Source organism: Pseudomonas sp. (assembly GCF_049301935.1).
GTDB lineage: Bacteria > Pseudomonadota > Gammaproteobacteria > Pseudomonadales > Pseudomonadaceae > Aquipseudomonas.
The window spans coordinates 1-55,355 of the sequence record NZ_JBAQLP010000057.1 but is presented as its reverse complement, the minus strand read 5'-3'; the positions used below and the strand labels follow the sequence as shown (position 1 = coordinate 55,355).

Sequence of the window (55,355 nt, the reverse complement as noted above, 5' to 3'; positions counted from 1 at the left end):
TGATGGCCCTCGCTACAGCAGAAATGCACACCATCGCCGAGCTGGTGGCCGAGAGTTCACAGGACGTGGAAACCCTCGCTGCGCAGTCACGCAATATCAGCACCATCGTCGACGTGATTCGCGGCATTGCCGAACAAACCAACCTGCTCGCCCTCAACGCCGCCATCGAAGCCGCACGGGCCGGCGAGCAAGGCCGCGGCTTTGCCGTGGTGGCCGATGAAGTGCGCAACCTGGCTGGGCGTACGGCCCACTCCACTACCGAGATCGTCGCCCTGGTCGATACCATTCACAGCGGCATGCACAAAGCGAAAAACAGCATGGCCGCCGGCTGTGAGCGGGTCAGCATCGGCACCCAGCTGGTCGATCAGGCGGGCAGCTCGATGACCGGAATTCGCCTGGCCCTGAATGATTCACTGCAAGCCGTCAGCGTGATTTCGCTGTCGCTGCAGGAGCAACGCGCCGCCAGCGAACAGGTGGCCATGAGCGTGGAGCGCGTGGCGCAAATCGTCGAAGAAAACTCCACCGCCCAAGGCGGCATCGTGCAGGCCATCCAGTCGCTGCAAGCCATGTCCGGACGCCTGCAAGGCGTGCTGCAGCGTTTCAGCTTCTAAACCGCAGTACCCGCCCAGGCCACTCGGCGGCAGACAGCGAGTGGCACTGGCAAGCCCAGTGGCGGGCGGCTAAGGTCAACCTATGCGACCGATGTCGCCCTACTGCTAGGCTGCCGTCCATGCCCGCCCACTCCCAGCTGATTGATGAAATACGCGACATGCTGCTCGATTGCGGCCTGTTCGACAGCCTCACGCCCAACGAGCTGCTCAGCGCCGCCGGCTACTTCAACATCAGCAAATGCGCTCCGCAGGCGAGCATCTGCCGCGAAGGCGACCCCGGCAGCTTTATGTGCATCATCCATTCGGGTGCGGTAGCGGTGCACAAGATCAACTCCAGCGGCGAAACCATCGAACTGGCTAAACTGCGCAAGGGCCGCGCCTTTGGCGAGATGGCGGTGCTCGATGGCGAACGCCGCTCAGCCAGTTGCATCGCTGTGAGTGACTGCAGCCTGCTGATGCTGGCCAAGGACTCACTGGACAAGATGCTTGAGGAAGCGCCAAAGACCGCCGCCAAGGTGATTCGCGCCATCGCTATCGCCATGTCTCGACGCTTGCGCATGGCCGATGGGCAGTTGGTCGAGCAGCAGCTCTAGCAACCAGCCACTCACTCGGCGAGTTGCGGCAGCGCCTGGGTATTGCGTTCACGCTGCTGTTGCAGCAACGGCAGTTCCTGATCACGGCGCGGCTGGTTGGATTGCGGCTGCGGCGCCTGCCTGAGCAGTGGCGGTTTATTGCGGGTCGATGCTGGCAGATGCTGCGGCGCAACCGGCGCATAGGGTTGCGGCGTGGCTGTGCCAGGGGCACCCGCTACAGGCGCCGTGGCTGGCATTTTCGGCGGTTGCTGAGCCAGCAACGAGGTGCTCGCCAGCGTGCTCAGTACAAGCAACAGGGTAGTCAGGCGCATGCGGGCATCTCCCAAACATTATTCACTTGGGCCTCAGTCACTCCGTTAAGTGCCGCACGGACGGTTCTCACTGACCGCCGGCAAGGCTAGACTGACGGCATAGGCCTACCGTACGAGACTCCAGATGAGCAGCGATAAATCCCCCTCCACCACCGGCAAGCTTGACCGCATACTCGCCGAGGCCCAGCGCTCGCGTGAAGAAGGCTACCGCGACAAGGCGCTGAAGATGTACCCGCACGTCTGCGGCCGCTGCGCCCGCGAGTTCTCCGGCAAGCGCTTGAGCGAGCTGACCGTGCACCACCGCGACCATAACCACGACAACAACCCGCAGGACGGCTCCAACTGGGAGCTGCTGTGCCTGTACTGCCATGACAACGAACACTCGCGCTACACCGACCAGCAGTACTTCAGCGAAGGCTCGCTGAGCACACCTAAAACCGCGCAGGCGACCCACAACCCCTTTGCCGACCTGGCTGCCAGGCTGAAAAAGAACTGATCCGGTATTTCCGAACGGTAGGTTGGCGTTAAGCACAGCGAAGCCCAACAGCGCTATCCGAGCCAACCTACCTATTGGCGATGCTGTTAACCCCCAATCGCCAGCAAGCTGGCTGCTACAAAAAAATCAGCCGCGCCATACGGGTATACTCGCGTCTTTTTTGTGGTCTGCCATCCTTGGCGACCACCCCTTGGGCCGCCGCTACGCGGCGTCAAAAATTTCTCCCGAAAATTTTTTGCGAGTGCCACCGTGGCCAACAAGAGATACGCCTGCATCGGCCTGTTCAACCCCAAATCCCCGGAAAACGTCGGCGCAGTGATGCGTGCGGCCGGCTGCTATGGCGCCGCCTCGGTGTTCTACAGCGGCAAGCGCTATGCCCGTGCCCGCGACTTTGTCACCGACACCCAGCGCATTTATATGGATATTCCGCTGATCGGCGTGGAAGACCTGCAGCAGATCATCCCCCTGGGCTGCACGCCAGTCGCCGTGGAGCTGGTCGAAGGCGCGCGGCCACTGCCGCAATACACCCACCCTGACCGCGCCATCTATATCTTCGGCCCCGAAGACGGCTCGCTAAGCCAGCAAGTGCGCGACTGGTGTGAGGACGTGATCTACATCCCCACCCAAGGCTGCATGAACCTCGCCGCCACCGTCAATGTGGTGCTCTACGACCGCATGGCCAAAGGCATCAACACCAAATCCGGAGCCAAGTTCAAATAACCGTGGCGATTCAGGCTGACTGCCAAGTACAGCCGTAACCCTAAGCCCAATCAGCACCGAACCCTGATACCTGGCAGCCTTAGCGCTAACTGACGCCGTTACCCGGCCTACCCGGCCAAGGCAAGCAGTAGGCTTTAGCGCAGCAGCTTGTTGTCCAGCGTCTTTGAGGCACTACCCATAACGTTTTCGCTGATCTCGATAAAGTCTTGGGTGCTGGCCTTGTCCAGGCGCATCAGGCCACGGGTCACGTCATCCAGCGAGCGCGGTTGGGTGCTGCCTTTGGTGGCCTGACGGATTTCCCGATCCAGCTCCTGCAGCAGCAACACCGCACGAGCAGTAACCGGACCGCTGGCGTTGTTGGTACGCAAACTGTCCACCGGTTTGCTCCAGCGGATCAGCTGCTCGCGGATTCTCTGGTAACGCTCTTCGCTGAGACCACCGGCGCGGCGCATCAGCTCGATGGCGTAGTACTCGGCCAGGCCTTCGGTGATCCAGTCGCTGCGATCACGCGCCTTGATCCGGCTGAACACATGCACCAGCTCGTGCACCAGGGAACTGGTGCCGTTCTCACTGACCAGCGGGCGGTCTGCGTGCATGTAGTAGGAGTTGGTCGCCGACAGACCGCCGCGCCACATCGGGTCGCCGGCGCCGACGATCAGCAGCTTGGCCGGGTCGCGTGGAAATACGTCCTGGGCGTGCGGCCAGATAAAGGTCAGCAGGGTCATCACGTCCATACGGCGCATGCCCTCGCCCACCGGGGCAGTGATGGTCACATCGGTTTCGCCCAGTTTGGCGCGGCGGGTGCCAATCTTGCCGGCGACCATCCAACCGGTCGGGCGGTCGAACTTGCGCTGCGGGTTGTCGATGCGAAACTTGTTTTTGCCGATACGCGGCCAGCCAGTTTCGACGCTCTTCCAGCCCTTGGGCAGGTCGAACTGCAGTCGCGCGACCAGCTCGGTTTTCTCTTGCTGACGCAGCTTGGCCGCCGGCACCAGGTCATCGCCGCGCAGCAGCACCCAGTCCTTGGTGATCCGCGCATCAAAACGGCCAGCGCTACGCTCGTTGTTAATCCGCACGCGGTAACTCAGGGTCGATTTGCCTTTACCTGGCTGCCAGATACCCAGCTCGGGGCTGTTCTGCGTCCACTGGCCGTCGGCCTTGAAGTCGCTGTACACGCCCTGCTCGCCCAGATTGAAGGCCAGACTGATCACCGGCGCACCATCCTCTAGAGTCAGGCTGACCTCGGCCTGCTCGGTGTCCGGCAGAAAGCGCACCTGGTAATCCAGATCGACCTTCTTCGCCCACAAAGGCGTGCTCAGGCTCAGCAGCACAACGGACAGCAGCAAACGGCGCATCAACATGGCAAAGCTCCACAGTGCAAATCAGTGTTTCAGGCGAGTTTAGGCTGACATTTATCGCCGAGGTTCAGCCAGCGCGGAAGATCATATGATCTTCCCACTCATCCTCGGCCACGCTGTTTTCGCTGAGCATGCGTCCGGCCTGGGAAATCCGCTGTTTATGCACCTGCTCCGGGTCGCCACAGACCAGGTGATGCCAGAGCAACAGATCCTTGCCCTCGCTGACCAGGCGGTAGGCGCAGGTCGGCGGTAGCCACTGGAATTGATCGGCCTGGGCCGGGGTGAGTTGGATGCAGTCGGCAACGAATTTGCGCCGGTTGCTGTAGTCGGTGCAGCGGCAGGTCTGCAGGTCCAGCAGCTTGCAGGCGATGCGCGTGTAATACACGCTGCCATCCTCCTCATCCTCGAGCTTTTGCAGGCAGCACAGGCCGCAGCCATCGCACAGCGATTCCCACTCATCCTGATCCAGCTGTGCGAGGGTTTTGCGTTTCCAGAAAGGTTCGACTTTGGCGGCCATGGCGAGGGTACGGTGAGGGGCGAAAAGGCCGGCAGTCTAGCGGCTGGGGCAACAACGGCCAAGGGCGGCGAGCCGAATGGTCAATTAATAACCACGAGCAAAATCGACGTGCCCGCGCAGTGCAGCACCTGCCTGCCAGCGCGCCAGGTTCTCGACAAACAGTTGCACCAGCAGGCGCGGATCCGTCGGCGCCGAGCTGTGCCCGGTGAGCAGCAGACGCGGCGCATCCCAAAATGGATGACCAGCAGGTAGCGGCTCTTCACGGCAGACATCAATCACCGCGCCAGCCAGTTGCCCTTGCTGCAAGGCGCTGACCAGTGCCTGATCGACCACCGCCACACCGCGCCCGGCATTGACAAACAGTGCACTCGGCTTGCAGGTGGCGAACAGCGCTGCGTCATAGATATCGCGGGTGGCCAGCGTATCCGGTAGCAGGTTGATCAGGTAATCGGCCTCAGCCACCAGGCGCGGCAGCGCGTCGAGCCCGGCCACCTGACGGAACGGCGGCAGATTGCGTGGACTGCTGGCGATACCCAGCAGCTCGATGCCGAAGGGTGCAAGAAACTGCGCCACGCTCAGGCCGATATCACCGGTGCCGACAATCAGCGCTTTGCGCCCGACCAGACTGCGCGGCCTGCGGTTATCCCAGCGCTGCTCGATCTGGGCGGCCAGTGCCGCGAACAGTTGGCGCTCATGGGCCAGCAGATGGCCCAGCACATACTCGGCCATCACCTGGCCGAAGATGCCCACCGCGCGGGTTAGCGCGTAGTTCGTTGGCAAATCCCTGGCCAGCAGCGGCGTGATGCCGGCCCAGGTCGATTGCAACCACTGCGGCCGGAGGCCCTGACGCCGCCAGGGGGCGAGCAGATCCGGCTGGCCCAGCCATAGCGGGCAGCTTGCAGCGTATTCGGCTAACGCGGCCGGCCGCTCACTGCCGCACAACTCAAGCTCAGGGGCCTGCTGGCGCAGTAATTCGGCATACAACGCGTGTTCGGCTTCGGCAATCAACAGGTGCATAGGGGCCTTCGCAGTGGCGGGCATGGCGGTTACATCGGGTCGTTACGGCGCAGCAACTCGTCCGGCAGATGCTCGATATATTCATCTTCCGGCGGTGGCATCTGCAGGTGGTAGCCCTGCTCGTCAAGGTTAGCCAGCACCTTGTGGATGTCTTCGCGGGCCAGCACACGCCCGGGGGTCAGCACCATCTCGAAGGCCAGGGCCGGCGGGCCGAAGGCCAGCAGCAGGTTTTCCGGCACGCGCTTGAGGCCATCACTGCGCAGCACGTAGAGGTACATCTCGTTCTTGCGCGGACTTTTGTAGATTGAGCAGATACGTTTCACGCGGACTCTCCGGTTGCAGCCAGGCAATCCAGCAACGCCTGGCCCATCAATTCACGCCGCCAGCCGCGCAGCGACTCCGGCAGCTGGTAGGGCCCATTGGGGTAGCCGGTTTTCAGCAGGGCCTCGAGGGTTTTCTTGCGCAGCATCAGCTCCGGGGCGATGTTCAGCCGCTCACCTTCGCGCTGGCCAATGGCGCGCAACTTTTTCAGCAACGACGCAGACTCCAGCGGCAAGGGCTCGGGCAAGGCTGCCGGCCAGTCTTCAGCCGGGGTGGCGGCGGCCTGCTTGATCAGCTGCAGAATAAACTCGCCGTCCTGGCGTACGGTTTTCGGGTGCATGTCCTCGATCCGCGCCAGCGCCACCAGGTTGTCCGGTTGGGTGCGCGCCAGGGGCCACAACGAATGCTCACGGATAATCCGGTTGCGCGGCTGATTGCGCTTGCGCGCCTGGCCTTCACGCCAGGTGCACAGCGCCTTCAGCACGGCCAACTGCTGCCGGTTGAGTTTCCAGGCCAGCTTGGCTTCGCGGTAAGCCAGCTGCGGATCGACTTCGCGGCCGAGGTTGCTGACCAGCTCGGCGCCATCCTCCAGCACCCAGGCGTATTTCTCGGCCGACAGCTGCGCCTTGAGCTGCGCATACACCTCGGCCAGGTGCAGCACGTCTTCCGCCGCATAGCTGACCTGAGTGACCGACAACGGCCGCTGCAGCCAGTCGGAACGGGTCTCGCCCTTGGGCAGTTCGATATTCAGCACCGCCTGCACCAGGCGCGAATAGCCCATGGAGAAGCCCAGATTGAGGTAGCCGGCGGCCAGCTGGGTGTCGAACAGCGGCGTGGGCAGGCTGCCGGTCAGGCGCAGAAAGACTTCCAGGTCTTCACTGCAGGCATGCAGCACCTTGACCACGGCCGGGTCTTGCAGCAGCTCGGCAAAGGGCGTCCAGTCGCTGATCAGCAGCGGATCGATCAGGTACGCCCGCTCACCTTCGCTGACCTGCAGCAGGCCGGCAATCGGGTAAAAGGTGTCGACCCGCATAAACTCGGTATCCACCGCCACAAATGCCAGCGTGCGCCAGGTTGCACAATGCTGCGCCAGGCTGGCGTCATCACCAACCCACTGAATATCAATCGCCACGCGGCTCTCCCATCAAGAATGTCGCGCAGTATATATCGCCACACCCAATAGCCGGGCATTGACGATGCGCGACGGGCTGCAGACGCGTTATTCTGCGGGCGCTTGCATCTAGAATCATCTTCAGCACAGGGAATAACAACAATGAAGAAACTGCTTGGCCTGCTTGTGGCCTTGATTGCGGCGGCGGCGATCTACCTCGCCGTCACGCCCAGTCCGATTGATCCATTGGCCTGGGAAGCCCCGACCATACCGCCCATGACCGGCATACTGGAACCCAACGACACCCTAATGAAGGCAGAACTGCTCGGCCGCGGCCAGGTGCACGGCCCAGAAGACACTGCCGTGGATGCCCTGGGCCAGGTTTACAGCGGCCTGCATGACGGCAGAATCGTGCGGATCAAAGCCGATGGCAGTGTGGAAACCTTCGCCGACACCCAAGGCCGCCCGCTGGGCATGGACTTTGACGCCGCCGGCAACCTGATCGTCGCCGACGCCTACAAGGGCTTGCTGAGCATCGACGCCCAGGGGCAGATCAAGGTACTAACCACCGAAGCCGAAGGCGTCGCCTTCAAGTTCACCGACGATCTGGATATCGCCCGCGACGGCATCATCTATTTCAGCGATGCCAGCCAGCGCTTCGAACAGCCCGACTACCTGCTCGACCTGCTCGAAGCCCGCCCCCACGGCCGCCTGCTCAGCTACAACCCGGCCAGCGGCGAAACCCGTGTGCTGCTCAAGGACCTGTATTTCGCCAACGGTGTGGCGCTGTCGGCCAATGAGGACTTCGTGCTGGTCAACGAAACCTACCGTTACCGCATCACCCGCTACTGGCTGAGCGGCGACAAGGCCGGCAGCCACGACATCTTTATCGACAACCTACCGGGCCTGCCGGACAACCTGCAGGGCGACCGCAACGGCACCTTCTGGGTGGCCCTGCCGACCCCGCGCAAAGCCGATGCCGACATGCTACACCGCTCGCCCTGGGCCAAAGCGCAGCTGGCCAAACTGCCCCGCGCGTTCTGGCCCAAGGCGGTGCCTTACGGCTTTGCCATCGCCCTCAACGAGCAAGGTGAAATCACCCAGAGCCTGCACGACACCAGCGGCACCCACCTGCGCATGATCACCTCGGTCAAGCCGGTGGGCGACTACCTGTACTTCGGCAGCCTGGATAATGATCGGATCGGTAAGCTGAGAATTCGCTGAAAAACGACCGTTGTCGCCTGAAAACCCCTCTAGCACTGATCAGTGCTAGAGGGGTGCTATGCCTCACTAACCGTCACTTACTCGCTGAGGCCCGCGCGACCATGCGCGACAAAGCGCATCATCCACTCGGCCACGGTGTGGCCCTGATGATCGTGCTGCAGGCTGTCGACACCCTTGGAGTAAGTCGGCTCGCCAATATGCTGCTGACGCAGGTCGAGCAGTGCGCGCGAGTAGTCATGCACAAACTCGGGGTGGCCCTGGAAGCACAGCACCTGATCGCCGATGCAGTAGGAGGCAATCGGACAGAACTCGCTGCTGGCCAGCAACGTGGCGTTCTCCGGCAGTTGGGTGACCTGGTCCTGGTGGCTGATCAACAGGGTCAGGTCTTCCAGATCAGGGCTCATCCAGGTCGGCTTGTTCGCCATACGGTACTGATGGATACCCACGCCCCAGCCCTGCACGGCACGCTCGGCCCTACCGCCTAGCAGCAACGCCAGCAGTTGATGACCGAAACACACACCGAGCAGCTTGTCACCACGGTTGAAGCGCTCCAGCAGGTAGGTTTTCAGGGTCTGAATCCAGGCCTCGCTACCGAAGGAATCCGCCTTGCTGCCGGTCACCAGATAGGCATCGTAGCGCTCGCTGTCCGGCGGGTAATGCCCCTCCATCACGTTGTACACCTTGAACTCGGCCGCAATCGGCTGACGGGCGAACAACTGCTCGAACATACGGCCGTAACTGTCGTATTGATCGACCAATTCAGGGCGAAGAACATCGGTTTCCAGGATGCAGATCTGCAGCGGCATATGGGCGGTTACCTAGGGCGCAGGAGGGTTGTTTTACCAGCGCGCAAGCGTGCCTGCTGACAGGCTGCAAGGCAATAGCTGCGGGCTAAACCCGACCAGTTACCCGACCTATCAGCGCCCTCGATAGTCACCATAAGCATCATTCACTTCTGTCGATAGCCGCCCGCGCAGATGATCTGGCCATCGGGCACTGCGCCCACCCCACCAGAGGACATCCGCATGAGCCGTTTCTCCGCCATCGCCAGCCTGCTTGCCGCCTCAGCCTTCACCAGCAGCCACAGCGCGGACAACCAGCGCCAAGCCGAAAAAATCCAAGCCGCGCAACTCAAGGCCGACCAGAGCCGCCGGTAAATAACTGCGCCATTAGCATGAGGAAAATCGCCATGAGCATCGCCCAATCGCTGAGCAACCAGAACGTCTATGGCGTGACCTACGCCACTGTCGACAGCAGTGGTATCCACTTCGAGTCCGAGCTGGCCATCCAGCTCGGCGACGGCAGCCTGACCACCCTGCGTATGCCCACCCAACTGAGCGAGCGTCAGGCTATTGAGCAGTTGGTCTGCGCCCGCCAGGCCAGCTGAACGCTACTGCACTGGCATCGGGCGGCGTCTGCAATACGCACTGACTAGTGCTCAGCCAGCAACTTCTGGTTTGCCTTAGCGCAGAACGTTTGCTGACGCTGAGCATCCGGCAGGCTCTGCAGGATGCTGGTGCACTGGGCCAAGTTGGCTATTTGCCGTAAGTGCATGCGCGCAGCTGGATCAACTTCCACCAAGTAGGCGTAGTCGTATTTCGCTCGGTCATACCAGGAGTCGATGGGTTGATCGTTAAGCACACAGCGATATTGCAACTGCACCGTATAGCCTTTCATGCGGTGGCTCATAAACACGTGGTGATAATTCGCCCAGTCACGCTCGCGTATACCCTTTAACCGCGCCGCCTCGCAGGCCTCAAGCTGAGTGATCTCAGGTTCGTAGAGAAAAACCACCTGCGCCAGATTAGAACCGCCAAGGTTAGCCAGGGCCATCAAGTAAGGTCGCTCATCCGCAGCTTGCGCAGTGCCGAGCAACCCTGTCAGCAGTAGGCCAATTAGTCCCTGTTGCATATTTCGCTCCCGAACAAGATCACAGTCCCAATCCGCTGACAACAACCGGCCATGTGTTAATCGATTAACTGGCAGATTGACACCCAAGACCCTCTTACACCACTAAGCGTAGGATCCTAAGTACAGCGGTTCAGGTTAAGCGATTAAGACTGCGTCTCGCTACTCTCAGCGTTGCTTGCCAATGCACCTCTGGCCTTGGCTGTATGAACGCGGCCCTTGCCTCTGTAAGCCGCACAATCTGAATCGGGCGCTTTGTGCATACTGCGGCAGGCGGCTATCTGCCAGTTAGACTTCGGCCCAGCATGCCCCGCACGTGTCGCGACATCGTTTTCACTTGAGCGTGCATCCGATAGGCCGCATCTAGCGCACAAACGAGAAACCGGCCACAAGGGCCGGTTTTTACCTTAAGCCTGATCAGAAACTTTCGCGATTAGGCCAACGCCAGTCGCAGGAGTCGCTGAACGGGTTCTCCCCAGCCGGCTCAGGCCACCGGCCGGAGCCGCTCAAAAAAGCCGGTTAAGGCCGTCGAACGCCGCCACCCGATAAGCTTCCGCCATGGTCGGGTAGTTGAAGGTGGTGTTGACGAAGTACTTGATGCTGTTGGCCTCACCCTTCTGGTTCATGATCGCCTGGCCGATATGCACAATCTCCGAGGCCTGGTAGCCGAAGCAGTGCACGCCCAGTACCTCCAGGGTTTCACGGTGGAACAGCAGCTTGAGCATGCCCACCGGCTCGTGGGAAATCTGCGCCCGCGCCATGCCTTTGAAGAACGCCTTACCCACTTCGTAAGGGATCTTGGCCTGAGTCAGCTCACGCTCAGTCTTGCCGATCGAGCTGATCTCGGGAATGGTGTAAATGCCGGTCGGCACGTCGTCGACGAAACGCCAGCTGCCATTGTCAACAATGCTACCGGCAGCCGAGCGGCCCTGGTCGGCTGCCGCACTGGCCAGGCTCGGCCAGCCAATCACGTCGCCAGCGGCGTAAACGTTCGACACCTGGGTGCGGTAATTCTGATCGACCTCGATCTGGCCACGGCTGTTGACCTTGATGCCGATATTTTCCAAGCCCAGCTGATCGGTATTGCCGGTACGGCCGTTGCACCAGAGAAAGGCGTCAGCCTTGATCTTCTTGCCGGACTTGAGGTGCAGAACCACGCCGTTCTCCACACCCTCGACACTTTCGTACTCTTCGTTATGACGAATCAGCACGTTGTTGTTACGCAGGTGATAGCTCAGCGCATCGGAGATTTCCGCATCGAGGAAGCTGAGCAGCTGGTCGCGGTTGTCGATCAGGTCGACCAGTACGCCCAGGCCGCTGAAGATCGAGGCGTACTCGGAACCGATCACTCCGGCGCCATAGATGATGATGCGGCGCGGGGTGTGGCCCAGGCTGAGGATGGTGTCGCTGTCATACACGCGCGGGTGACGAAAATCGACATCGGCTGGACGATACGGCCGCGAACCGGTGGCGATGACGATCTGCTTGGCCACCAGTTTTTCCACCACGCCATTGGCGCAGACCACTTCGATGGTGTGCTCATCGGCAAAGCTGCCGGTGCCGAAGAACACATCAATGCGATTGCGCGCGTAGTAACCGGTGCGCGAGCTCACCTGCTTGGCGATTACCCGCTCGGCGCTTTTCAGCACGTCGGGGAAGGAGAACCAGCGCGGCTCACCAATCTGGCGGAACATCGGGTTGGTGTTGAACTGCATGATCTGCCGCACCGAATGGCGCAGCGCCTTGGACGGGATGGTGCCCAGGTGGGTGCAGTTACCGCCGACTTCGCGACGGCTGTCGACCACTGCCACCTTGCGCCCAGCCTTGGCCGCGTTCATTGCCGCGCCCTCGCCCGCCGGCCCCGAACCCAGCACCACCACATCGTAGTTGTAGACCGCCATGTTTACTCCTTCAGATCACACCGGAGCACTTGTACCGTGCTCTCGGCAGGGCCAGAGCTGCATACGCAGCCTGACAATCAATACGTTTGCAGCCTAGCTTGTTCGCCGGGCACAGAACGATTAGCGTTTGGTCGCGTCGTAGCCCAGCTCTGCGGTTTTGCCTTGCGGGTCGCTGTTGATTTCCTCGCACTTCTCGCGGCTGCCACCACAGATCGAGCATTCCTTCTCGATACCCAGATTGGCGATACCACCGCACGAACCGGCGATGGGCTTGCGGCCCATGATTACGCCCACAGCCATCATGCCGACTACCAGCAGCATGACCAGAAACACCACTAAAAACGTCATTGCTCGTCTCCTGCAGCGAATAGCTGCTCGAAAGCCTGAGTTGTCTGTGTGACGAAAGCGTCACCCTCACGGGTCACGAAAAACGCCGCAATCCCCATGCGCTCAGCAAATGCCAGGCCACGCTCAGTACCCATCACCATTAGCACTGTAGACAAGCCATCGGCGCGCAAGGTCGATTTGTCCACCACGGTTACCGCTGCCAGCGTGTGGGTGATGGGTGCGCCGGTCAACGGATCGAGGGTGTGCGAGTAACGCCGCCCCTCTTCCTCGAAGTAATTACGGTAATCACCCGAGGTGGAAATGCCGTAGCCATCCACCGCCAACACCCGCTGGGCGACACGCTGGCCGTCCTGCGGTGCCTCCAGACCAATACGCCAAGGCTGACCATCTGGCTTTTTGCCCGCGGCCTTGAGCTCACCAGTGACCTCAACCATATAGCGAGTCACGCCCAGCTCAGTGAAGCGCTGCACGATCTTGTCCACCGCATAACCGGCGGCAATGCTGTTGAAGTCGACCTGCACATCAACCGCTTTGCACAGCTGCTGCCCATCACGACGCAGATGCTGCATACCGACCTGCGCACGCGCGGCGGCCAGTTGCTCAGCGGTCGGCACCTTTTCGGCGCGCGCTTTGGGGCCAAAACCCCACAGGTTGAGCAGCGGTTCCAGAGTCAGATCAAAAGCACCCTGACTTTGCTCATGCAGCAGGCGTCCGGCATCGACCAGCTCCAGCACCCCGTCCGGCATGGCCTGACAGGTGCCCGCTGGGGCCTGGTTGAATTGCTCGATGGCGGAATCATCGCGATAGGTCGACATCTGCTGGTCAACCTCAGCCAGGATGGCATCGGTCTCGCGCTTGAGTAGCTCAAGGCTCGGCGATTCCTTGCTGCGCACGTATTTGACCGTGTAGGTGCTGCCCATGGTCGGGCCGGCAAACTCTTCTACAGGCTCTGAAAACCAACAGCCCGTTAGGGCTGCCAGCAAGCTGACAGCGATAACGGGCCGCAGTAGCACATGGCTCATGCTTAACCGCCGAAGTCGTCGAGCAGGATGTTCTCCTCCTCCACACCCAGGTCAATCAGCATCTTGATCACGGCGGCGTTCATCATGGGCGGGCCGCACATGTAGAACTCGCACTCTTCCGGAGCCGGATGGTCCTTCAGGTAGTTCTCGTACAGCACGTTGTGGATAAAGCCCTTGAGGCCTGTCCAGTTGTCTTCCGGCAGCGGATCGGACAGCGCCAGATGCCACTTGAAGTTGGGGTTCTCGGCCTGCAGCTGATCGTACTCTTCAACGTAGAAAGCCTCACGCATGGAGCGCGCGCCGTACCAGAAGCTGATCTTGCGGGTCGACTTCAAGCGCTTGAGCTGGTCGAAGATGTGCGAGCGCATCGGCGCCATACCGGCACCACCACCGATGAATACCATCTCGGCGTCGGTTTCCTTGGCGAAGAACTCACCGAATGGGCCGTACACATCGATCTTGTCGCCCGGCTTGAGGCTGAACACATAGGAACTCATCTTGCCTGGTGGCAGATCGTCCTTGCCCGGTGGCGGCGAAGCAATACGGATATTGAACTTCACCAGACCCACTTCTTCCGGGTAGTTGGCCATGGAGTAGGCACGGATCACGGTCTCTTCGACCTTGGACACGTACTTCCACTGGTTAAACTTGTCCCAGTCGCCGCGGTACTCTTCCTGAATGTCGAAGTCTTTGTAGTGCACTTCGTGCGGCGGACATTCCAGCTGCACATAGCCACCGGCACGGAAGTCGACGCTTTCGCCTTCCGGCAGTTTCAGCGTCAGCTCCTTGATAAAGGTGGCCACGTTGGGGTTGGACTCAACGGTGCATTGCCACTTCTTCACGCCGAAGACTTCTTCCGGCACCTCGATCTTCATGTCCTGCTTGACCGGCGTCTGGCAGGACAGGCGCCAGCCAGCCTTGGCCTCGCGACGGGTGAACGCGGCCTCCTCGGTCGGCAGCATTTCACCGCCGCCGTGCTCGACCACACACTTGCACTGGGCGCAGGTACCGCCGCCACCGCAGGCTGAGGAGAGGAAGATATTGTTGGCCGCCAGGGTCTGCAGCAATTTGCCGCCGGCGGGTACCACAATGGTTTTTTCGCCGTTGATCTCGATGCTCACATCACCGCTGGAAACCAGCTTGGCGCGCGCCGCGAGAATGACCAGCACCAGCGCCAGCACGATGCCGGTGAACATGCCGATGGCGATAAGAATCTCTAAATTGATCATCTATGCATCCCTTCCTTACAACTGCACGCCGGAGAAGGACATAAAGCCCAGAGACATCAGACCGATGGTGATAAAGGTGATACCCAGGCCCTGCAGGCCGTCCGGCACGTCGCTGTACTTGAGCTTCTCGCGAATCCCCGCCAGTGCGGCAATCGCCAGCGCCCAGGACAGACCGGAGCCAAAACCGTACACGGTACTTTCCGCCAGGTTGTAGTCACGCTCGACCATAAACAGCGTGCCGCCCATGATGGCGCAGTTCACTGTAATCAGCGGCAGAAACACACCCAGGGCGTTGTAGAGGCTCGGTACGTACTTATCCAGGAGCATCTCGAGGATCTGCACGATGGCCGCGATCACCCCGATATAGCTGAGCAGACCGAGGAAACTCAGGTCCACTTCCGGCAAACCAGCCCAGGCCAGCGCACCGTCTTTCAGCAGGTAGGTGTAGATCAGGTTGTTCGCCGGCACGGTGATGACCTGCACCACGATAACCGCGATACCCAGGCCAATCGCCGTCTCGACTTTCTTCGAGATGGCGATAAAGGTGCACATGCCGAGGAAGAAGGCCAATGCCATGTTCTCAACGAACACCGCCTTGGCCAGCAAGCTGAGGTAATGCTCCATTAGTAAGCCTCCTTGTTCGAGACCTGCGGAGCCATCTTGAAGCTTGGCTTCTCCAGCTGATCTTTTTTCCAGCTACGCAGTGCCCAGATAAACAAACCGATCAGGAAGAACGCCGAAGGTGGCAGCAGCAACATGCCGTTAGGCTGGTACCAGCCACCGTCGTTGATCACCGGGATGATCTCGTAGCCCATCAGTTTGCCCGCGCCGAACAGCTCACGAACGATACCCAGCACGATCAGCATGGCGCTGTAGCCCAGACCGTTACCGATACCGTCGAAGAACGACAACACCGGCGGGTTCTGCATGGCAAAGGCTTCAGCACGGCCCATCACGATGCAGTTGGTGATGATCAGACCGACGAATACCGAGAGCTGCTTGGACAGGCTGAAGGCGAAGGCCTTGAGCACCTGGTCGACCACGATCACCAGGGACGCGATGATCACCATCTGCACAATCATGCGGATGGAGCTGGGGATCTGGCTGCGAATCATCGAGATAAACAGGTTGGAAAACCCGGTTACCAGGGTCAGCGCAATCGACATCACCAGCGCGGTTTTCAGGTTCGAGGTCACTGCCAGAGCAGAACAGATACCGAGAATCTGCAAACCAATCGGGTTGTTGTTGAAAATCGGGTTGAGCAGAACTTCTTTAATAGTCGGCTGCGACATGATCAAGCCTCCCCTTTTTGCAGATTGGCGAGGAACTGGGCGAAGCCGTTCTCTCCCAGCCAGAAGTGCAGCAAGTTATTCACACCATTGCTGGTCAGGGTTGCACCCGCCAGACCGTCGACCTGGTGAGTTGCCTGCGCGCTCTGCGCATCGACGTTACCCTTGATGATCTCAATCGCCAGCTCGCCCTTGTCATCAAACAAGGTCTTGCCCAGCCACAGACTTTTCCACTTCGGGTTATCCACTTCGCCGCCCAGACCCGGGGTCTCGGCATGCTGGTAGAAGCCGAAGCCGGCCACGGTATTCAGATCACCCTGCAGCGCCATAAAGCCGTGTAGGGTCGACCACAGGCCATAGCCACGCACAGGCAGAATCACGGTCTGCAGCTTGCCATCCTGTTCCACCAGGTAAACCGTGGTGAAGCGCTCGCGGCGCTTGATCGAGGCGATATCGTCAGCGCCTTCAAGTACGGCAGACAGCTTCGGATCCTTGGACGCTTTCAGTGGATCAAATGTGGCCGGATTCTGCGCATCGCTGAAGGTGCCAGTGTCGAGATCAACAATCCGTGCACTGATGCGCTCGGCGAACAACGCCTTGACCTGTGCACTGCTCATGCCGGCATCGCCCAACCCGGCGATTGCCAGGATGCTGCGCTGCTTATCCAGCTGGCGGTTTTCCACCTGAGTCGGTTTCAGCGCGATGGCTGCACCGGCAACAAACACCGAGCACACCAGGCAGACCAACAGGGCCACCACCAAGGTGCGAACGGTGGATTCTTTTTGACTAGACATTGCGTGCCAGCCTCCGCTTGATATTGGCTTGAACGACAAAGTGGTCGATCAGCGGTGCAAACAGGTTGGCGAACAGAATCGCCAGCATCATGCCTTCCGGGAAGGCTGGGTTGACCACACGGATCATCACCACCATCACACCGATCAGGGCACCGAAAATCCACTTGCCGGTATTGGTCATGGACGCCGACACCGGGTCGGTGGCCATAAAGAACATACCGAAAGCAAAACCGCCCACCACCAGATGCCAGTGCCAAGGCATGGCAAACATCGGGTTAGTGCTCGAGCCGAGCATATTGAGCAGCAGGCTAAAGCCGATCATGCCCAACATCACGCCACTAACGATGCGCCAGGAGGCAATCTTGGTAATCAGCAGAATGCCGCCACCAATAAGGATCGCCAGGGTGCTGGTTTCGCCCATGGAACCGTGAATGGTGCCCACGAAAGCATCCATCCAGGTGATGCCATTGCTCACCACGTTTTCAATGCCACCGGCAGCGGCCAGGCTCAGCGAGGTTGCGCCGGCAAAGCCGTCCACCGCAGTCCACACCGCATCACCAGACATCTGCGCCGGGTAGGCGAAGAACAGGAAGGCACGACCGGTCAGCGCCGGGTTGAGGAAGTTCTTGCCGGTACCGCCAAACACTTCCTTGCCGATCACCACGCCGAAACTGATACCCAGGGCCACCTGCCACAGCGGAATGCTCGGCGGCAGAATCAGGGCAAACAGTACGGAGGTAACGAAGAAACCTTCGTTGACTTCGTGTTTACGAATCGACGCGAACAGCACTTCCCAGAAGCCGCCGACGATAAACGCCGTGGCATACACCGGCAGGAAGTACGCCGCACCCTGGATAAAGTTATCCCACAGGCTGCCCGGGTCGAACCCGGCCAGTGAACCGATCAGCGCGAAGCGCCAGCCTTCCTGGGCCGCCAGCAGCTCAGGGCTGTTGGCGAAGATCAGGTTGGCTTGATAACCGGTGTTCCACATGCCGAAAAACATCATCGGGAAGGTACACAACCACACGGTGATCATCATGCGCTTGAGGTCGATGCCGTCCCGCACGTGAGCGGTGGTCTTGGTTACGCTGCCAGGGCGATAGAAGAAGGTGTCGACAGCCTCATACAGGGCGTACCACTTCTCGTACCTGCCGCCTTTTTCGAAGTTGTGCTCGACTTTATCGAGGAATGCACGAATACCCATGACTTAACCCTCCTTCTCAATACGGGCGAGGTTATCGCGCAGGATCGGGCCGTACTCATACTTGCCGGCACACACATAGGTGCACAGCGCCAGGTCTTCTTCATCGAGTTCCAGGCAGCCCAGTTTCTGCGCCATCTCGGTGTCACCGACGATCAGGTAGCGCAGCAGTTGCGTCGGCAGGATATCCAGCGGCATCACGGCTTCGTAGTTGCCCACCGGCACCATGGCGCGCGGGCTGCCATTGGTGGTGGTGGAAAAGGCAAACTTCTTCGCAGCATTGAGCTTGGAAACAAAGATGTTCATCACCGAGTGCTTGTTGACCCCGGCACGCAGGTAATGCATCAGCTCACGCTCATGCCCCTCAACCAGGCAGGACACCTGCAAGTGATAACGACCGAGAAAGGCGAACGCGCCCTGCGCGGTACGGCCACCCAGCACCGAGCCGGAAATAACCCGGTTGAAACCCGGTTGCAGCTGGCCAGCAGTCAGCTCGCTGAGGCTGGCGCCCAGGCGAGTACGCAGCAGGCGCGGCTGCTCGACCACGGGGCCGGCCAGCGCGACAACGCGCTCGGTCCACAGCTGTCCGGTGGTGAACAGTTTGCCGACGGCAATCACGTCCTGATAGTTGATCGACCAGACGCTCTTGCTGACGCTGACCGGATCGAGGAAATGAATGTGCGTACCTGGCAAACCCGCAGGGTGCGGGCCGGCGAAGGCCTCGGTATGCACCTTGCTCAGCTGTTCGCCAGGCAGACTGGCACCTTCGGCCTTGCACAGAAACACCTTGGCCAGATTGCTCAGCACCTGCAGACCGTTAGTAAAGTCAGCGGCGTACTCGGCAATCACCACAGCCGGATCGGCTGCCAGCGGGTGGGTATCGATGGCGGTGACGAAAATCGAGCTGGGCTGCGCATCAGCAGCCGGCACTTTGCTGAACGGACGGGCGCGAAATGCGGTCCACAGGCCCGACTGCAGCAGCACTTCACGCACTTTGCTGTCGCCGACAGTCGCCAGTTGCTCCACTGCTACCTGATCAAAGGTGATTTGCTCATCGCCCTCGACATCGATCACCACCGATTGCAGCACGCGCTTCTCACCGCGGTGGATGGCGCTGATCACGCCTGCGGCTGGAGCGGTGTATTGCACGCCTGGCGACTTTTTGTCAGAGAACAGCACCTGGCCAAGCTTGACCCGGTCACCGACCTGAACCTCCATCGAAGGCTTCATCCCGTGATAATCGAAGCCTATGACGGCGACGCTACGCACCGGCCTTGCAGCCTCGATGCGCTGCGCCGGCACGCCTGTTATGGGCAAATCAAGCCCATGTTTGATTTTGATCATAGGTTTGCCTAACCACTGATTTATAAGAATTTTTAGAATACGGACGACACCAACGCAGAAAAATGCGGCGCAACGCCAAAAACAAATCAGGCGCTGGGCAGGATGTCGGTCGCGGGAAAGAATCTGGCCGATTATAAGTCGCACCTTCGGCCACTGGCCACCCAAGCGCTTGCTTTTATCCGGTTTAACGTAACAGAAGGCAACAGATGACGGCTTGACTGCAAAGCCGCCGCGCGCGACATAGGACTAATAGACCAACTGGAGCCCTGCCATGCGCCTGCTACTCGCGCTTACCACCCTACTGCTGCTGAGCGGCGAGTTATTCGCCAACAACCGCGAACGTCTGCAAGAAGCCAACTTCGCCGCCACTCACCAGTTCGCGCAGAACAGCCTGGAACGTAAGAACCAGAGCGTGCTGACCTATCTATGGGCCGATGTTTATGCCGCCGCCTTTTATGCCCCCAGCGAGGCCAGCGCCAGCCAGGCAGTCGCCAAGCCACTCACGCAACGCCTGGAGCTCTACTACTTCCGCAACATCGACAGCCAAGACGTGATTAAAGCGGCCTGGGTCACCCTCGAACGCCAACACGACGCTGCCACCCTGCAGCGCCTGCGCCCGGAAGTAGACGCCTTGCACGCCACTTTTAAGGACATTCGCCCAGGCGACCGCTACGCCCTGAATTTCAACCAAGGCAGCGGCCTGACCTTGGAAGTGAATGGCAAGGTCGCCTACAGCAGCCAGGACCCGGCCCTGGCCAGGGCCTACCTGGGCATCTGGCTCTCGCCCAATGGCCTGTCGGATAAATTGCGCACCAGCCTGCTGGCCGATTAACGCCAAACAATAAAAACAGGAGCACAAGCTGCAAGGCTTATCGGTTAAGTCTTTCAGCTTGACCTTTGGCTGCAAACAAACAAAACCCGCTGCCTGTTTAGCCCGCGGGTTCCTTATTCACCAAGATTTCAGTTTTTGCCCAGCCGGTACACCCGCTCATCCAGGCGCTCAAGACCGCGCTTGAGAAACGTCCAGTTGTCACCCAGCACATCGCCGCACGCCAGGGTCTGCAACTGCCAATCGGGCGTAAACAACCGCTGCACTTCGTCATCCGCCACAGCGAAAGGCGGGCCGTCCATCTGCGTTTGCTCATAGTCCAGGGTAACCAGCAAGCCTTGGCAGCCGCCCGGCAGAATCTGCGTCAGCTGGGCCACATAACGAGCGCGCATCTCTGGCGGCAATGCAATCAGCGCGGCGCGGTCATACAATCCGCTGCAGCCGGCAAGCTGCTGCGTCGTAAGGGCAAAGAAATCACCGCAGTAAATCTCCACAGCGCCAGCCCGATACAGCCTGAAAGCGCCCACTTCACTGACCACCGGCTGCAACTCATGCTCGGCGAAGAAATCCTCCACCGCACGCTGCGCCAGCTCAACACCGACTACTTGATAGCCCTGCCCCGCCAACCAGGCCAAGTCCAGGCTTTTGCCGCACAGCGGCACCAGCACCCGCGCACCGTCCGGTAAACCCAGCGCCGGCCAGTGCTGCTGCAGATAGGGATTGACCTCAGGCAAATGAAAGCCGATTTCACTGCGCGCCCAACGCGCCTGCCAGAATTCTGCGTGCATAAATGCCCCTGTAAAGATTCAGCTGAAGATCCTGCCGCAACGCGGCCAATAAGGCCAAGGGATTCCGCTCGCGCACAATCCATCTACCCAGACGATCAAAGCACCCCGATATTTACGCTTTTATGCACAGGTTAGCTGATAGAAGATGCAAGAAATCGATAAGAGCCTGTTTACGATCTAGCGAGCTAGAGTCCTGCAAGGCAACAACAGGCGAGGAAGCGGAGTGTACTGTTGTACATGAGCATTCCGAGCCTGTTTTTAACGCAGCAGGGCCGACGCGCAGCAGACCGTAAACCGGCTCTCAGGAGTTAGTTATGTCACTGCCCAGCCTGTTTATCTCCCACGGCTCACCCATGCTGGCCCTGCAACCCGGCGCCAGCGGCCCTGCCCTCGCCCGCCTGGCCAGCCAACTGCCCAGACCGCGCGCGATTGTGGTGGTTTCTGCACACTGGGAAAGCCGCGAGCTGCGGGTCGGCGGCGCGGCCAAGCCTGAAACCTGGCATGACTTTCGTGGCTTTCCGGCCGAACTCTACCGGGTGCAATACCCCGCACCCGGCGAACCGCAACTGGCCGGCGAGATTGTGCAGCTGCTGGCGCATACCGGACTACCCGCGCGGCTCGATGCCGAGCGGCCACTGGATCACGGTGCCTGGGTGCCCCTAACGCTGATGTACCCGCAAGCCGATATTGCCGTGGTGCAAGTCTCCCTGCCCAGTCAGCACGGCCCAGCCTTGCAACGCCAGGTCGGCCAAGCCCTGGCCAGCCTGCGCACGCAGGGCGTGCTGCTGATCGGTTCCGGCAGCATCACCCATAACCTCGGCGAGCTGGACTGGCATGCCGGCCCGGATGTCATCAAGCCCTGGGCTCAGGCATTTCGCGACTGGATCGTGGAGAAACTGACTGAGCAGGATCAGGCAGCCCTGCAGGACTATCGCAAGCAAGCGCCCCATGCAGTGCGTAACCACCCCAGCGACGAGCACCTGCTGCCGCTGTTCTTCGCCGAGGGCGCGGGCGGGCAATTCAAGGTCGAGCACAGCGGTTTTACCCTCGGTGCGCTGGGGATGGATATCTACAGCTTCAGCTGAGTCGCTCTTCAGCCTTTATCGCGGATAAGTCCGCCCCTACCCGCCCAGCGAAATAAACGCGACAGCGCAACACTCAAACATAAAAAAAGCCCCGCACTAGGCGGGGCTCCTTTATTCAACGAAGCATCAATCTTCGCGATAACGACGCAGCTTCAGCGGCTTGCCACCGACGCGGGTGTCTTTCAGCTTGGTCAGCAGACGCTCGAGGCCTTCTTCCGGCAGCTCGACCAGGCTGAAACTTTCGCGCACCTGGATGCGGCCGATAGCTTCGCGGACCAGGCCGCCTTCGTTGAGGATCGCGCCGAGCAGGTTCTTCGCGGCGATACCGTCGCGCGCGCCCAGGGCGGTACGGCAACGGGCACGGCCTTCGGCCAGCGGCACCGGCGCACGACGCTCACGGCTGCCATCACGATCAGGACGCTCAGTGCGCTCGCTGCGTTCACGTGGTGCGCTGCTGCCACTACCCGGCACCAGCGGCTGATCACGCTGAACTTCAGCCAGAGTCAGCGCCTGGCCATTGGTGGCCTTGCGCAGCAGGGCTGCGGCCAGGGCACGCGGGCTGCAACCGATGTCGGCGGTCAGGCGATCAAGCAGTTCACCGTGGCTGGCTTCGGCATCCGCCACCAGCGGTGCCAGGCTGTTGGTCAGCTTCTTGATGCGCGCGTCCAGCACTTGCTGGGCGTCGGGCAGCTTGACTTCACCGACTTTCTGCCCGGTTACACGCTCGATCACCTGCAGCATGCGGCGCTCACGCGGGGTGACCAGCAGTAGGGCGCGACCGGTACGACCGGCACGACCAGTACGGCCGATACGGTGCACATAGGATTCCGGGTCGTACGGCATGTCCACGTTCATCACGTGGGTGATGCGCGGTACGTCGAGACCGCGAGCGGCTACGTCGGTGGCGATCACGATGTCCAGACGGCCGTCTTTCAGCGAGTCGATAACGCGCTCACGCTGGTTCTGCGCGATGTCACCGTTCAGTGCAGCGGCCTTGTAGCCCTTGGCTTCCAGCGCGGCGGCCAGATCCAGGGTGGCTTGCTTGGTGCGCACAAAACCGATCAGCGCGTCGAACTCTTCAACTTCCAGCAGACGCAGTACGGCGGCGTGCTTCTGGTCGGCGTGAACCATCAGATGCACCTGCTCGATGGCAGTTACGGTCTGGGTTTTGGTTTCGATCTTGACGTGCTTGGGGTCACGCAGGTGCTTTTCCGCGATGGAGCGGATCGAGTGCGGCAGCGTGGCGGAGAACAGCACGCTCTGACGGCTTTCCGGCATGGCCTTGAAGATCACTTCGAGGTCATCCATAAAGCCCAGTTTGAGCATCTCGTCGGCTTCGTCGAGGACCAGGTGTTGAATGGTCGACAGGACTTTCTCGTCGCGGCGCAGGTGGTCAACCAGGCGACCCGGGGTGGCCACAACAATCTGTGCGCCATTGCGGATGGCCTTGAGCTGCGGGCCCATCGGCGCGCCGCCGTAAACGGCGATAACATTTACGCCTGGCATTTGCTTGGCGTAGGTTTCAAACGCGGTGGCAACCTGCAGCGCCAGCTCACGGGTCGGCGCCAGGATCAGCGCCTGTGGCTGACGCTTGGCCGGGTCGATGCGGCTGAGGATTGGCAGGGCGAAGGCCGCGGTTTTACCGGTACCGGTCTGCGCCTGGCCGATCATGTCGTGGCCGGCGAGGATTACTGGAATCGCTTGAATCTGAATAGCCGACGGCTCTTCATAGCCCGTGGCGATTACCGCAGCGAGAACATTGGGATGTAGATCGAGAGCGGCGAAGCCGCCGATTTCCTGGGTCATGGGTCTGCCTCTAGTGCATCCGCAAAGACCCATGTTCCAAAGCTGCGCATGCCGTGTAAAACCCGAGAGTTACCCTGGCAGCCATGTCGGCGGGGATTTGCGAAAACGTGTGATAAATGAATCGTCAAGGATAGTCCGCAAAACGGACTAACTGCCAAAGTTAACCTTCGGGCGAGTTGTGCTACCTGAACGTGGCCAAGAATTGACCGACGCGCACTATACCGGAAAACCTGGCCAAATGTACTGGTTTCTCCTGAAATAGAGCATATAGCACGCCGGATGGTCATCCTCTGATAGCCTGCAGCTGCCATGCTGTAACGGCTTCAGCCCCACTTCAGTAACCTGCGTACAAGGACTCCCGCCATGACCATAAGCACCAGCGGCCGCGTCAGCCGTGAAAAACGCGGCCAGATCATGTTGATCGGCCTGGACCGAGCGAACAAACGCAACGCCTTCGACATGCCCATGCTCGACGACATGTGCCTGGCCTACGGTGAGTTCGAGCGCGACAGCGAGGCACGCGTGGCGCTGGTATTTGCTCATGGCGAGCACTTCACCGCAGGGCTGGACCTGGCCAATGTGGCGGCGCAGTTTGCCGCCGGCTGGCAGATCCCCGAAGGCGGCTGCGACCCCTGGGGCGTGTTTGGCGGGCCGCGCGTGAGCAAACCGGTAATCGTCGCCGCGCAAGGCTACTGCTACACCATCGGTATCGAGCTGATGCTGGCCTCGGACATCAACCTGTGCGCCAGCAATACGCGCTTTGCGCAGATGGAAGTGCAACGCGGGATCTTCCCCTTCGGCGGCGCCACCCTGCGCATGCATCAGGCCGCTGGCTGGGGCAATGCCATGCGCTGGCTGCTGACTGGCGATGAGTTCGATGCTCATGAAGCCTATCGCCTGGGCTTTATCCAGGAGGTTGTCGCCAGCGAAGAGTTGCTACCCAAGGCGCTGTGGCTCGCCGAACGCATTGCCGCCCAGGCCCCGCTAGGCGTGCAGGCGACCCTGGCCTCGGCCCGTCAGGCCGTGGTCGAAGGCCCGGCCGCCGCAGCGGCCAGCCTGCACCCGACCGTGACCAGGCTGATGGCCAGCGAAGATGCCAAGGAAGGCGTGAAAGCCATGCTGGAACGCCGCCCGGGCGATTTTAAGGGGCGTTGAGCCTGGTTATCCGGCTGCCTGATCAGGTCGCCGGACGCACCGCTTTGATCAGTGATTCCAGGGAATAACCGAACTGCGGCGCTAGCAGCTCATTACGGCGGCGCAGTTCGGCAAAGTCGATTTCCTGCTCCAGATCGGCCGGCACCAGCAACACCACATTGCCCTCCTTCACCGGGCACTCCCAGTAATGCCGATGGTAGAGCCCGCGCAGCAATGGCGCGCCAAGCGGCTTGCCGTCGTTGCCGGCCCACTGGTTGATAATCAGCCAGCCGCCCGGATTGAGCTGCTTCTGGCAGTTTTCCAGAAAGCGCCAGGCCAAATGCCCGGTCGCCGGACCGTGGTCGGTGTACAGGTCGACAAACAGCAGGTCGGTTTTTTCCGCGCTTTCCAGCAGCTCCAGTGCATCGCCGATGCGGATGGTCAGGCGCGGGTCATCGACCAGCCCCATATGCTCCATGGCCAGGCGTGGCACATCCGCGCGCAGCTCGATCACTTCCACATCTTCCAGCGGCAGAAACCGCAGACAGGCCTGGGTCAGGTTGCCGGCACCGAGGCCGAGAAACAGCGCGCTTTCCGGGTGGTCATGACACAAGGCGCCGAGCAGCATGGCACGGGTGTAGTCGTACTCCAGCCAGCTGGGGTCCGGCATATAGATGCAGCTCTGCTCAATCGCCTCGCCGAACTCGAGAAAGCGGTAAGCGCCCATTTCGACGACCTGGATCACCCCGAAGGCATCGTGCACTTCGGCGATCAACAGCGGGTCCGGCATCTGACCGACCGGGGGTAAACCTGGCATCCAGCACTCTCCACCGTGACATCCCTGACCACTTCGGCCAGGTGAAAGGCGCTAATTGTCATTGAGGCACCCTCCCCTGGTCACGCGATAATTTGCCGCAGCGCAGTGCGTTAAGCCTTACAACAATAAGATGACCAGCGAGGATCACCATGTACGCCATTATCGGTGCCGGCCCCATGGGCCTGTGTACGGCCCGCCAACTGTATAAGCACGGCATCGACTTTGTCGGTTTCGAACTGCACGCGGATGTCGGCGGCCTGTGGGATATCGAGAACCCGCACAGCACCATGTACGACTCGGCGCACCTGATTTCCTCCAAGGGCACCACCCAGTTCACTGAATTCCCGATGCGCGCCGAGGTGGCGCCCTACCCGCATCACAGTGAGATGCGCGGCTATTTTCGCGACTACGCCAAACATTTTGGCCTGTATGCGCACTACCAGTTCAATACCCGGGTGGTGGCAATCCAGCGCCTGGATAAAGGCTGGAAGCTGATCAGCGAACAGGACGGCGCGCAGCGTGAATGGCTGTTCGACGGCGTGCTGATGGCCAATGGCACCCTGCACACGCCCAACCAGCCGGCGCTACCTGGCCAGTTTACGGGTGAGCTGATGCACTCCAGCGACTACCGCTCGGCGGCGGTGTTCGACGGCAAGCGCGTGCTGGTGATCGGCTGCGGCAACTCCGCCTGCGATATCGCCGTGGACGCCGTGCACCGCGCCGCCTCGGTGGACCTGTCGGTGCGCCGCGGCTATTACTTCCTGCCCAAATTTACCCTGGGCCGGCCCACCGACACCCTGGGCGGCGCGATCAAGTTGCCGCGCCCGCTCAAGCAGTTTCTCGATGGTCTGCTGGTGCGCGCCCTGGTCGGCAAACCCTCGCAGTACGGCCTGCCCGATCCGGACTACAAACTGTACGAATCGCACCCGGTGATGAACTCCCTGGTGCTGCATTATCTCGGCCATGGCGATATCCAGGCGCGCCGCGATGTGGCCAAGGTCGATGGCCTGCAAGTGAGCTTCAGCGATGGCGAACAGGCCGAGTACGACCTGATTCTGCAAGGCACCGGCTACAAGCTCGACTACCCCTTTATCGACCGCGCGCACCTCAACTGGCCGAGCAGCGCCGGCGCGCCGCAGCTGTACCTCAACGTGTTCCACCCCGAGTACGACGACCTGTTTATGCTGGGCATGGTCGAAGCCTCGGGCCTCGGCTGGCAGGGTCGCGACGAGCAGGCCGAGCTGGTGGCGCTGTATATCAAGGGCCTGCAAGCCGGCAGCCAGGCGGCCAAGGACTTCCAGAAGCTCAAGCGCGAACGGGCGAGCATGCGCCTGGACGGTGGCTACCACTACCTGCAACTGGAGCGCATGGCCTACTACGTGCACAAGGACAGCTATCGTCAGAGCATCGCGCAGCACAGCAACCGCCTGCGCGCCGGCCTGGCAGCGCTGCCCGCTGACGCCAGCCGCACTGTTGAAGGACGCCTGTAATGGAGCCGGTGAGCATCCAGTTCGACCCCAGCAGCCTGGTGCTGATCAACGTCATCGTCGCGCTGATGATGTTTGGCGTCTCGCTGGAGCTGCGCCTGGATGACTTTAAACGCATCGTCCGCGAGCCCAAGGCGCCGCTGATCGGCCTGTTCGCGCAGTTTGTCCTGCTGCCGGCACTGACCTGCCTGGCCTGCTGGGCGCTGCGCATCGAGCCGATGCTGGCCCTGGGCATGATGCTGGTGGCGGCCTGCCCCGGCGGCAGCTTCTCCAACATCATGACCTGGATGGCGCGGGGCAATGTCGCGGTCTCGGTGAGCATGACGGCCGTATCCAGCCTCGCCGCCAGCGTACTGACGCCACTGAACTTCGGCTTTTATGCCTGGCTGAATCCGCTGACCCGTCCGCTGCTGACTGAAATCGCCATGGAGCCGATCAGCCTACTGCTCTTGGTGCTGTTGGTATTGGGCCTGCCGCTGATTGCCGGCATGTGGGTGGGCCGGCGTTTTCCCAGCCTCGCCCTGAAGGTGGAAAAACCGCTGCGGATCTTTGCCCTGCTGGTGATGCTGGCCTTCGTCACCCTGGCCTTTGGCCGCAACTTCGACCAGTTTATCGCCCATTTCCATCTGTTCTTCTGGCTGGTGGTGGCGCACAACGCCCTGGCGTTGTCGATCGGTTACGGCTGCGCACGGCTGTCCGGCCTGCCGGCCGCGGATCGCCGGGCGATCACCCTGGAAGTCGGTATCCAAAACTCAGCCCTGGGTCTGGTGATTATCTTCACCTTCTTCCCCCAGGCCAGCGGCATGCTGCTGATCGCCGCGTTCTGGGGCTGCTGGCACCTGGTCAGCGGCCTGACCCTGGCCTTTATCTGGTCACGCAGCCCCCCCGCAAGCCTGCCGCTGGCAGCTGCGGCCCTGGCCAACGCGGGAGAAAAATAATGCCCACCGTATTGATCACCGGGGCCGCCAGCGGTCTCGGCTGGCAGCTGGCGCGCGCCTATCACGGCCAAGGCTGCAACCTGCTGCTCACCGATATCAATGCAGACGGCCTAACCGCGCGGGTCAATGAGCTGGGCACAAAGCAGGTAATTGGCCTGGCCGGCGATATCACCGACCCGCACCTGCATCAGCAATTGCTACAGACCTGCAGCGAGCGCTTCGGCGGCCTGGATGTGCTGATCAATAACGCCGGCATCACCCACCGCTCGCCCACCCTGCAGACTGACCCAGCGGTATTTCGCCAGGTCATGGCCGTCGATTACCAGGCGCCGGTGGAGCTGACCCTCAGCGCCCTACCGCTGCTGCGTCAGAGCCGTGGACAGATCATCGCCATCGGCTCCATGGCCGGCTGGATGCCGGTGCTCGGTCGCGCCGGTTATTGCGCGGCGAAAAGCGCACTGGGCCAGTTCTTTGAAGTGCTGCGCGCCGAGGCAACCCGCGACGGCATTGGCATGCTGCTGGTGTACCCGAGCTTTCTCGATACACCGATTGAGCAGAACGCCCTGGGCGGCGATGGCCAGCCGGCGCAACACGGCCGCTCGACCGTCGGCCAAGTGCGCAGCGCCGAGTGGATGGCCGCGCAGATTCTTCAGGCGCAGACACAAGGCCGCGAACGCCTGTTTCCCGACCGCGGCAGCTGGTTGGCCAGCCTGCTCTGGCGCATCGCCCCCGGTTTCTACTACCGCAAGATGAGTGCGCGCTTCGCCGCGGAGATGGGCTGATGGAGGTGATCTGGCTGGCCCTGGCCGGTTTTATCCTGCTGGCCTACACCCTGGAGGCGATCACCGGGTTCGGCAGCATCGTCATCGCCCTGTCCCTGGGCGCCCTGCTGCTGCCCATCGATCAACTGCTGCCGCTGCTGGTGCCGCTGAATATCTGCATGACCGGCTACCTGACCTGGCGCCATCGGCAACTGATCGATCGCCGCCTGCTGCTGGGCATGATTTTGCCCGGCATGGTTGTCGGCACCCTGATCGGCTATGCCTTATTGCCCTTCCTCGACGCCGCACTGGCCAAGCGCCTGTTTGGTGCGCTGGTGCTGTGGTTTGCCGCCCGTGAGCTATGGCGCCTGCGTCATGCGGCCGTGCAAGCCGTGCGCCCCCTGTGGCTAAGCCGTCTGCTCAGCCTGGGTGCCGGCGTCAGCCACGGCCTGTTTGCCTCCGGCGGCCCGCTGCTGGTGTTCGCCCTGGCCGGCACCCAGCTGGACAAGGCGCGCCTGCGCGCCACCCTGGTCACGGTGTGGTTCTGCCTCAATAGCCTGCTGACGCTGGCTTTCCTGCTCGACGGCCGCCTGCTCCCCGCCCTACCGCAGGTACTCAGCTACGCGCCCTTGCTGCTGATCGGCGTGTGGCTCGGCGAACGCCTGCACCAGCGTTTCAACGAACAGCATTTTCGCATTGCCATCTATGCTCTGTTGCTTGCTACAGGGGCGCTGCTACTGGCCGGCTAAGCCTTGTGCAGCGCCTCTATCGCGCCTATCGGCTTGAAGCGCCGGGCTTATCGGTTACCATGCCCACTCGCCCGAATTGTCAGAAGCCGAGAATCACCATGTCGCAACCCTGGAGCCCCGAAAGCTGGAGAGCCAAGCCGATCCAGCAGCAGCCGCAATACCCGGATGCCGCCCATCTGGGCCGTGTCGAGCAGACCCTGGCCGGCTATCCGCCGCTGGTGTTTGCCGGTGAAGCGCGCGAACTGCGTCGCCAGTTCGCCGAGGTCACCCAGGGCCGGGCCTTTTTGCTGCAGGGTGGCGATTGCGCCGAGAGCTTTGCCGAGTTCAGCGCGGCGAAAATCCGCGACACCTTCAAGGTGCTGCTGCAGATGGCCATCGTTATGACCTTTGCCGCCGGCTGCCCGGTGGTCAAGGTCGGGCGCATGGCCGGGCAGTTCGCCAAGCCACGCTCGGCCAACGATGAAACCATCGACGGCGTAACCCTGCCGGCCTACCGTGGCGATATCGTCAACGGTATTGGCTTCGACCCTGCCAGCCGCGTGCCGGACCCGGAGCGTCTGCTGCAGGCCTATCACCAGTCCACCGCCTCGCTGAACCTGCTGCGCGCCTTCGCCCAGGGCGGTTTTGCCGACCTGCACCAGGTGCACCAGTGGAACCTGGACTTTATCGCCAACTCGGCCCTGGCCGAGAAGTACAGCCACCTGGCCGACCGCATCGACGAAACCCTGGCGTTTATGCGCGCCTGCGGCATGGACGGCGCGGCGCAAGTGCGTGAAACCAGCTTCTTCACCGCCCACGAGGCGCTGCTGCTGAATTACGAACAGGCCTTTGTACGCAAGGACAGCCTGACCGGCGGCTGGTACGACTGCTCGGCGCATATGCTGTGGATCGGCGACCGCACCCGTCAGCTGGACGGCGCCCATGTCGAGTTCCTGCGCGGTGTGGGCAACCCGATTGGGGTAAAAGTCGGCCCGAGCATGGACAGCGAAGAGCTGATCCGCCTGATCGACATCCTTAACCCGGACAACGATCCCGGCCGCCTCAACCTGATCGTGCGCATGGGTGCGGACAAGGTCGAAGCCGGTCTGCCGCGCCTGATCCAGACCGTGCAACGGGAAGGTCGCCAGGTGCTGTGGAGCAGTGACCCGATGCACGGCAACACCATCAAGGCGTCGAGCGGTTACAAGACCCGCGACTTTGCGCAGATTCTAAATGAGGTGAAGCAGTTCTTCGCCGTGCACCAGGCCGAGGGCAGCTACGCCGGCGGTATCCATATCGAGATGACCGGGCAGAACGTCACCGAGTGCATCGGCGGGGCGCGGCCGATCACCGAAGACGGCCTGTCCGACCGCTACCACACCCACTGCGACCCACGGATGAATGCCGACCAGTCGCTGGAGCTGGCCTTTCTGATTGCCGAAACCCTTAAGCAGGTACGGCGCTAAGCTACGGTCGCGGGCCTGAGGGCTCGCGCCGTACTCACTCAGGCCGTCAGGCGCTCGCGCAAGCGCCCGAGCATGCCCAGCAAACTGCCGACCTTCTCCCGCTCCCGCTCTTCACGTGGCGGCTGCGCCAGGCGGGTGACCACCTGCGTCGGCTGCGCGCGCCACAGCTGCGCCTGTTCGGCGGCTGCCAGCAAACCCTTGTCGAACAGACCGCGCCGGATTGGCTTGGGCAGGTAACGGAAAATCTGCGCCTCGTTGATCAGTTTGAGCAGCGCCTGGGTGTCACAGAACGGCGTGACCACCAGGCTGAGCAAACGCGGATGAGCCTGGGCCAGGCTTTTCAGCAGCGGCGCGGTGTCTTCCCCGGCCACGTGCAAGTCACTGACCAGCAGATCAATCGGCTGGCTATTGAGTAACGCCACGGCCTCACTCAGCGATGCCGCGCGCAGCAAGCGATGACCGCCGGCCACGCAGAACTCGGCCACCACGGCCAGAGTCGGCGCATCCTCATCCAAGAGCAGCACATTGAGCGCCGCCTGCGGTAGGGCCGTCAGCACTTTCGGCGCCTGCAACTGACGTGCGGCAATCTGCGCCGCCTGGCGCAGGGTGAAGGCCATTTCCTGCTGATCCCAGGGCTTGGTCAGGTAGCGGAAGATGCCGCCACTGTTGAGCGCTTCCACCGCAGCATCCAGATCGCTGTAGCCGGTCAACAGAATACGCAGGGTATCGGGGGCAATCTGCCGCGCCTGGGCCAGCAGTTCGGCGCCGCTCATCTGCGGCATGCGCTGGTCGCTGACGATAATCTGCACGCGCTCGCTTTTCAGCCGTTCCAGGGCGCGACGCGGATCGCTCTCAGTCAGCACCTGGTACTCACGGCGGAACTGCAGGGCCAGGCTGCGCAAAATGCGCTCTTCGTCGTCGACAAACAGAATACGAATCGGCTCGCTCATATCAGGCACTCCGTTGCAGTGGTAGCGCCTGCGGACGCGGCAGGCGAATCAGAAAACGTGTACCGCGCCCAGGCTCGGACGCTGCGCGAATCTGCCCGCCGTGGTCCTGGATGATCTTGTAGCTGATCGACAGCCCCAACCCGGTGCCCTGGCCAACCGGCTTGGTGGTGAAAAACGGGTCGAAGATGCGCGCCAGCACCTCAGGCGGCATACCGCGCCCGGAGTCCTGCACAGAAACAAACACGGCGCTGTCATCGGCCCAGGTTTTCACCAGAATCTGGCCGAAACCATCGATGGCCTGGGCGGCGTTGTTCAGCAGGTTGAGCAGCACCTGGTTGATCTGCGACGGCGCGCAGGGAATGTGCGGCAACTCGCCGAGTTGCAGGATGGTTTCGGCCTTGTCCTTGATGCCGTTGCGGGCAATCACCAGGGCGCTGCGGATGCACTCATTAAGATCAACCTGCTCGCTCATGGCGCGGTCCAGGCGGGCGAAATCCTTGAGCCCGACCACCAGCTCGGCAATCTGCTGCAAACCATAGAGGGTGTCGCCGAACAGCTGGGTAAAGTCGTCCACCAGCAGCTCCGGCGCGGCTTTGGCACGGGCCTCGGCAGCCGATTCCAGGGCGATGGCCAGACGCGCCTCATCACAGGCCGGATCGTTCAGGCAATCGGCCAGCGCCGCTTGCGTCTCAGCCAGATCGAACAGCGGCGCGCTGAGTTCACGCAGCAGCTGCACGTTGTTTTTCACATAGCCCAACGGGGTGTTCAGTTCGTGGGCGACGCCGGCGACCATCTGCCCCAGTGACGCCATCTTCTCTGACTGCACCAGTTGGGTCTGCGATTCCTTGAGTTCCACCAGGGCCTTGCGCAGCACCAGATTACGCTGGGCAATGCGCACCTCCATGGCCTTGAGCAGATCGAGCACGGTGCCCAGACCGCGATACAGGCCCTGGGCATCGACCAGAATAAAATCCTCGGTGATCGGGTATTGCAGCTGCCCGGTGATCTGCTTGGCCGCATCCTCCAGGCTGGTGTCCAGGCTGACCACCAGCGGCGCCGGGTTCATCACCTCCTGCACCGCATGGCGGCCGCGCAGGTCGCGGCCGAAGCGCTGCATAAAGATATCCTGCAAGGTGCTGCGGCTGACCAGGCCCAGTGGCCTACCGGCGGCGTCGACAATCGGCAGCGAAAGAAAGGCTTTATGCTCTGGCGTCAGCAGGCGATCCGCCACATCGGCGATGCTCATATCCGCAGCCAACGGCGTAACCGGCTTGAGCAAACGCGTGAGCGCGCTGGCAGTGGTCATGGGCAAACTCCCTGTGCGTTGGAAAGCCGCCATTCAACCAGCGCCAAGTTGCTGCCATGTGACAGTCATCACAGCCATTTACCCCGCAGCAGAGCGCCGCGCTACCCGCAGCGCAACGTGGTTGCCGTTTAAATGACGGCCGCCGCGCGCTATGGTGGCAGCTCAACTCTGCAAGGACGGGCTTATGACCTGGTATATCTGGCTGCTGATGCTTCTGGTGCTGGGCTCCATCGTGGGTGGCCTGATGGTGCTGCTGCGCACGGCCAAACCACTGCCGCTAAGCGAGGAACAGCTGGCAAAGATCCGCCAACGCCAGCTTGAGCAAGCTGCCAAGGACGCCCGCGAGCCTTAACCGCGAACGACAAGAATGTGTCGTTGGGTGTATGGACGCTGGGGGTTGGTCGGTATGGCGCAGTCAATCTGCTGCGCCCGCTGCTATGGAACTATCCGTTACGCGTGGGATGACGGCGACCTGATAACGGCTGAAAATCCTCTCCAACTGACCGTTATCCCGCAGCGTTTCATACAGCGCCGTAAACTGCTCAGGCGTGATCGGCGCACCCGGACGCAACAGCACATGATGGCGATAACGCTGGTCAACACGCTCGGAAATCAGCAAGCGCCCAGCGTATTGCCGATTGCGCTCAAGAAAATCATGGATAAAGGAACGTGTTACCAGGGCAACGTCCGCCCGCTGGTGTAACACCATCAGCAGGTTGCTTTCGTGGGAATGAGTCAGGGTGGCGTTGAAGGTCTTGCTCAGGTATTTAGGCTCGGCATTGAAACCGGCGAAGGCATAGTGATAACCGTGGTAAAGCGCCAGGCGCTTGCCTTTGAGTGAGTCGAAGTAACCCTGATCACGGCCCGGCTCAGTACGGGCGACAAACACTTCAGAGTCTTCCAGCCGCATATCCAGGGCAACGTGTTCAACAGCCTGCCAGCCCCAACCGGGGTTCTCGAAAATCGCCAGGTCGATGCGCTGTTGCTCGAAGTCACGAAAGCGGCGCTTTACCGCGGTTGGCACCATGACGAAGCGATAGTCCGTCTGGGCCTGGTTCAACGCCGCTACCAGCTCATCAAGCAAACCGCTAGCCTGGGTCTGCTCAGCCTTGAACACATAAGGTGGGAAATACACGGCGGCCACACGCACATCCTGCGCAGCCATAAGTGGCCCAGCCAGCAACAACGCCAGCCCCATGCCGAAAAACCTGCTTACTCCACGCCTGAAAAAGCCCATTTGACGTCAACTTCCCTATTTCTCGGTTACCGCAGCCTACCCCAGGTAAAGTTGACCGAACAGAGCATTTTCAGTCACTTCTCAGCAGCGATGCGTCGCGCAAGTGGTAGCGCTCCAGCAGTTTATCCAGCTGCTTATTGTGGTTGAGTTGTTTAAGCAGCTCGGCAAAGGCTGGTGGCTGCAGTGCCGACTCCGGGCGGAACAACGCCTGATGCTGGTAGACCTGATCGACCCGCTGAGACTCCAGCAAGGCGCTGCTCTGTTCTGGGTAACGCTGCTGGTAGGCGCGCAGGTAGGAGCGGGTGACCACCGCCACATCGGCCCGGCCGCGCAGCAGCATGACCAGGTTGCTGTCATGGGAATACGTCAGCACCGCGTTGAATGTATCGGTAAGAAACTGCTTGTTCGCATTGAACCCGGCAAAGCCGTAGTGATAACCGCTGTACAGGGCCATGCGCTTGCCCTGCAGCTGATCAAAATAGCGCTCGTCGCGGCCTGGCTGCCGGCGTGCGACATAGACTTCGGCATCTTCGATATGCAGATCCAGCGCGGCATGCGCTATGCCCTGCCAGCCCCAGGCCGGGGATTCAAACAGGATCAGGTCAAATCGCCCGCTTTGCAGGCCATGGTAGCGGCGCATGGTCGAGGTCGCGACCAGGGTAAAGCGGTAGTCGCTTTGCAGTTGATTGAGCGCCTGTAGCAGCTCCGGCAGCAGTCCGCTGGGGCGCTCACTTTCCGGTTTAATCACATAGGGCGGGAAATGATAGGCTCCCACCCGCACCTGTTCCGCAGCCTGCGCAAGACATACCGCAGAAAGCATCAACCCGAGCAGCGAACCTCGTAACAGCGTGGCCAAGCGGCAAACCTCAGAACAAAACGCAGCGACATCTTCCGTGACCCGAAACGTTCTCAATCCGTTGGCGCCAAAATACTATCAATGTGCCAGCTTAGCGTAGCTGAATTTCCTCAAGCGTCCTTGATCACCAGCGACAGCGCTTCCTCAGCCAGTTGATCAAGGGTCATCGGCCCTTCAGGGCGGAACCAAGTAGTGGTCCAGCTTAGCGCTCCGGTCAACAGGCGGCGCAGAATAAAGGGGTCGGCCTTGAAGTAACCGGCCTCCCTGGCCTCGCCCAGCACCTGTAGCCAGAGCTGCTCATAGGTGTCGCGCAGTTCGAGGATAAAAGCCTGGCCTTCCTCGGACAGCGAGCGCCATTCGTACACCAGCACCGCCATGGCCTCGCCGGTGCCGCCCATGATCGACTGCAATTCGCAACGGATCAGCGCCAGCACGCGGCCGCGTAGACCGCTGGCTTCGGCAAGCGCCGCATGCATCAGCGCGGTGTTGTAGCGAATGGTTTCCTCCATCACCGAACGCAGGATCTCATCCTTACTCTTGAAGTGATGAAAGATGCTGCCGGACTGAATGCCCACGGCGCTGGCCAGGTCACGCACCGTGGTGCGCTCGTAGCCCTTGCTGCGAAACAGGTGCGCGGCGGTTTGCAGCAGCTTGCCACGCGCGCTGTCCGGGTCGGTGATCTGCCCGCTGGCCACCAGTTGCTGCATCACCGCCTGCGCTTGTTGATCATCCACGCTAATTCGTCTCCAACTTTCTATATGCCTCGGCAATTGCACGCTGATTCTCAGCGGGTTTACCCAAGTGCTTGTCGTTATTGGTGAAATTTATGCTGCACCAGCCACCCAAGCAAGCGCTTGGCCACACTTTAGGTTAGAAAGATGCGCTCCGGGGCTTTTCAACCAAGCGCTTGCTTGGTAGCCTTCGAGTCACCTTACTCATGTGCTGCGGACCTACTCCAATGACTAAAACCGTACGCATCGGTTGTGCATCCGCCTTCTGGGGCGACACCAGCACCGCCGCCGCCCAGCTGGTTCAGGGCAGCGAACTGGATTACCTGGTATTCGACTACCTGGCCGAAGTGACCATGTCGATCATGGCCGGCGCGCGGATGAAGAAGCCGGATGAAGGCTACGCCCGCGATTTCGTCGAAGTGCTGACGCCGCTGCTGGGCGCTATCGCCGCGAAGAAGATCCGCGTAATCAGCAACGCCGGCGGGGTCAACCCCAGTGCCTGCGCCGCCGCGCTGGCTGCTGCCTGCGAACAGGCCGGGGTAAACCTGAAGATTGCCGTGCTGCATGGCGACAACCTGCAAGCCAAGCTCGGTGAACTGGCCAAGGCCGGCACCGTGGAGATGTTCACAGGCGCTGCGTTGCCGCCCTTCTGCGTCTCGGTCAACGCCTACCTGGGCGCGCCGGGAATCGTAGAAGCGCTCAAGCTGGGCGCGGATATCGTGATCACCGGCCGCGTGGTCGACAGCGCCGTGGTCAGCGCCGCCCTGGTGCATGAATTCGCTTGGAACTGGAGCGACTACGACCAGTTGGCCCAGGCCGCATTGGCCGGGCATATCATCGAATGCGGCGCGCAGTGCACCGGCGGCAACTTTACCGACTGGGAACGTGTGCCGGACTACGAACATATCGGCTTCCCTGTCGTCGAGGTGCAGGCCGATGGCAGTTTCGTGGTCGACAAGCCGGAAGGCACTGGCGGACTGATCAGCGTGCTCTCGGTCGGCGAGCAGATGCTTTATGAAATCGGCGACCCACGGGCCTATTACCTGCCCGATGTGCTCTGCGATTTCACCCAGGTGCAGCTGAGCCAAGTCGGCGAAAACCGCGTTGAACTGAAAGGCGCGCGCGGCCTGCCGCCGACCGATCAGTACAAAGTCAGCGCCACCCATCCGGATGGTTTCCGCTGCACCGCCAGCTGCCTGATGGCCGGCCTCGATGCGTTGAAGAAAGCCCAGCGCGTCAGCCAGGCGATTATCAACAAGACCGAGGAGATGTTCGCAGAGCGCGGCTGGGGACCCTACAAGGAAGTCAGCATCGAACTGCTGGGTTCCGAGGCCACCTACGGCCCGCGCGGCCAGCGGGTGGATACCCGCGAGATCGTGATCAAGATCGCCGTGCGCCATGCCAAGAAAGAAGCCCTGGTGCTGTTCTCCCGCGAGATCGCCCAGGCCGCCACCGGTATGGCGCCGGGCCTGACCGGTATCGTCGGTGGTCGCCCTACGGTTTACCCGGTAATCCGTCTTTTCAGTTTTCTCGCTGCCAAAAGCGCCTGCCAGTTGCAGGTGGAAATCGACGGCGAACGTACCCCGGTCGAACTGCCGCAGATCGCCGTGCTGGATAGCACACAGATCGCCACCGATATTGCCGCCCCGCTGCCAAGCGGCCAGGCCGACACTGCAGTGCCACTGATCAAGCTGGCGGTAGCGCGCTCCGGCGACAAGGGCAACCACAGCAATATCGGCATCATGGCCAGAAAGCCCGAGTACTTGGCCTGGATCGCCGCTGCGCTGAGTGAGGGTGCCGTGGCCGAATGGATGCAGCACGCACTCGATCCGCAAACCGGCAAGGTCAGCCGCTGGTATTTACCGGGCAGCCATAGCCTGAATTTTCTGCTGGAGAACGCCCTGGGGGGCGGCGGCGTCGCCTCGCTGCGTATCGACCCGCAAGGTAAGGCCTTTGCCCAACAGCTGCTGGAATTCCCGGTGCCAGTGCCCAGTGCATTGGCCAAGACTTTGTAGGGTGGATGACGCTTCACCCATCCACCAGCTCTTGGTGGACAACGCTTCGCGGTTGTCCACCCTACGACTAGGACGATAACAACAATGACATACGACTCGGTGTTTAAACCCGGCCTGTTCAGCGGCCAGACCATCATGGTCACCGGTGGCGGCAGCGGCATCGGCCGTTGCACCGCCCATGAGTTGGCGGCCTTGGGCGCCCACGTGGTGCTGGTCGGGCGCGAGGCCGACAAGCTGGAAAAGACTGCCGGCGAAATCCGTGAGGATGGCGGCAGCGTCAGCTTCCAAGTCTGCGACATCCGCGACGAGGAATCGGTCAGGGCCATGGTCGCGGCAGTGGTCAGCGAGCACGGGGCGATCCACCACCTGATCAACAACGCCGGCGGCCAGTACCCCGCACCGCTCGCCTCGATCAACCAGAAAGGTTTCGAGACCGTGGTGCGCACCAATCTGGTGGGCGGTTTTCTGGTGGCACGCGAGGTGTTCAACCAGAGCATGAGCAAGACCGGCGGCAGCATCGTCAATATGCTCGCCGATATGTGGGGCGGCATGCCCGGTATGGGCCACTCCGGGGCGGCGCGCGCCGGTATGGAGAATTTCACCAAGACCGCCGCCGTCGAGTGGGGCCACGCCGGGGTGCGGGTCAACGCCGTGGCACCGGGCTGGGTCGCCTCCAGCGGCATGGACACCTACGAAGGCGCGTTCAAGGCGGTGATCCCGACCCTACGCGAGCACGTGCCGCTCAAGCGCATCGGCACAGAATCGGAAGTCTCGGCGGCCATCGTCTTTCTGCTGTCGCCGGGCGCCGCCTTTATCAGCGGCAACACGGTGCGCATCGACGGCGCCGCCAGCCAGGGCAGCCGCGCCTTCCCGTTGTTCAAGGCCAAGGCCGGGCAGAGCCAGTCTTACAACGGCTTCCACCGGGCCTATTTGCCCGATGTGCTGAAAGACCAGGGAGAGTGATGCGATGCCGGTTATCCACTCCGAGATCGACGTGCATGGCGAGGACTTCGCCAACAACCGCGAGGCCATGCTTGCCGCCGTGTCCAGTTTTCGCCAGATCGAACAGAACTGCCTGAACAAGGCGCTTGATGCCAAGGCCAAATTCGAAAAGCGCGGCCAACTGCTGCCGCGTGAACGCCTGAACCTGCTGCTCGACCCTGGCGCGCCGTTTCTCGAACTTTCATCGCTGGCCGGCTACAAGCTGCACGACGACAAGGACGGCAGCCAGGCCGGCGGCGGGATTATTTCCGGTATCGGCTATATCGCCGGGGTGCGTTGCCTGGTCACCGCCAGCAATAGCGCGATCAAGGGTGGCACCATCTCCCCTACCGGGCTGAAGAAAACCCTGCGCCTGCAGCAGATCGCCTTCGAAAACAAACTGCCGGTGGTGGCCCTGACCGAAAGCGGCGGTGCCAACCTCAATTACGCCGCCGACATCTTTGTGGAAGGCGCGCGCGGCTTTGCCAACCAGGCGCGCATGTCCGCCATGGGCCTGCCGCAGATCACCGTGGTGCACGGCTCCAGCACCGCCGGCGGGGCTTACCAGCCAGGGCTGTCCGATTATGTGGTAGTGGTGCGCGGCAAGGCCAAGATGTTCCTCGCCGGCCCGCCGCTGCTGAAAGCCGCCACCGGCGAAATCGCCACCGATGAGCAACTGGGCGGCGCCGAGATGCACGCCCAGGTCGCCGGCACCGCCGAATACCTGGCCGAGAATGACGCCGACGGCGTGCGCATCGCCCGTGAGATTCTCGCCATGCTGCCGTGGAATGCCCAGCTGCCGGCACGCCCGGCCAAGGTCTACAGCGAGCCGTTGTATCCGGTCGAAGAACTGCTTGGTCTGGTCCCGGCAGACGCAAAAAAACCCTACGACGTACGCGAGATCATCGCCCGCATCGCGGATGGCTCGGCCTTTCTCGACTTCAAGAACGAGTTCGACAACCAGACCGTCTGCGGCCACTTGCAGATCGAAGGTCAGCCCTGCGGCTTTATCGGCAACAACGGCCCGATCACCCCGCAAGGCGCGGCCAAGGCGGCGCAATTTATCCAGCTGTGCGAGCAGAGCAACACACCGATCCTGTTCTTCCACAACACCACCGGTTTTATGGTCGGCACCGAGTCGGAACAGCTGGGGGTGATCAAGCACGGCTCGAAGATGATCCAGGCGGTGGCCAACGCCACGGTGCCGAAACTGACCATCGTGGTCGGCGGCTCCTATGGCGCCGGCAACTACGCCATGTGCGGCCGTGGTCTGGACCCGCGCTTTATCTTCGCCTGGCCCAACAGCAAAACCGCCGTCATGGGCGGTGCCCAGGCCGGCAAGGTGCTGCGCATCGTCACCGAGGAAAAACACCTGAAGGAAGGCAAAGAAGCCGACCCGAAGATGCTCGATATGCTGGAAAGCGTCACCGCACAGAAGCTCGACAGCCAGTCCACCGCGCTGTACGGCACCGCCAGCCTGTGGGACGACGGCCTGATCGACCCGCGCGATACCCGCAAGCTGCTCGGCTACCTGCTGGATATCTGTGCCGAGGCCGCTGTTCGCCCGCTTAAAACCACCACTTTCGGCGTAGCCCGCTTTTGAGTCCCCTCTCCCCCTGCCTTTATTGACGGGGAGAGAGGGTTAGGGTGAGGGGATAGGCCTTCCACCCTCACCCCAGCCCTCTCCCTCAAGGGAGAGGGGGTTAGAACGAGGAGAGCAAGCAATGATCTTTACCCAGGAACACGAAGAGCTGCGCCGCACGGTCCGTAATTTTGTCGACAAGGAAATCAACCCGCACGTCGAGCAATGGGAAAAGGATGGCCGCTTCCCGATCCACGATATTTTCAAGAAGGCCGGCGACCTCGGCCTGCTGGGCATCTCCAAGCCAGAGAAGTTCGGCGGCATGGGCCTGGACTACAGCTACTCGATCGTCGCGGCGGAAGAGTTCGGCACCATCATCTGCGGCGGCATCCCCATGTCCATCGGCGTGCAGACCGATATGTGCACCCCGGCCCTGGCGCGCTTCGGCTCCGATGAGCTGCGCGAGGAATTCCTTAAGCCGGCGATTGCCGGCGAGATGGTCGGCTGTATCGGCGTCTCCGAAGTGGGTGCCGGCTCGGATGTGGCTGGACTAAAGACCACCGCGCGCAAAGACGGCGACGACTATGTGATCAACGGCAGCAAGATGTGGATCACCAACTCGCCCAGCGCCGACTTTATCTGCCTGCTGGCCAATACCTCGGATGACAAGCCACACGTCAACAAGTCGCTGATCATGGTGCCGATGAACACCCCGGGCATCAGCGTCAGCCCGCATCTGGACAAACTCGGCATGCGCAGCTCGGAGACCGCCCAGGTGTTCTTCGACAACGTGCGCGTGCCGCAGCGCTACCGCATCGGCCATGAAGGCGCGGGTTTTATGATGCAGATGCTGCAGTTCCAGGAAGAGCGCCTGTTCGGTGCGGCCAACATGATCAAGGGCCTGGAGCACTGCATCAACGCCACCATCGACTACTGCAAAGAGCGCAAGACCTTCGGCAATGCGCTGATCGACAACCAGGTCATCCACTTCCGCATGGCCGAGCTGCAGACCGAAATCGAATGCCTGCGCGCCCTGGTCTACCAGGCCACCGAGCAATACGTGCGCGGCCGCGACGTCACCAACCTGGCCTCGATGGCCAAGCTCAAGGCCGGCCGCCTCGGCCGGGAAGTCACCGACAGCTGCCTGCAGTACTGGGGCGGTATGGGCTACATGTGGGAAAACCCGGTGGCCCGCGCCTACCGCGACGTGCGCCTGGTGAGCATCGGTGGCGGTGCCGACGAAATCATGCTGGGCATTATCTGCAAGCTGATGGGCATTCTGCCGGGTAAGAAAAAATAGCCTGGAGCTATTTTTAACGTCGCGTAGCGACGGCCCGAAGGGTGGCCGCCAGGGATGGCAGGCCATAAAGAAAGGCTAAGAAACGTACGACCGTAGGATGGGTTGAGACGCGCAGCGTCGATACCCATCGCCGCTGACTCGATGGGTATCGCGTTGCTCAACCCATCCTACGCACAAGGAATATCGGATGTCCGCTCTACCAACCTGCGAAACCCTGCTGCTAAGCCTCGACGCCGGTGTGCTGCATATCACCCTTAACCGTCCGGACAACCGCAATGCCATGAGCCTGGCCATGGTCAGCGAATTGCGCGCGGTGCTGGAAAGCCTGCGCAATGACCTAAACGTGCGCGCCATTGTACTGCGCGGCTCCGCTGGGCACTTTTGTGCCGGTGGCGATATTAAGGACATGGTCGGTGCCAGAGCAGCTGGTGGCGATGCCTACCGCAGCCTTAACCGTGCCTTCGGCAGCCTGCTGGAAGAGGCGCAGCACACGCCACAAGTGCTGATTGCCGTGCTCGAAGGCGCGGTGCTGGGTGGCGGCTTTGGCCTGGCCTGCGTGTCGGATATCGCCATCTGCCAGCAGGACGCCAAGTTCGGCCTACCGGAAACCACCCTGGGGATTCTCCCGGCGCAAATCGCCCCCTTTGTGGTCAAGCGTATCGGCCTGACCCAGACCCGGCGTCTGGCCCTGACCGCCGCCCGCTTCAATGGCAGCGAGGCCGAACGCCTGGGCCTGGTGCATTTCAGCGAGGCCAATAGCGAAGCGCTGGATGCTCGTCTGCATCAGGTACTGAGCCAGGTACGCCACTGCGCACCGCAGGCCAATGCGCAGACCAAGGCCCTGCTGCTGGCTACTGAAAGCGAAGCGCTCGGCCCGCTGCTAGACCGCGCCGCCGAACAGTTTGCCGCAGCGGTAACCGGCGCAGAAGGCGTCGAGGGCACCATGGCCTTTGTACAGAAACGCGCCCCCAAGTGGGCGCAATAACCAGACAAACACAGACCGTAGGATGGGTTGAGCGCAGCGATACCCATCATCAGCAGGAGCACCCAGATGCCCGCCTTTAACAAAATCCTGATCGCCAACCGCGGGGAAATCGCCTGCCGGGTGATGCGTACCGCCCAGGACCTCGGCTACCGCACCGTAGCCGTGTATTCCGAGGCCGACAGCGATGCACGCCATGTGCAGCAGGCCGATGAGGCCGTGTGTATCGGCCCGGCGCAGGTCAACCAGTCCTACCTGGTGATCGACAACATCATCAAAGCGGCGCAGAAGACCGGGGCCGACGCGATCCACCCCGGCTACGGCTTTCTCTCCGAGAATGCCGAGTTCGCCTGCGCCTGTGAAGCCGCCGGCATCGTGTTTATCGGCCCGACCGTGGAAGCCATCCACCTGATGGGCAGCAAGCGCCTGTCGAAGATCGCCATGCTTGAAGCCGGCGTACCGTGCATTCCCGGTTATGAGGGCGCTGCCCAGGACGACGAGACCATGAGTTTTGAGGCCGAGCGTATCGGCTACCCGCTGATGATCAAGGCCAGCGCCGGTGGCGGCGGCCGCGGCATGCGCCTGGTACACAAATCTGCCGAGCTGCTGGCGCAGATCCGCACCGCCCGCTCCGAGGCGCAGAACGCCTTTGGCTCCGGCGAGCTGATTCTCGAACGCGCAGTAATCCAGCCGCGCCATGTGGAGATCCAGGTATTCGGCGATCAGCACGGCAGCATCGTTTATCTCGGCGAGCGCGACTGCTCGGTGCAGCGCCGTCACCAGAAGGTGGTCGAAGAAGCGCCCTGCCCGGTGATGACGCCCGGGCTGCGCCAAGCCATGGGCGAAGCCGCGGTGAAAGCGGCGGCGTCGGTGAACTACGTCGGCGCCGGTACCGTGGAGTTTCTGCTCGATCAGAGCGGTGAATTCTTCTTTCTGGAAATGAACACCCGCCTGCAGGTCGAACACCCGGTCACCGAGCTGATCACCGGCCAGGACCTGGTCGCCTGGCAGATTCGCGTCGCCGAGGGCCAGCCGCTGCCACTCAAGCAGAACGAGATTCGCCTGACTGGCCACGCCATGGAAGTGCGCCTGTACGCCGAAGACGCCACGCAAAATTTCCTGCCGCAAACCGGTAGCGCCCTGCGCTGGGAGCCGGCGCTGCGCGAGGGCGTGCGCATCGACCACGGCCTGGTCGAAGGCCAGGCGATCACCCCGTTCTACGACCCCATGCTGGCCAAGGTTATCGCCTATGGTGCGACCCGCGAGGAAGCCCGGCGCAAGCTGGTACGCGCGGTGGAGGACTGCGTGCTGCTGGGCGTCAACGGCAACCAGCGTTTTCTCGCCAACCTGCTCAGCCACCCCGAGTTTGCCGCCGGCAACGCCACCACCGCGTTTATCGCCGAGCATTTCGCGGGCGATCCGAGCCTTAGCCCGCAGCCGCCCAAAGCCATTGAGCTGGCCGCCGCAGCCGCCCTGCTGTTTCAGCAGTCGGCCAGCGCCCGCGCGCATCAACCGGGTCTCTGCGGCTGGCGCAATGCCGGCAGCGCGCCCTGGCGCTTTCTGCTTAAGCAGGGTGAACAGCAGTTTTCAGTAGAGCTTGAAGTGCTGGGCGATGGTCCGCAACCCAGCCTGCTGGCCAGGATTGGTGAACAACAGCTCAGCCTCACGCTGCTGGCCAGCGACGGCCGCTGGGCCAGCCTGGAGCTGGATGGCATTCGCCAGCGCCTGGCCTATCACCTGGCCGGCGACAACCTCTGGCTGTATGGCCATAACGGCAATCTGCAGCTGAGCGATATCACCCACCTGCCGGTCAGCAGCGCCGCCGGCGCAGGCTCGGGCAGCGTCAAGGCGCCGATGGACGGCGCGATTGTCGAGGTGCTGGTGGAGGAAGGCGCCAGGGTCAGCAAGGGCCAACTGCTGCTGGTGCTGGAAGCGATGAAGATGGAACACCCGCTCAAGGCCAGCATCGACGGCGTAGTGCGCCGTATTGGGGTCAGCCGCGGCGATCAGGTGAAAAATCGTCAGCTGCTGGTCGAGATCGAAGCAACCGACGCTTAATGGCAGATACGTAGGATGGGTTGAGCAAAGCGATACCCATCGACACGCAACAAGGGTGGGTATCGCTGCGCTCAACCCACAAAAGGCAACTCGGGCGAATAACAAACAATCACGGAGCACGCTTATGTCACTGCAAGGCAAAACCCTGTTTATCACCGGCGCCAGCCGTGGCATCGGCCGTGAAATCGCCCTGCGCGCCGCGCGTGAGGGGGCCAATATCGTGATTGCGGCGAAAAGCGCCGAGCCCCACGCCAAGCTGCCGGGCACCATCCACTCGGTGGCCGCCGAGGTCGAGGAAGCAGGCGGCAAGGCCTTGGCCCTGCAACTGGATGTGCGTGACGAGAATGCGGTCAAAGCCGCCATGGCCCAGGCTGCCGAGCACTTCGGCGGCATCGATGTGCTGATCAATAACGCCGGGGCAATCAAGCTGGTGGGCGTGGAGAAACTCGAAGCCAAGCGCTTCGACCTGATGTTCCAGATCAACACCCGCGCGGTCATGGTCTGCAGCCAGGCGGCCCTGCCGTTCCTTAAGCAGAGCAGCAATGGCCATATCCTCAACCTGTCGCCGCCGCTGAATATGCACAGCAAATGGTTTGCCCAGCACGGCCCCTACACCGTCACCAAGTACGGCATGAGCATGCTTACCCTGGGCATGAGCGAGGAGTTCGAGAAGTACGGTATCAGCGTCAACTCACTATGGCCGAAAACCATGATCGCCACCGCCGCCATCGAGTTCGAACTGGGCAGCCGCGACGCCTTCAAACGCGCTCGCACCCCGGCCATTATGGCCGACGCCGCCCACGCCATTCTGTCGAGCCAGGGCCGCAGCCTTAGCGGGCGCTTGCTGATCGACGAGGAGATTCTGCGCGAGCAGGGTGTCAGCGAGTTCGAGCATTACCGCTTCGACCCGGCAGGCGGCACGCTGATCCCGGACCTGTTTGTCGAATAACCGCGGCATAACCGCTCAACCCAGGTTGGCGTTGAGCGCAGCGCCAACCTTCTTCTGCTACCGGTCCATTCGCCGATCTGCCCACCGCCATGTGCACCAAGGCCATAGCGGCCCGTTCAAGCCACGTCTAGAGTCTTATTTCGCCCCCGCATAACAACCCTAAGCGCGAGAGCCATGAGCCAGACCGATCTGATTTCCCCGCTGCGTTTCCTTGCCCGCCTGCCCCAGCACCTGCCACGCGTACCGCGCATGTTGCGCGGGCTGTATTACGCTGGCATCCGCAATCGCGAGAAGAACCTGTCGCTGGCCTGGGCGCTGGAGCGCACGGCGCAGCAGCATCCCGAGCGACCGGCGCTGCTGGATGAGTCGCGCAGCCTTAGCTATGCCCAGTTCAATGCCTGGGCCAATCGCCTGGCCTGGGCGTTTAAGGCCGGCGGCGTGCGCCATGGCAGCGTGGTGGCGGTGATGCTGGAGAACCGTCTGGAACTACTGGCCATCCTCGCCGCGCTAAGCAAGCTCGGCGCGGTCGGTGCGCTGGTCAACACCACCCAGCGCGGCAAGGTGCTGGCGCATAGCCTGAATCTGGTAAAACCGGGTTTTATGCTGATCGGCGAAGAACTGCTCAGCGCTTTCGCGGAGGTCGCCGAGCAGCTCGATAACCCGCAAACGCCGCGTTATTGGCTGGCCGATCAGGATTGCCTGGCAGACGCCGGCCAGGCACCCGACGGCTGGACCAACCTGATGCAACTGGCGCGCAGCCAGGCCAGTGATAACCCGCCCGACAGCGCTCAGGTGCAGATGAAGGACCCCTGCTTTCTGATCTACACCTCCGGCACCACCGGCCTGCCCAAGGCCTCGATCATGAGCCACGGCAAGTGGATCAAGGCTTACGGCGGCTTCGGCCATTCCGGCCTGACCCTAAGCAATCAGGACGTGCTCTACCTGACCCTGCCCTGCTATCACAACAACGCCGTGACCGTGTGCTGGAGCGCCGCCATCGCCGGTGGCGCGGCCATCGCCCTGCGCCGCAAGTTCTCCGCCAGCGCCTTCTGGCCGGATGTGCAGCGTTATCAGGCCACCTGCTTCGGCTATATCGGCGAACTGTGCCGCTACCTGCTTAACCAGCCCGAAACTGCGGCAGAGAAAAACAACAGCCTGCGCTGCATGATCGGTAACGGCCTGCGGCCCTCAATCTGGGCCGAGTTCAAGGCGCGCTTCGGGGTCGAGCAGATCACCGAGTTCTATGCCTCCAGCGAAGGCAATATCGGCTTTACCAACGTATTCAATTTCGACAACACCGTGGGTTTCTCCCCCGCCACCTACGCCATCGTGCGCTACGACCTGGAGAACGACTGCGCCATCCGTACCGCCAAGGGCTTTCTACAGAAGGCCGACAAGGGCGAGCCGGGGTTGCTGATCAGCGAGATCAGCGCCAAATGGCCATTCGACGGCTACACCGACCCGGCCAAGAGCGAGGCGGCGATCCTGCGCAACGTGTTCAAGCAGGGCGACGCCTGGTTCAACACCGGCGACCTGATGCGCGATATCGGCTGCAAGCATGCGCAGTTTGTCGACCGCCTGGGCGATACCTTTCGCTGGAAAGGCGAGAACGTCTCCACCACCGAAGTGGAAAACGTCCTGGGGGCCTTCCCCGGTGTCGAGGATGCGGTGGTCTATGGCGTGGAAATTCCCGGCACCAATGGCCGCTGCGGCATGGCCGCGCTGCGCCTGAGTGAAGGCCAACAACTGGATAGCGGTGCTCTCGCCGCACACCTGGATAATGAGCTGCCGGTGTACGCCGCACCGCTGTTTATCCGTCTGCTCGGCGAGGTGGAAACCACCGGCACCTTTAAATACAAGAAGACCGACCTCAAGCAGGCCGCCTACAACCCCGCAGCCGTGCAAGAGCCGCTGTGGGTGCGCCTGCCAGGTGAGCAGTGCTTTACCCCACTGGATCACAGCCTGTTCGCTGCCATCGGCGAGCAGGCCTACCGCTTCTGATTGCCGGCAGCAGGCGGTCTATCAAAACCGCCTGTTAGCGCTTGAACTCGAACTGCAGCTGCGCACCTTCCACCGACTCCCAGTAGTCATCGCTACGCTCATTGGTGATCAGCTTGCCATTGAGTTGAAAGGGCTCCTCAGTCTTGTCCTTGTCGCCAAACATGGGCGGCAATAACGGGATCGACAGGTCGCTGAGCGGTGCCAACGGCGGCAGTGGTTCGAACACATCGGGGTGCAGGCTCAGATCCAGCGGCGCTTTCGGCTCGGCGGGCTCGGGCTCGGGCTTGCGCGCAACCACAACAGGCTTCGGCTTGGCTTGAGCGACTGCCGCGGGCTTGGGCTCAGGCGCGCTGAGCTTCACTGGCTTGTTTGCAACTGGCTCCGGCTCGACCTTGACTGCTTTGCTGGTAACCGCTGCTGGTGCCGGTTGCGCCTTGACGGCTTCAGCTTTGACTTTCGCAGGAGGGTTGCTGCTTTGCTCGCAGGCCGCCACTGACAACAGGGTCAGCAGCAGCGCGAGGCGTCGAATAGGCATCATGGGCAGGTACAAAGGCAGTGACACAAGCCGCTATGCTGGCCCCTGCCCCGCACTCTGGCAAGCACGCAATCGGTACGGCAACTAACCACGCGGCGCTCTAGCCTGAGGATCAGCCAACAGCCACCGGTGCCGATGGCCGCCAGCGACTGACCTACCCAGCCTTATTCGGGCGCCTGCAGTTGCTGCAACTGCGCGTCGATATCCAACTCCGGATGCTCGCGCATCAACTGCAACAGCAAGGCATCGGCTTCATCCGCCCAGCCATCACGGCGCAATTTGAGCAAGCGTTGCAACTCGCTGCGCAGCTGCTGTTCGGCTTGGCTGGCGGCCGCTTTTTCGGAGGCTGACACTGCTGGCGCCGCGTCATGCAATGCATCGGCCGCCGACTCTTCACGCAACAGCTGATTGGAGGAACCGGCCGCAAGCTTCTTCTCGGCCTTGGCGGTATCGGCGCTATGGCCCTGGATCAGCGGTGCAGGCGGCGCCGCCCGTGAACGCTCTGCTTCATCCGCCAGCGCAGCGGATTCCGCCAGTGGCGCGGGCATCGGTGCGGATTCTGGGGCCATCCTCGCTGCTGCCGGAGCCATGGGCGCGCCGCTAGGCACGGCATCGAAGGCATCCGGTGCCTGCTCGAAGGTGCGCCAGGTCAGGCTTACGCCAATCCCCAGACAGGCAACCCCGGCCAACGCCACCGACCAACGTTGCCGGCCGCCAGCGCCAAATAGCCAGCTGTGCAGGCGCGCGCTCAGGCCCGGTTTGGCCTCGGCAGCGGGCGCGCTGCGCACGGCGGCGCTGGCCGCTGCGAGAATCTGCGCATCCAGCTGCGCACTGGGCTCGCCGCCGCTGTGCTGGCGGAAATGCTCAAGCATCTGCCGTTCCTGCTCATCGGGCCTGTGTTGATCGTGGTTCATACGGACAACTCCTCGGCGGCCGGGTCAGCCAGCAGCCGGCGTAACTTCTGCAGGGCATAGCGCAGACGGCTTTTCACCGTCTCGGCGGGTATCTGGGTCAGCTCGGCGATCTCGGCCAGCTCCATGTCGCCATGGGCGCGCAGCAGAAACACTTCGCGCTGCTGCGCCGGCAAGTCCGCCAGGGCGGCCTGCAAACGCTGCCGATCACGGCTCAGGCTAAGCTGCTGCTCGGGCCCCGGCTGCGGGTCGTGCGGGGCATGCTGCTGTTCATCGTACTCAGCATGCCCCGCCTGGTGCCGACCCTGCTTGCGCCAATGGTCGATCAGCCGGTTGCGGCCGATCTGGTACAGCCAGGTCTTGAACAGCACGCTATCGCGATGTTCGCTCTGGCTGCGGATCAGGCTCATCCAGGTGTCCTGAAACACCTCCTCGGCCAGGGCGTGATCGCCACACAGGCCGAGCAGAAAGCGAAACAGGCCGAGCCGATGGCGCTGATACAGCTGCGCGAAGGCCGCCGCATCGCCTTGGCGGTAACGCCGCAACAAGGCGGCGTCGTCATCCGTGAGGGGTCGGTTCACTGCTGTACTCGTGCAGTAGTTGAACGGGTCGTCGCAGTTTGCAGGCTCTGCGCCAGTTCCACCAGCTGCACGAACTCGGCGCGCAGGCCGAAGCGATCCTCGCCCTTGGCCGTGCGCGCCAGCTCGGCACTGTCGGCCAGGCTAAAGCGCCCAGTGTAGGTATCGCCTTTCAGCTGCTGGGCAAAAGCCGCCACAGCCGCGGCGAAACGCAGATCCTCGCTGGCCTGGCTCAGGGCCAAGCCCTTATCCGCCTGAATCGGCTGTTCCAGCAGTTTGCTGACGTTCTGTCCGGGCGCCTTGTAGCGAATGCGCAGCCAGGCCAGTTCGCCCGTCTTACCCTCGGTTTTCGTCGCTGCCTGATAGCGCAGCGGCTCCAGCCAGCCCTTGGCACCGACCGGCACAACTTCATAGAGCGCGGTCACGCTATGGCCTGCGCCGACTTCGCCGGCATCGACCTTGTCGTTGCTGAAATCCTCGCGTTTCAGTGCGCGGTTCTCGTAACCGAGCAGGCGGTACTCGCCGACCTCGGCGGGATTGAACTCGACCTGGATCTTCACATCCCGGGCCACCGTCGCCAGGGTCGAGCCGAGCTGATCGACCAGCACCTTGCGCGCCTCGCGCAGGTTGTCGATATAGGCGTAGTTACCATCACCAGCGTCGGCCAACTGCTCCATCAACTGTTCGTTGTAGTTATCGGTGCCAAAGCCCAAGGTGGTCAGGGATACGCCGGTCTTGCGTTTGCCTGCGGCCAACTGCTTGAGCGTCTCGAAGTCACTGATGCCGACATTGAAGTCGCCATCGGTGGCCAGCAGGATGCGGTTGATGCCGCCGTCGACAAAGCCCTGCTGCGCCTGCTGGTAGGCCAGCTGAATGCCCGACTCGCCGGCAGTTGAACCGCCCGCCGTCAACTGGTCGATAGCCCCACGAATCCTGGCCTTTTCACTGCCGGAAGTCGGCTCCAGCACCACGCTGGAGGAGCCGGCATACACCACCAGCGACACCTTATCCTGGGCGCGCAGCTGCTCGACCAACAGCTTCAGCGTGCTTTGCACCATGGGCAGCCCTTCGCGGCGATCCATCGAGCCGGAGACATCCACCAGAAACACCAGATTGGCCGGCGGTAGCTCGTCTACGCGCAGATCCGAAGCCTTGATAGCGATACGCAGCAGGCGGCTCTCGGGGTTCCACGGCGTGGCCGCGAGCTCGGTGTGCACGCCAAAGGGCGCAGCGCCCGTGGGCAGCGGGTAGGCGTAGGGGAAGTAATTGACCAGCTCCTCCAGACGTACCGCCTCCTGCGGCGGCAGCTGACCGCCATTGAGCAAGCGCCGCACATTGGCGTAGCTGCCGGTATCCACATCGATGCTGAAGGTCGACACCGGAGTCTCGGCCACGGCATGCACCGGGTTATTGGCCAGTTTCTGGTACTGCTCGCGATTCTCGTCGCGGCTCTTCCCCAAGTAAGCAGGCGGCAAGGCATCGGCCTGCACAGACAGCGGCAGCGGCGCATAGGCCACGCTGGGCATCACCGCCCTGCCCGCCACCTCACGCTTGCGCTGCAATTCAGCGGGAGCGGCCAATTGCTTATGCAGCTCGGCGCTGGTGCTTTTATCCAGCAGCGCATTGCCGGCTGCCTTGGCCGGTGCTTCGGGGTTGGCGGCGCTGCACGCGCCGAGGCTGATCAGTACGCCTGCGGCAAAACCGGCAAGCAGAGGACGGGTAAGCAATAGGGGGTGAGCAGACATGGGGGTATCTCCTGAGCGATCGAACAATGCATTCGCTTAGGTAGACGCAGCCCTTATCCGACTCGGGTTAAGCCACGTCAGAAATTACTTACCCCTTCCTGACACAGCTGCCCGGCCAGCATGCCCAGGGTCATCAGCGCACGTTCCGCTTCGCGGTTCCACGGGATGCCGCAGTTTAGCCGGATGCAGTGGTTGAACTGCTCGGTATTACTGAAGATCAGTCCCGGTGCGATGCTGATGCCCTGCTGCAGGGCGCGTACGTGCAGGTCCTTGGTGTTGACCCGCGCCGGCAGGCTGACCCAGAGAATAAAGCCGCCCTTGGGCCGGCTCATCTGCGTGCCTTCGGGGAAGTACTGCTGCACCGCCAGCTGAAAGGCGCTGAGGTTCTTGCGGTACTCCTGGCGAATAAAGCGCAGGTGACGGTCATAGCCGCCGTTCTCCAGGTAGGCGGCTACCGCCATCTGCGTCACGCTGCAGGCCGAGTGGGTGCTAAAGGTCTGCAGGCGCTGGATCTCATCCTGATATTTGCCGGCAACAATCCAGCCGATACGCACACCCGGCGAGAGGGTCTTGGAGAAGCTCGAGCAATACACCACCCGCCCTTCACGGTCATGGGACTTGAGCGCCTTGGTCGGGCCCTGCTCGAACATCAGCTCGCCGTAAATATCGTCTTCGATGATCTGAATATCGTAATCACCGGCCAAACGCAGCAGCTGGCGCTGACGCTCCTCGGGGATGGTGCCGCCCAGTGGATTGCTCAGCCGCGCGGTCAGCACCAGCGCCTTGATCGGCCACTGGTTGGCCGCCAGCTGCAGGGCTTCCAGGCTGATGCCGGTGGTCGGGTCGCTGGGAATCTCGATAACTTTCAGGCCCAACAAATCAGCAAGCTGCAGCAGGCCGTAATAGGTCGGCGATTCGGCGGCGATCAGATCGCCCGGTTTGGTCAGCACGCGCAGACTCATCTGCAGGGCATCCACGCAGCCGTGGGTGATCACCACCTCGGTCGGGTCGACCACCACGCCGGCGTCACGCATACGAATCGCCACCTGGCGGCGCAGCGGCTCGAAGCCTGGACTGAACATATAACTGAAGGCCCGCGCACTGTGAAAACGGGTGACCTTGGCCAGTTGCTGATGCAGCGCGCGCACCGGCAGGTAATCCACATGGGGCACCGCTGCGCCGAGAGGAAACACCCCCTCGCGGCGCGACTCGGTGAGCACCTGATTGATGATGCTGCTGCGCGTTACCAGGCCGGGACGCTCGACCCGGGCGATATCCGGCGTCGGTGCGGTCAGGGCCGGAGTCTGGTGTACGTAGAAGCCAGACTGCGGACGTGCGCGGATCAGGCCCTGGTCTTCCAGGTTGGCGTAGGCCTGCAACACGGTGGCGTGGCTGACGCTGAGCTGCGCACTCATCTTGCGCACCGAAGGCACCCGCTCACCGGGCTGGTAAACGCCGCGGCGGATATCCTCCGCCAATTGCTGGGCAATGCGCTGATAAAGCAACAGATTGGTCATGACCGCGTTCCTGCTTGACTGAACCGTAACAGTAAACCGGGCCCTTAGAATTGCACCGGTACAGATCACTGAATTGTGGGCGATACAGTGCCAAGTCGCCAGGACTGTAACGGTTCAATCAATACTTGCCCGCTGTCAGGGCGCAAACAACTCCAATTGCTCGTGTTTGCCGCGCAGGTCATGCAGGCGCACGCCAACGCCCAGCAGGCGCACGGCCTTGTTGCCGCGGGCAAAGGCGGCGCTCAGCAGGCGCGTGTAGCTCTGCAGATCATGCCGCGCGCCGGCCTGTTCCAGAGTGGTCTGACTGAAATCGTGGAACTTGATCTTGACGAAGGGCTTGTCCGGCCGATAACTCGCATCCAGACGCGCCATGCGCGTTGCCAGCTGTTCCAGTAGCGCAGGCAGCTGCCCCAGGCAAGCGGCCAGATCTGGCAGATCCTTATCGAAGGTGTTTTCCACGCTGACCGATTGACGCCGACTGTCGTTATGCACAACCCGTTCATCAATCCCGCGCGCCAGCCCCCACAAGCGCTCGCCGAAACCGCCGAACTCCTTGATCAGCGCCAGCTTGTTCCACTCGCGCAGGTCGCTGCAGGTACGAATACCTAAACGCGCAAGTTTATCGGCCGTGACCTTGCCCACACCATGCAACTTGCTCACCGGCAAGGCGGCGACAAAGTCCTCAACCTGATCCGGGGTAATCACAAACAGTCCGTTGGGCTTCTTCCAGTCACTGGCGATCTTGGCCAGAAACTTGTTCGGTGCCACGCCCGCCGAAACGGTGATGTGCAGCTCCTGCGAGACCCGCCGACGAATATCCTGCGCGATGCGTGTGGCGCTGCCGGCAAAATGCGGGCTATCGCTGACATCCAGGTAGGCCTCATCCAGCGACAAGGGTTCGATTAGCTCGGTGTAATCACGAAAGATCGCCTGAATCTCACGCGACACCGCCTTATAGGCATCCATCCGTGGCTTGACGATCACCAGCTCCGGGCACAGTTTCAGCGCCTGCCCCGAAGCCATGGCTGAACGCACGCCATAACTACGCGCCTCGTAGTTACAGGTAGCAATCACCCCACGCCGGTCAGCAGCCCCACCCACCGCCAAGGGCTTACTGGCCAAATCCGGATCATCACGCATCTCGATCGCCGCATAGAAGCAATCACAGTCGACATGGATGATCTTGCGGCTGTTCATCGCCAAACCCACCAATTCTGCTGTTACTGCTCGGCTGAGTTTACAGGCGCTGCCGGCGTGGCCTCACTCGCCAGATCCTCAGACTTGCTCATATACGACTGGATAATCAGGATGACGATCAGCATAAAAGCCGCCAACGGCACCAGCTTGGACTTCACCGACACGGCAGCACCACAACCCGGACAGGCCTTGGCATTGGCTGGCACCGGGGCACCACAGGCTTTGCATGCAACACTCATAACATTCCTCCCATTCAATGGGCACGGACTCTAGCCCAACAGACCTGTAGCGGACTACGCCGAAAGCGCACCTACCCGGCTAATCAGGCTCTAGCGCAGGCTTGTGCAGCGAAAAGCCCACCAGGGCACGGCTAAGCATCTGAATAAAAACAACTTCTACCCACCTTTGGGTTGACAAGCAGCATTTAGACGCTAGAATTGGCGCCGCGGGATGGAGCAGTCTGGTAGCTCGTCGGGCTCATAACCCGAAGGTCGTCGGTTCAAATCCGGCTCCCGCAACCAGATACTCAAAAAAGGCCACTCAATCGAGTGGCCTTTTTTGTTTCTCCGCACACTATTTAAGTTATTGATTAAAAACCACTAATCAATTGACAAAAGACCATTGATGTATAGAATAGCCGGCGCGGGATGGAGCAGTCTGGTAGCTCGTCGGGCTCATAACCCGAAGGTCGTAGGTTCAAATCCTGCTCCCGCAACCAGATACTCAAAAAAGGCCACTCAATCGAGTGGCCTTTTTTGTTTGCCCTGGGA

56 protein-coding genes and 2 tRNA genes (1 of these 58 running past the window's edge) are annotated in these 55,355 nt (G+C 61.7%); 26 read left to right on the top strand and 32 right to left on the bottom strand.

Translation table 11 applies throughout. The annotated features are described in order from the left end of the window. A protein-coding gene (locus WA145_RS08170; protein ID WP_422581136.1) for a methyl-accepting chemotaxis protein crosses the window boundary here: on the top strand, positions 1 to 611 show its 3' portion. 385 nt of this gene lie to the left of the window's left edge; 611 of the gene's 996 nt are visible here — the last part of the coding sequence; the start codon falls outside the window, past its left edge; its stop codon occupies positions 609 to 611. Positions 612 to 730: 119 nt separating this feature from the next. Beyond that, a complete protein-coding gene (locus WA145_RS08165; RefSeq protein WP_422581093.1) occupies positions 731 to 1,204 on the top strand; it encodes a Crp/Fnr family transcriptional regulator in 474 nt (157 codons plus the stop codon). An 11-nt stretch (positions 1,205 to 1,215) separates the two neighbouring features. Here the strand turns inward: WA145_RS08165 and WA145_RS08160 are convergent, their stop codons facing one another. Then, positions 1,216 to 1,515, bottom strand: a complete 300-nt coding sequence (locus tag WA145_RS08160; protein WP_422581092.1) for a hypothetical protein — start codon at positions 1,513 to 1,515, stop codon at positions 1,216 to 1,218. Positions 1,516 to 1,639: 124 nt separating this feature from the next. Between WA145_RS08160 and WA145_RS08155 the strand changes: the two genes are divergently transcribed. Together WA145_RS08155 and WA145_RS08150 are read left to right on the top strand one after the other, a co-directional pair. Next, the gene (locus WA145_RS08155; protein WP_422581091.1) at positions 1,640 to 2,011 is read left to right on the top strand and encodes a YajD family HNH nuclease; all 372 of its coding nucleotides are present in this window, start codon (positions 1,640 to 1,642) and stop codon (positions 2,009 to 2,011) included. Positions 2,012 to 2,260: 249 nt separating this feature from the next. Next, positions 2,261 to 2,731, top strand: a complete 471-nt coding sequence (locus WA145_RS08150; RefSeq protein ID WP_422581090.1) for an RNA methyltransferase — start codon at positions 2,261 to 2,263, stop codon at positions 2,729 to 2,731. 134 nt (positions 2,732 to 2,865) lie between these two features. Here the strand turns inward: WA145_RS08150 and WA145_RS08145 are convergent, their stop codons facing one another. From WA145_RS08145 to rnd, 5 genes are all read right to left on the bottom strand, one after another. Then, positions 2,866 to 4,092, bottom strand: coding sequence for a hypothetical protein (locus WA145_RS08145; RefSeq protein ID WP_422581089.1), 1,227 nt, complete (start codon positions 4,090 to 4,092; stop codon positions 2,866 to 2,868). 64 nt (positions 4,093 to 4,156) lie between these two features. Further along, positions 4,157 to 4,606: a YcgN family cysteine cluster protein gene (locus tag WA145_RS08140; RefSeq protein WP_422581088.1), complete on the bottom strand. Its 450-nt coding sequence runs from the start codon at positions 4,604 to 4,606 to the stop codon at positions 4,157 to 4,159. A gap of 84 nt (positions 4,607 to 4,690) precedes the next feature. Beyond that, positions 4,691 to 5,623 carry a D-2-hydroxyacid dehydrogenase gene (locus WA145_RS08135; RefSeq protein ID WP_422581087.1) on the bottom strand — a complete coding sequence of 311 codons (933 nt, stop codon included), beginning with the start codon at positions 5,621 to 5,623 and terminating at the stop codon, positions 4,691 to 4,693. Between the two features lie 29 nt (positions 5,624 to 5,652). Beyond that, the gene (locus WA145_RS08130) at positions 5,653 to 5,946 is read right to left on the bottom strand and encodes a YcgL domain-containing protein (protein WP_422581086.1); all 294 of its coding nucleotides are present in this window, start codon (positions 5,944 to 5,946) and stop codon (positions 5,653 to 5,655) included. Next, positions 5,943 to 7,076, bottom strand: coding sequence for a ribonuclease D (gene rnd, locus WA145_RS08125; protein ID WP_422581085.1), 1,134 nt, complete (start codon positions 7,074 to 7,076; stop codon positions 5,943 to 5,945). Before rnd ends, WA145_RS08130 begins: the two co-directional genes overlap by 4 nt. 141 nt (positions 7,077 to 7,217) lie before the next feature. Between rnd and WA145_RS08120 the strand changes: the two genes are divergently transcribed. Then, positions 7,218 to 8,279 carry an SMP-30/gluconolactonase/LRE family protein gene (locus WA145_RS08120; protein WP_422581084.1) on the top strand — a complete coding sequence of 354 codons (1,062 nt, stop codon included), beginning with the start codon at positions 7,218 to 7,220 and terminating at the stop codon, positions 8,277 to 8,279. 77 nt (positions 8,280 to 8,356) lie between these two features. Here the strand turns inward: WA145_RS08120 and WA145_RS08115 are convergent, their stop codons facing one another. Continuing rightward, on the bottom strand, positions 8,357 to 9,085 hold the full coding sequence (locus WA145_RS08115) for an amidotransferase (protein ID WP_422581083.1): 729 nt from the start codon (positions 9,083 to 9,085) through the stop codon (positions 8,357 to 8,359). Positions 9,086 to 9,304: 219 nt separating this feature from the next. Between WA145_RS08115 and WA145_RS08110 the strand changes: the two genes are divergently transcribed. Next, the gene (locus WA145_RS08110; RefSeq protein ID WP_422581082.1) at positions 9,305 to 9,436 is read left to right on the top strand and encodes a hypothetical protein; all 132 of its coding nucleotides are present in this window, start codon (positions 9,305 to 9,307) and stop codon (positions 9,434 to 9,436) included. A 32-nt stretch (positions 9,437 to 9,468) separates the two neighbouring features. Beyond that, positions 9,469 to 9,666 (top strand): type III secretion system co-regulatory protein PtrC, encoded by a 198-nt coding sequence (ptrC, locus tag WA145_RS08105; RefSeq protein ID WP_422581081.1) that lies wholly within the window; start codon positions 9,469 to 9,471, stop codon positions 9,664 to 9,666. A gap of 44 nt (positions 9,667 to 9,710) precedes the next feature. Here the strand turns inward: ptrC and WA145_RS08100 are convergent, their stop codons facing one another. From WA145_RS08100 to WA145_RS08055, 10 genes are all read right to left on the bottom strand, one after another. After that, positions 9,711 to 10,277, bottom strand: coding sequence for a hypothetical protein (locus WA145_RS08100; protein WP_422581080.1), 567 nt, complete (start codon positions 10,275 to 10,277; stop codon positions 9,711 to 9,713). A 416-nt stretch (positions 10,278 to 10,693) separates the two neighbouring features. After that, the gene (gene sthA / locus WA145_RS08095) at positions 10,694 to 12,088 is read right to left on the bottom strand and encodes a Si-specific NAD(P)(+) transhydrogenase (RefSeq protein ID WP_422581079.1); all 1,395 of its coding nucleotides are present in this window, start codon (positions 12,086 to 12,088) and stop codon (positions 10,694 to 10,696) included. Positions 12,089 to 12,208: 120 nt separating this feature from the next. After that, positions 12,209 to 12,436 carry a (Na+)-NQR maturation NqrM gene (nqrM, locus tag WA145_RS08090; RefSeq protein WP_422581078.1) on the bottom strand — a complete coding sequence of 76 codons (228 nt, stop codon included), beginning with the start codon at positions 12,434 to 12,436 and terminating at the stop codon, positions 12,209 to 12,211. After that, on the bottom strand, positions 12,433 to 13,356 hold the full coding sequence (locus WA145_RS08085) for an FAD:protein FMN transferase (protein WP_422581077.1): 924 nt from the start codon (positions 13,354 to 13,356) through the stop codon (positions 12,433 to 12,435). Before WA145_RS08085 ends, nqrM begins: the two co-directional genes overlap by 4 nt. A gap of 104 nt (positions 13,357 to 13,460) precedes the next feature. Beyond that, positions 13,461 to 14,687, bottom strand: a complete 1,227-nt coding sequence (gene nqrF, locus WA145_RS08080; protein WP_422581076.1) for an NADH:ubiquinone reductase (Na(+)-transporting) subunit F — start codon at positions 14,685 to 14,687, stop codon at positions 13,461 to 13,463. A gap of 15 nt (positions 14,688 to 14,702) precedes the next feature. After that, complete coding sequence (nqrE, locus tag WA145_RS08075) at positions 14,703 to 15,311, bottom strand: NADH:ubiquinone reductase (Na(+)-transporting) subunit E (RefSeq protein ID WP_090248035.1); 609 nt, start codon at positions 15,309 to 15,311, stop codon at positions 14,703 to 14,705. After that, positions 15,311 to 15,985: an NADH:ubiquinone reductase (Na(+)-transporting) subunit D gene (locus WA145_RS08070; RefSeq protein ID WP_170049031.1), complete on the bottom strand. Its 675-nt coding sequence runs from the start codon at positions 15,983 to 15,985 to the stop codon at positions 15,311 to 15,313. Before WA145_RS08070 ends, nqrE begins: the two co-directional genes overlap by 1 nt. Then, positions 15,982 to 16,770, bottom strand: coding sequence for a Na(+)-translocating NADH-quinone reductase subunit C (locus tag WA145_RS08065; protein WP_422581075.1), 789 nt, complete (start codon positions 16,768 to 16,770; stop codon positions 15,982 to 15,984). Before WA145_RS08065 ends, WA145_RS08070 begins: the two co-directional genes overlap by 4 nt. Beyond that, positions 16,763 to 17,974, bottom strand: a complete 1,212-nt coding sequence (locus tag WA145_RS08060) for an NADH:ubiquinone reductase (Na(+)-transporting) subunit B (RefSeq protein WP_422581074.1) — start codon at positions 17,972 to 17,974, stop codon at positions 16,763 to 16,765. Before WA145_RS08060 ends, WA145_RS08065 begins: the two co-directional genes overlap by 8 nt. Positions 17,975 to 17,977: 3 nt before the next feature. After that, the gene (locus tag WA145_RS08055) at positions 17,978 to 19,315 is read right to left on the bottom strand and encodes a Na(+)-translocating NADH-quinone reductase subunit A (RefSeq protein ID WP_422581073.1); all 1,338 of its coding nucleotides are present in this window, start codon (positions 19,313 to 19,315) and stop codon (positions 17,978 to 17,980) included. Between the two features lie 271 nt (positions 19,316 to 19,586). Here WA145_RS08055 and WA145_RS08050 point away from each other — a divergent pair, with 271 nt between their 5' ends. Continuing rightward, positions 19,587 to 20,147, top strand: coding sequence for a chalcone isomerase family protein (locus WA145_RS08050; protein WP_422581072.1), 561 nt, complete (start codon positions 19,587 to 19,589; stop codon positions 20,145 to 20,147). A 128-nt stretch (positions 20,148 to 20,275) separates the two neighbouring features. Here the strand turns inward: WA145_RS08050 and WA145_RS08045 are convergent, their stop codons facing one another. Then, positions 20,276 to 20,932 carry a thiopurine S-methyltransferase gene (locus WA145_RS08045; protein ID WP_422581071.1) on the bottom strand — a complete coding sequence of 219 codons (657 nt, stop codon included), beginning with the start codon at positions 20,930 to 20,932 and terminating at the stop codon, positions 20,276 to 20,278. 314 nt (positions 20,933 to 21,246) lie between these two features. Here WA145_RS08045 and WA145_RS08040 point away from each other — a divergent pair, with 314 nt between their 5' ends. Then, positions 21,247 to 22,017, top strand: coding sequence for a DODA-type extradiol aromatic ring-opening family dioxygenase (locus tag WA145_RS08040; protein WP_422581070.1), 771 nt, complete (start codon positions 21,247 to 21,249; stop codon positions 22,015 to 22,017). Positions 22,018 to 22,143: 126 nt separating this feature from the next. On the opposite strand, the gene WA145_RS08035 is transcribed toward WA145_RS08040, so the two are convergent. Next, positions 22,144 to 23,856: a DEAD/DEAH box helicase gene (locus tag WA145_RS08035; RefSeq protein ID WP_422581069.1), complete on the bottom strand. Its 1,713-nt coding sequence runs from the start codon at positions 23,854 to 23,856 to the stop codon at positions 22,144 to 22,146. Positions 23,857 to 24,186: 330 nt separating this feature from the next. Between WA145_RS08035 and WA145_RS08030 the strand changes: the two genes are divergently transcribed. Further along, on the top strand, positions 24,187 to 24,978 hold the full coding sequence (locus WA145_RS08030; RefSeq protein ID WP_422581068.1) for a crotonase/enoyl-CoA hydratase family protein: 792 nt from the start codon (positions 24,187 to 24,189) through the stop codon (positions 24,976 to 24,978). A 22-nt stretch (positions 24,979 to 25,000) separates the two neighbouring features. Here the strand turns inward: WA145_RS08030 and WA145_RS08025 are convergent, their stop codons facing one another. After that, positions 25,001 to 25,774, bottom strand: coding sequence for a spermidine synthase (locus WA145_RS08025; RefSeq protein WP_422581067.1), 774 nt, complete (start codon positions 25,772 to 25,774; stop codon positions 25,001 to 25,003). A gap of 149 nt (positions 25,775 to 25,923) precedes the next feature. Here WA145_RS08025 and WA145_RS08020 point away from each other — a divergent pair, with 149 nt between their 5' ends. From WA145_RS08020 to WA145_RS08000, 5 genes are all read left to right on the top strand, one after another. Continuing rightward, on the top strand, positions 25,924 to 27,264 hold the full coding sequence (locus WA145_RS08020) for a flavin-containing monooxygenase (protein ID WP_422581066.1): 1,341 nt from the start codon (positions 25,924 to 25,926) through the stop codon (positions 27,262 to 27,264). Next, the gene (locus WA145_RS08015; protein WP_422581065.1) at positions 27,264 to 28,199 is read left to right on the top strand and encodes a bile acid:sodium symporter family protein; all 936 of its coding nucleotides are present in this window, start codon (positions 27,264 to 27,266) and stop codon (positions 28,197 to 28,199) included. Before WA145_RS08020 ends, WA145_RS08015 begins: the two co-directional genes overlap by 1 nt. After that, entirely contained in the window at positions 28,199 to 28,981 is a 783-nt protein-coding gene (locus WA145_RS08010) for an SDR family oxidoreductase (RefSeq protein ID WP_422581064.1), read from the top strand. Before WA145_RS08015 ends, WA145_RS08010 begins: the two co-directional genes overlap by 1 nt. Next, on the top strand, positions 28,981 to 29,709 hold the full coding sequence (locus WA145_RS08005) for a sulfite exporter TauE/SafE family protein (RefSeq protein ID WP_422581063.1): 729 nt from the start codon (positions 28,981 to 28,983) through the stop codon (positions 29,707 to 29,709). Before WA145_RS08010 ends, WA145_RS08005 begins: the two co-directional genes overlap by 1 nt. Before the next feature lie 98 nt (positions 29,710 to 29,807). Further along, entirely contained in the window at positions 29,808 to 31,154 is a 1,347-nt protein-coding gene (locus WA145_RS08000) for a class II 3-deoxy-7-phosphoheptulonate synthase (protein WP_422581062.1), read from the top strand. A 38-nt stretch (positions 31,155 to 31,192) separates the two neighbouring features. Here WA145_RS08000 and WA145_RS07995 read toward each other — a convergent pair whose 3' ends face one another. Together WA145_RS07995 and WA145_RS07990 are read right to left on the bottom strand one after the other, a co-directional pair. Continuing rightward, complete coding sequence (locus WA145_RS07995) at positions 31,193 to 32,104, bottom strand: response regulator (protein WP_422581061.1); 912 nt, start codon at positions 32,102 to 32,104, stop codon at positions 31,193 to 31,195. Between the two features lies 1 nt (position 32,105). Further along, on the bottom strand, positions 32,106 to 33,410 hold the full coding sequence (locus WA145_RS07990) for an ATP-binding protein (protein ID WP_422581060.1): 1,305 nt from the start codon (positions 33,408 to 33,410) through the stop codon (positions 32,106 to 32,108). A gap of 184 nt (positions 33,411 to 33,594) precedes the next feature. On the opposite strand from WA145_RS07990, the gene WA145_RS07985 reads away from it, so the two are divergent. Further along, positions 33,595 to 33,762, top strand: a complete 168-nt coding sequence (locus WA145_RS07985; protein WP_422581059.1) for a DUF2897 family protein — start codon at positions 33,595 to 33,597, stop codon at positions 33,760 to 33,762. 63 nt (positions 33,763 to 33,825) lie between these two features. Here the strand turns inward: WA145_RS07985 and WA145_RS07980 are convergent, their stop codons facing one another. The 3 genes from WA145_RS07980 to WA145_RS07970 form a co-directional block, all read right to left on the bottom strand. Continuing rightward, on the bottom strand, positions 33,826 to 34,647 hold the full coding sequence (locus WA145_RS07980) for a substrate-binding periplasmic protein (protein WP_422581058.1): 822 nt from the start codon (positions 34,645 to 34,647) through the stop codon (positions 33,826 to 33,828). 70 nt (positions 34,648 to 34,717) lie between these two features. Beyond that, positions 34,718 to 35,467, bottom strand: coding sequence for a substrate-binding periplasmic protein (locus tag WA145_RS07975; protein WP_422581135.1), 750 nt, complete (start codon positions 35,465 to 35,467; stop codon positions 34,718 to 34,720). 146 nt (positions 35,468 to 35,613) lie between these two features. Then, positions 35,614 to 36,237: a TetR/AcrR family transcriptional regulator gene (locus WA145_RS07970; protein WP_422581057.1), complete on the bottom strand. Its 624-nt coding sequence runs from the start codon at positions 36,235 to 36,237 to the stop codon at positions 35,614 to 35,616. A 224-nt stretch (positions 36,238 to 36,461) separates the two neighbouring features. On the opposite strand from WA145_RS07970, the gene WA145_RS07965 reads away from it, so the two are divergent. The 8 genes from WA145_RS07965 (at position 36,462) to WA145_RS07930 (ending at position 48,102) form a co-directional block, all read left to right on the top strand. Then, positions 36,462 to 38,249: an acyclic terpene utilization AtuA family protein gene (locus WA145_RS07965; RefSeq protein ID WP_422581056.1), complete on the top strand. Its 1,788-nt coding sequence runs from the start codon at positions 36,462 to 36,464 to the stop codon at positions 38,247 to 38,249. An 84-nt stretch (positions 38,250 to 38,333) separates the two neighbouring features. After that, on the top strand, positions 38,334 to 39,212 hold the full coding sequence (locus WA145_RS07960; protein ID WP_422581055.1) for an SDR family oxidoreductase: 879 nt from the start codon (positions 38,334 to 38,336) through the stop codon (positions 39,210 to 39,212). Between the two features lie 4 nt (positions 39,213 to 39,216). Beyond that, on the top strand, positions 39,217 to 40,833 hold the full coding sequence (gene atuC, locus WA145_RS07955; RefSeq protein ID WP_422581054.1) for a geranyl-CoA carboxylase subunit beta: 1,617 nt from the start codon (positions 39,217 to 39,219) through the stop codon (positions 40,831 to 40,833). Between the two features lie 121 nt (positions 40,834 to 40,954). Further along, positions 40,955 to 42,112, top strand: a complete 1,158-nt coding sequence (gene atuD, locus WA145_RS07950; protein WP_422581053.1) for a citronellyl-CoA dehydrogenase — start codon at positions 40,955 to 40,957, stop codon at positions 42,110 to 42,112. A gap of 187 nt (positions 42,113 to 42,299) precedes the next feature. Further along, entirely contained in the window at positions 42,300 to 43,097 is a 798-nt protein-coding gene (locus WA145_RS07945) for an enoyl-CoA hydratase/isomerase family protein (protein WP_422581052.1), read from the top strand. 66 nt (positions 43,098 to 43,163) lie between these two features. Then, entirely contained in the window at positions 43,164 to 45,152 is a 1,989-nt protein-coding gene (locus WA145_RS07940; RefSeq protein ID WP_422581051.1) for an acetyl/propionyl/methylcrotonyl-CoA carboxylase subunit alpha, read from the top strand. Positions 45,153 to 45,276: 124 nt separating this feature from the next. Continuing rightward, positions 45,277 to 46,101 carry an SDR family oxidoreductase gene (locus WA145_RS07935; RefSeq protein ID WP_422581050.1) on the top strand — a complete coding sequence of 275 codons (825 nt, stop codon included), beginning with the start codon at positions 45,277 to 45,279 and terminating at the stop codon, positions 46,099 to 46,101. Between the two features lie 174 nt (positions 46,102 to 46,275). Next, positions 46,276 to 48,102 (top strand): long-chain-acyl-CoA synthetase, encoded by a 1,827-nt coding sequence (locus WA145_RS07930; RefSeq protein WP_422581049.1) that lies wholly within the window; start codon positions 46,276 to 46,278, stop codon positions 48,100 to 48,102. A gap of 34 nt (positions 48,103 to 48,136) precedes the next feature. Here the strand turns inward: WA145_RS07930 and WA145_RS07925 are convergent, their stop codons facing one another. The 7 genes from WA145_RS07925 to WA145_RS07895 form a co-directional block, all read right to left on the bottom strand. Further along, a complete protein-coding gene (locus WA145_RS07925) occupies positions 48,137 to 48,640 on the bottom strand; it encodes a hypothetical protein (protein WP_422581048.1) in 504 nt (167 codons plus the stop codon). Positions 48,641 to 48,801: 161 nt separating this feature from the next. Continuing rightward, on the bottom strand, positions 48,802 to 49,551 hold the full coding sequence (locus tag WA145_RS07920) for a hypothetical protein (protein ID WP_422581047.1): 750 nt from the start codon (positions 49,549 to 49,551) through the stop codon (positions 48,802 to 48,804). Then, a complete protein-coding gene (locus tag WA145_RS07915) occupies positions 49,548 to 50,129 on the bottom strand; it encodes an RNA polymerase sigma factor (RefSeq protein ID WP_422581046.1) in 582 nt (193 codons plus the stop codon). Before WA145_RS07915 ends, WA145_RS07920 begins: the two co-directional genes overlap by 4 nt. After that, positions 50,126 to 51,871, bottom strand: a complete 1,746-nt coding sequence (locus WA145_RS07910) for a vWA domain-containing protein (RefSeq protein WP_422581045.1) — start codon at positions 51,869 to 51,871, stop codon at positions 50,126 to 50,128. The genes WA145_RS07915 and WA145_RS07910 overlap by 4 nt, the downstream gene beginning before the upstream one ends. A gap of 77 nt (positions 51,872 to 51,948) precedes the next feature. After that, positions 51,949 to 53,388: a PLP-dependent aminotransferase family protein gene (locus WA145_RS07905; RefSeq protein ID WP_422581044.1), complete on the bottom strand. Its 1,440-nt coding sequence runs from the start codon at positions 53,386 to 53,388 to the stop codon at positions 51,949 to 51,951. 135 nt (positions 53,389 to 53,523) lie between these two features. After that, complete coding sequence (dinB, locus tag WA145_RS07900; protein WP_422581043.1) at positions 53,524 to 54,585, bottom strand: DNA polymerase IV; 1,062 nt, start codon at positions 54,583 to 54,585, stop codon at positions 53,524 to 53,526. Between the two features lie 23 nt (positions 54,586 to 54,608). Beyond that, positions 54,609 to 54,824, bottom strand: a complete 216-nt coding sequence (locus WA145_RS07895) for a hypothetical protein (RefSeq protein ID WP_422581042.1) — start codon at positions 54,822 to 54,824, stop codon at positions 54,609 to 54,611. Between the two features lie 205 nt (positions 54,825 to 55,029). Between WA145_RS07895 and WA145_RS07890 the strand changes: the two genes are divergently transcribed. Further along, positions 55,030 to 55,106: transfer RNA gene (locus WA145_RS07890), tRNA-Met, on the top strand. A 120-nt stretch (positions 55,107 to 55,226) separates the two neighbouring features. Continuing rightward, positions 55,227 to 55,303: transfer RNA gene (locus WA145_RS07885), tRNA-Met, on the top strand. The last annotated feature ends 52 nt before the right edge of the window (positions 55,304 to 55,355 follow it).

What these genes read in the sequence shown, in the direction of transcription:
- WA145_RS08165 (WP_422581093.1), top strand. Translation starts at nt 731, where the DNA reads ATGCCCGCCCACTCCCAGCTGATTGATGAAATACGCGACATGCTGCTC.
- WA145_RS08160 (WP_422581092.1), bottom strand. Translation starts at nt 1,515, where the DNA reads ATGCGCCTGACTACCCTGTTGCTTGTACTGAGCACGCTGGCGAGCACC.
- WA145_RS08155 (WP_422581091.1), top strand. Translation starts at nt 1,640, where the DNA reads ATGAGCAGCGATAAATCCCCCTCCACCACCGGCAAGCTTGACCGCATA.
- WA145_RS08145 (WP_422581089.1), bottom strand. Translation starts at nt 4,092, where the DNA reads ATGTTGATGCGCCGTTTGCTGCTGTCCGTTGTGCTGCTGAGCCTGAGC.
- WA145_RS08140 (WP_422581088.1), bottom strand. Translation starts at nt 4,606, where the DNA reads ATGGCCGCCAAAGTCGAACCTTTCTGGAAACGCAAAACCCTCGCACAG.
- WA145_RS08135 (WP_422581087.1), bottom strand. Translation starts at nt 5,623, where the DNA reads ATGCACCTGTTGATTGCCGAAGCCGAACACGCGTTGTATGCCGAATTA.
- WA145_RS08120 (WP_422581084.1), top strand. Translation starts at nt 7,218, where the DNA reads ATGAAGAAACTGCTTGGCCTGCTTGTGGCCTTGATTGCGGCGGCGGCG.
- WA145_RS08115 (WP_422581083.1), bottom strand. Translation starts at nt 9,085, where the DNA reads ATGCCGCTGCAGATCTGCATCCTGGAAACCGATGTTCTTCGCCCTGAA.
- WA145_RS08110 (WP_422581082.1), top strand. Translation starts at nt 9,305, where the DNA reads ATGAGCCGTTTCTCCGCCATCGCCAGCCTGCTTGCCGCCTCAGCCTTC.
- ptrC (WP_422581081.1), top strand. Translation starts at nt 9,469, where the DNA reads ATGAGCATCGCCCAATCGCTGAGCAACCAGAACGTCTATGGCGTGACC.
- sthA (WP_422581079.1), bottom strand. Translation starts at nt 12,088, where the DNA reads ATGGCGGTCTACAACTACGATGTGGTGGTGCTGGGTTCGGGGCCGGCG.
- nqrM (WP_422581078.1), bottom strand. Translation starts at nt 12,436, where the DNA reads ATGACGTTTTTAGTGGTGTTTCTGGTCATGCTGCTGGTAGTCGGCATG.
- WA145_RS08085 (WP_422581077.1), bottom strand. Translation starts at nt 13,356, where the DNA reads ATGGGCAGCACCTACACGGTCAAATACGTGCGCAGCAAGGAATCGCCG.
- nqrF (WP_422581076.1), bottom strand. Translation starts at nt 14,687, where the DNA reads ATGATCAATTTAGAGATTCTTATCGCCATCGGCATGTTCACCGGCATC.
- nqrE (WP_090248035.1), bottom strand. Translation starts at nt 15,311, where the DNA reads ATGGAGCATTACCTCAGCTTGCTGGCCAAGGCGGTGTTCGTTGAGAAC.
- WA145_RS08065 (WP_422581075.1), bottom strand. Translation starts at nt 16,770, where the DNA reads ATGTCTAGTCAAAAAGAATCCACCGTTCGCACCTTGGTGGTGGCCCTG.
- WA145_RS08060 (WP_422581074.1), bottom strand. Translation starts at nt 17,974, where the DNA reads ATGGGTATTCGTGCATTCCTCGATAAAGTCGAGCACAACTTCGAAAAA.
- WA145_RS08055 (WP_422581073.1), bottom strand. Translation starts at nt 19,315, where the DNA reads ATGATCAAAATCAAACATGGGCTTGATTTGCCCATAACAGGCGTGCCG.
- WA145_RS08050 (WP_422581072.1), top strand. Translation starts at nt 19,587, where the DNA reads ATGCGCCTGCTACTCGCGCTTACCACCCTACTGCTGCTGAGCGGCGAG.
- WA145_RS08045 (WP_422581071.1), bottom strand. Translation starts at nt 20,932, where the DNA reads ATGCACGCAGAATTCTGGCAGGCGCGTTGGGCGCGCAGTGAAATCGGC.
- WA145_RS08040 (WP_422581070.1), top strand. Translation starts at nt 21,247, where the DNA reads ATGTCACTGCCCAGCCTGTTTATCTCCCACGGCTCACCCATGCTGGCC.
- WA145_RS08035 (WP_422581069.1), bottom strand. Translation starts at nt 23,856, where the DNA reads ATGGGTCTTTGCGGATGCACTAGAGGCAGACCCATGACCCAGGAAATC.
- WA145_RS08030 (WP_422581068.1), top strand. Translation starts at nt 24,187, where the DNA reads ATGACCATAAGCACCAGCGGCCGCGTCAGCCGTGAAAAACGCGGCCAG.
- WA145_RS08025 (WP_422581067.1), bottom strand. Translation starts at nt 25,774, where the DNA reads ATGCCAGGTTTACCCCCGGTCGGTCAGATGCCGGACCCGCTGTTGATC.
- WA145_RS08020 (WP_422581066.1), top strand. Translation starts at nt 25,924, where the DNA reads ATGTACGCCATTATCGGTGCCGGCCCCATGGGCCTGTGTACGGCCCGC.
- WA145_RS08015 (WP_422581065.1), top strand. Translation starts at nt 27,264, where the DNA reads ATGGAGCCGGTGAGCATCCAGTTCGACCCCAGCAGCCTGGTGCTGATC.
- WA145_RS08010 (WP_422581064.1), top strand. Translation starts at nt 28,199, where the DNA reads ATGCCCACCGTATTGATCACCGGGGCCGCCAGCGGTCTCGGCTGGCAG.
- WA145_RS08005 (WP_422581063.1), top strand. Translation starts at nt 28,981, where the DNA reads ATGGAGGTGATCTGGCTGGCCCTGGCCGGTTTTATCCTGCTGGCCTAC.
- WA145_RS08000 (WP_422581062.1), top strand. Translation starts at nt 29,808, where the DNA reads ATGTCGCAACCCTGGAGCCCCGAAAGCTGGAGAGCCAAGCCGATCCAG.
- WA145_RS07995 (WP_422581061.1), bottom strand. Translation starts at nt 32,104, where the DNA reads ATGAGCGAGCCGATTCGTATTCTGTTTGTCGACGACGAAGAGCGCATT.
- WA145_RS07990 (WP_422581060.1), bottom strand. Translation starts at nt 33,410, where the DNA reads ATGACCACTGCCAGCGCGCTCACGCGTTTGCTCAAGCCGGTTACGCCG.
- WA145_RS07985 (WP_422581059.1), top strand. Translation starts at nt 33,595, where the DNA reads ATGACCTGGTATATCTGGCTGCTGATGCTTCTGGTGCTGGGCTCCATC.
- WA145_RS07980 (WP_422581058.1), bottom strand. Translation starts at nt 34,647, where the DNA reads ATGGGCTTTTTCAGGCGTGGAGTAAGCAGGTTTTTCGGCATGGGGCTG.
- WA145_RS07975 (WP_422581135.1), bottom strand. Translation starts at nt 35,467, where the DNA reads ATGCTTTCTGCGGTATGTCTTGCGCAGGCTGCGGAACAGGTGCGGGTG.
- WA145_RS07965 (WP_422581056.1), top strand. Translation starts at nt 36,462, where the DNA reads ATGACTAAAACCGTACGCATCGGTTGTGCATCCGCCTTCTGGGGCGAC.
- WA145_RS07960 (WP_422581055.1), top strand. Translation starts at nt 38,334, where the DNA reads ATGACATACGACTCGGTGTTTAAACCCGGCCTGTTCAGCGGCCAGACC.
- atuC (WP_422581054.1), top strand. Translation starts at nt 39,217, where the DNA reads ATGCCGGTTATCCACTCCGAGATCGACGTGCATGGCGAGGACTTCGCC.
- atuD (WP_422581053.1), top strand. Translation starts at nt 40,955, where the DNA reads ATGATCTTTACCCAGGAACACGAAGAGCTGCGCCGCACGGTCCGTAAT.
- WA145_RS07945 (WP_422581052.1), top strand. Translation starts at nt 42,300, where the DNA reads ATGTCCGCTCTACCAACCTGCGAAACCCTGCTGCTAAGCCTCGACGCC.
- WA145_RS07940 (WP_422581051.1), top strand. Translation starts at nt 43,164, where the DNA reads ATGCCCGCCTTTAACAAAATCCTGATCGCCAACCGCGGGGAAATCGCC.
- WA145_RS07935 (WP_422581050.1), top strand. Translation starts at nt 45,277, where the DNA reads ATGTCACTGCAAGGCAAAACCCTGTTTATCACCGGCGCCAGCCGTGGC.
- WA145_RS07930 (WP_422581049.1), top strand. Translation starts at nt 46,276, where the DNA reads ATGAGCCAGACCGATCTGATTTCCCCGCTGCGTTTCCTTGCCCGCCTG.
- WA145_RS07925 (WP_422581048.1), bottom strand. Translation starts at nt 48,640, where the DNA reads ATGATGCCTATTCGACGCCTCGCGCTGCTGCTGACCCTGTTGTCAGTG.
- WA145_RS07920 (WP_422581047.1), bottom strand. Translation starts at nt 49,551, where the DNA reads ATGAACCACGATCAACACAGGCCCGATGAGCAGGAACGGCAGATGCTT.
- WA145_RS07910 (WP_422581045.1), bottom strand. Translation starts at nt 51,871, where the DNA reads ATGTCTGCTCACCCCCTATTGCTTACCCGTCCTCTGCTTGCCGGTTTT.
- WA145_RS07905 (WP_422581044.1), bottom strand. Translation starts at nt 53,388, where the DNA reads ATGACCAATCTGTTGCTTTATCAGCGCATTGCCCAGCAATTGGCGGAG.
- dinB (WP_422581043.1), bottom strand. Translation starts at nt 54,585, where the DNA reads ATGAACAGCCGCAAGATCATCCATGTCGACTGTGATTGCTTCTATGCG.
- WA145_RS07895 (WP_422581042.1), bottom strand. Translation starts at nt 54,824, where the DNA reads ATGAGTGTTGCATGCAAAGCCTGTGGTGCCCCGGTGCCAGCCAATGCC.